The organism is Acidimicrobiales bacterium, from assembly GCA_036399815.1.
GTDB lineage: Bacteria > Actinomycetota > Acidimicrobiia > Acidimicrobiales > DASWMK01 > DASWMK01.
Genome location: DASWMK010000249.1, coordinates 1 through 42876, shown reverse-complemented (window position 1 = coordinate 42876; position 42876 = coordinate 1). Strand labels below are relative to the sequence as shown.

Sequence of the window (42876 nt, the reverse complement as noted above, 5' to 3'; positions counted from 1 at the left end):
GCCGCCTCCGCCGCCCTCGTACGGCGGGCCTTCCGGTCCGCCGCCGGCCGGTCCCGGCGGCCCTCCGCCGCCCGACGCCGGCGGCCCGACGTCCGGCCCCGGCCTCCCGCCCCCGCCCGGCGCCGGCGGCCCTCCGTCCGGTCCCGGCGGTTCGCCGTCCGGCCCCGGCGGTCCGCCGTCCGGTCCCGGCTTCCCGCCCCCCGGCCCCCCGCCCGGCGCCGGCGGCTACCCGCCACCCGGGCCCCCGCCCGGTCCCGGCGGCCCACCCCCCGGCTTCGGCGGCCCCGGGTCCCCGCCCGGCCCGCCCGGCCCGCCCGGCCCGCCCGGCGGTCCGCCGCCGTACGGCCCCCCGCCCGGCGGCCCCTACGGCCCGCCCCCCGGCCCGCCCTCCGGCGGCTGGGGCCCGCCGCCCGGACCGCCGCCCGCCCCTCCCGGCCCCCCGCCCGGACCGCCGCCCGGGTGGGGCCCGCCGCCGCACCAGGGACCGCCGCCCAACCAGGGCCCCCCGCCCGGCTACGGCGCGCCCCCGCCGGCACCCCCCGGCTACGGCCCCCCGCCCGGCTACGGCCCGCCGCCGGGCCAGGCGCCTCCCGGCTACGGCCCGCCTCCCGGTCCTCCGCCCGGGTACGGCCCGCCGCCCGGCCAGGCCGCGCCCGGCTACGGCCCGCCGCCGGGCCCGCCGCCCGCCCCGGACCCGCACGGGTTCGGGCCGGTCGCCACCCAGTGGGGCAAGGACGCCCGCAAGGCCGGCCGCACGGCGATCGGCATCGCCACCGTCGTCCTCGACGAGGGCGAGCAGGTCGAGGCCGTCGTCCAGGGCCGGTTCCGGGGCGAGCCGGGAGTCTGCCTGCTCACCTCCAAGGGGCTGGTCCTCGTCAACGACCGGCTGTGGAAGCCCGACGTCGTCCGCATCGAGCTCGGCCCCCAGCTGGCCGTGCAGGGCTGGCAGGACAACCGGGTCGCCTCCCTGATGTTCCAGGGCCCGGGCGTCAACGAGCTGATCGACCTCATCCCCGACCGCCACCTCGCCCAGGGCCTCGCCCAGCGGGTGCGGATGCGGATCGGCGGCCCGGGCTGAGGGCCGGTCAGCCCCGGTAGATCCGGGCGACGACGTCCTCGATCGCCGGCTCGATCACCGTCAGGTCGCGCACCCGGGCGGCGCCGGCGACGGCGGCGATCACCTGCGCCGCCGACGGCCCGGAGCGGGGGAACGTCACCCACTGGCGCGGGCCGTCGACCCGCTCGACGACCACCCCGGGGAGGCCGAGGTCGAGCGGCGGCGCCTCGTCCTCCAGGTCGACGACGACGGTGCGGGCCCCGCCGAAGAGGTCCTTGATGCCCTCGACGGTGTCGTCGTGCACCACCCGGCCGTGGTCGATGACGACGAGCCGGTCGCACAGCCGCTCGACGTCGGCGAGGTCGTGAGTGGTGACCACCATCGTCACCTCCCGCTCGGCGTTGATCCGCACGAGGAAGTCGCGCACCCTCGCCTTGCTGACGACGTCGAGCCCGATGGTCGGCTCGTCGAGGAACAGCAGCTCGGGGTCGTGGAGCAGGGCGGCGACGAGGTCGCCCCGCATGCGCTGCCCGAGGGACAGCTGCCGCACCGGCGTGTCGAGGAACGGCGCCATGTCGAGCAGGTCGACGAACGCGTCGAGGTTCTTGCGGTAGCGGTCCTCGGGCACCCGGTAGACCCAGCGGAGCAGCTCGAAGGAGTCGAGGAGGGGCAGGTCCCACCACAGCTGGGTGCGCTGGCCGAACACCACGCCGATCCGGCGGGCGAGGGCGACCCGCTCCCGCTGCGGGTCGACCCCTGCGACCCGGACCCGCCCGCTCGACGGGAACAGGATGCCGGTCAGCATCTTGATCGTCGTCGACTTCCCGGCCCCGTTGGGCCCGATGTAGCCGACGATGTCGCCCTGGCCGACGGTCAGCGTGATGCCGTCGACGGCGCGCACCTCCTCCCGGCGGCGGCGCACGCGACCGACCCTGGTGTGGCGGACGAACGTCTTCGACACGTCCTCGAGCTCGATGACGGGCACGCTCAGCTCCCGGTGCTGCGGTAGTGGCGCAGGCCGGCCCGCCAGACGAGTCGGGCGACGACCACGAGCACGGCGGCGACGAGCGGCGAGGCGAACCCCCAGGCCGGGTCGACGCCGAGCGCCCGGTCCTTGCCGAGGACCCAGGCGAGGGGCAGGTAGGCGACGAACCCGAGCGGCACGACCGTGAGGAGGAGCCGGCGCAGCCAGCCGGTGAAGACGTCGGCCGGGTACTGGGTGGCATAGCCGCCGCCGTAGGTGAAGGCGCTGGCGACCTCCTGGGTCTCGACGGTCCAGAAGGCGAGCGAGGACGTGAGGCACCAGATGGCGGCGAAGATCACCGTGCCGGTGGCGATGGCGGCGACCACGACGACGGCGTCGAGCGCGGTCCAGCCGACGTCGGCCACCACGGCGGCGACGCCGAGCACGCCGAGCGACTGGACGACCATCCCGAGCCGGCGGAAGGCGAACTCGTCGGCGGCGAGCAGGAGGTAGGGGCCGACCGGGCGGAGCAGGAAGCGGTCGAACGTCCCCGCCTTCACGTGGAGCGAGATGCGCTCGACCTGGCTGGTGAAGGCGTTGCCCAGAGCGAACGACGTGCCGGCCATCCCGTAGAGGACGGCGGTCTCGCCGAGCGACCAGCCGGCCAGCTCGTCGACGTTGGAGAAGAACACGAGGACGGCGACGAACTCGGCGAACGTCGCCGCCGCCGAGGTCAGGGTCCAGATGACGAACGACGCCCGGTACTGCCAGTCGGACCGGACGCGGGCCCGCAGGAGGACGGGGTAGACGCGGGTGAGCGAGCCGTCAGCCACCCTGGAGCACCACCTTGCGGGTGGCGGCGGCGAGCGTCGCCCTCGCGCCGCCGACGAGGACGGCGAGCCAGGCCGCCTGGACGAGCAGCGGGCCGGCCAGGCCCCGGCCCAGGTAGACCTCCATCGGGAGGTGGAGCAGGCACGCCCAGGGCAGCAGGCGGGCCACCTGGAACAGCGCGTCGGGGAGCAGCGGCAGCGGGAACAGGCCGCCGCTGACGAACCCCGTCATCACCATGTTCAGGTTGTGCATGCCCCGCTGGTCGAGGAACCAGAAGGCGCTCAGCGAGACGAGGAACCGCAGCTGGAAGCCGACGGCGACGGCGAGGACGGCGGACAGCACGAACCCGGCCCACCGGGTGGCCGACGCCGGCAGGTCGAGGTCGAAGACGAGCGCGCCGAGGGCGACGGGCGGGAGGCCCCGGGCGAGCAGGTGGAACAGGGCCCGGCCGGCCTCGTCGGCCGCCCACCAGCGGTGGACGTCGACGGGGCGGTACAGGTCGGTGACGACGTCGCCGGTGCGCACCCGCTCGCCGAGCTCCAGCGGCGAGAACACGCCGATGAACATGAGCGAGCCCTGCTTGACGAAGGCGTAGGTGAGGGCGCCGGAGAGGGTGAGGCCGTTGATGGCGCTGCGGCCCTGGTAGACGGCGATGAGGATGTAGGCGTCGATGAAGCCGAAGACGGTGTTGGTGAAGACCCCGGCCGCCGTCGCCGCGCGGTAGGCCGCGTGCCGCCGGAACGACCGCCTCGCCACCTCGACGTCGAGTCGCATCACCACCCCCGGACGCGCGCGTGGGCCCCGTCCCGGCAGCGGGACGGGGGGTGCGCGCGGCGACGCCGACGTTAGCCGCGGAGGGGTGCGGGGGCCGTTCGCAAACCGGTCGCCGAGCCGCTATCTTCGGTACCCCACGCGGACGTGGCTCAGTTGGTAGAGCATCACCTTGCCAAGGTGAGGGTCGCGGGTTCGAATCCCGTCGTCCGCTCCACGAAGTACCTGATGAGAGGCGCTGCGCAAGCAGCGCCTCTTCTGCTGTCCGGGCAAGTGTCCATCCCTTGTCCATCCACCGGTCGTACGGTGGTCGGCATGCAGGGCTCGATGCGCCAGCGCGGCGACGCCTGGCAGCTGCGCGTGTTCGCCGGACGCGATCCGGTGACCGGCAAGTGATCAAGAGCACCAAGACCGACCGGATCTACCGGCTGAGTCTCGACGCCGGCACGATCGATTCGCTCGTGCGCCACCGCAAGCGGATGGAGGAGCGCGCCGATCTCTGCGGAGTCGAACTCGCATTCACGTCGTTCGTCTTCTCATACGAGCCCGACGGGTCGACGCCATGGCGCCCCGACGGCGTGACCTCACGCTGGGGCAAGTGGCGGCGGAAGGCCGGGCTGAACGACGTGCGTCTCCACGACCTGCGCCACTTTATGGCCACGACGATGTTGACCGCTGGCGTGCCCGTACCCGTCGTCGCGGGCCGGCTCGGTCATGCTCGTCCTTCGACCACGCTCAACGTGTACAGCCACTTCGTCGAGACGGGCGACAAGGTTGCGGCCGACGTACTCGCGAGGGTCATGGACGAGGCAGCCAGCGTGGGCGCTGATGCTCGCAGCTGACGAGATCGAGGCCGCCCTCTCTCCCGGGTACGAGCTCCGGGGCCTTGAGGTCAAGGGACCTGGGATCCGATCAGACCTGCCCTTCTTCGCGAAGGTCGCGCGAGCGATGCTGAGTATGGCGAACCTCCGTGATGGTGGTCACGTCATCGTCGGCATCGACGATACGAATGTCGCGGCTCTCGGTCCGGGACTGCAGCGGGACCACCTGGCGAGCTGGCTCGAGTACGACGATGTCGCGCGAAAGCTTGCCGAGTACGCGGATCCGCCTCTTCGGTTCGACATCGCCGACCGAACGTTGTCTTCTGGAGCGATCGTCGCGGCCATCCAAGTTCACGAATTCGCGGACGTGCCCGTCTTGTGCAAGAAGGACTTCCCCGGCGTTCTCCGCGCTGGCGCCTGTTACGTCCGCACCAGGAAGGTGCCGGAGACCGCAGAGGTCCCGAGCGCCACCGAGATGCGCGACCTGCTTGACCTTGCGACTGAAAAGGCACTGCGGGCGTTCGTGGAGCGCGCCGAACGCGCTGGCGTTCGGCTCACCACCACCCCCGAGCCGGACGCAAGTGCCCCCTTTCGCGAGCAGCGGAAGGACACGTGGTGACCGCGCTAGCACACAAGATCCGTTCCCGAGCGCACTGGGAGGTCTTCGTGCGCCCAGCCGACTTTGTCGCCGATCGAGTGCATTACAGCGAACTCGAACACATCGTACGGAAGGCCGCTGTGCGGTTCCGCGGGTGGCCAGTCCCATTTGTCGATGATCGCCAGCAGTTGACCGGTGGCCACGACTGGGTCGGACAGGACATCGACGCAGACATGGTCTCGCACTACGAAGCCTGGCGGATGTGGACTAGTGGGCAGTTCGGCCATCTGCGAGCCGTGAGTGCGGACTGGCGCGAGGGCCGGGAGGCGACCCGTGTCCCGGTCGGGTTCTCAGGCGCCATCGAGGTGTGGGAGATCCTCTACTACCTCACAGAAGTCACTGAGTTCGCTGCGCGGCTGGCGCTATCGGACGCAGGTTCCGACGTCATGACAATCGAGGCAACCCTCCGCGGTCTGGAGGGACGCGGCCTCGTGGTGGGTCAGTCCAATCGCGCTGAGTTCTTCGAGCCCTATCGCTCCCGCGTGCCGGAGTTCACACGGACGGTTGTCATGCCTCGCGAGGCCTTGGTGGCCGATGTACGTCAGGCGGCAGTCGACTTGGCGTTCGAGTTGTTCGCTCGCTTCGGTTGGCAGCCGTCGAAGGACCAACTCGCCGAGCATCAACTGGAGCTAATCGAGGGCAGATAGACCGCAATGCCTACGCGCCGGGCCGGATCCGCGTGCGAACGGACCTGCACCATCGAACGAGCGATCTGACGAGCACGCTTCGCCCAAGCCAAAGGACGAGTTCGGGTGGCGACTTGCGACCCAGACTCGGGTAGTGGCCGGTCATCGCCTCCTCGATTCGGTCAGCCTCGATGTCGGCGTCTTCGCTCCGGACCCAAATCGCCAGGCGACCTCCTCGCCGAGAGCTCTTGAGCACACGCTCGATCTCTCGGAGGGCTTTGGCCGCGTGGTGCACCCCATACTTCTCGATCCGCTGCAACCCGTACAGATATGAGAAGTCGATGACGAATCGGAGCGGTTCTTGCTCGCGGCGGCGATAGTCACGGAAGCGAACTTCAACGTCATATCGATTCGGAAGGCCAGAGTCCTTGCGCTCGCTGGCGACGTCGAAGAGAGCCTCGATGCGCCTGCGCGGTGGCAGCGTCGGAATCCCATCGCTCAAGAGGCTGGAGTGGGCGAGGTCGTACCCAGCCCTCGAGGATGCAGGCGCGGGGGTGAAGTGGATTCGGACGTCGTGGGCGACCGTTGTGCCGACGTTCTCAACAACCAAGTTGAGGACGTTCCACCAGACCGTGCTCGGCTGGATGTCCACAACAACGAACGGGCGAGCTTGCTCCTCCCGCGCTCGCCGTGCCTCGCGAACCTGGAAGTACACGAAGATCGCCGCAACGAGTGCAATGGCTGCATACGCGACGGTGCCAGCAGCAGCCCAGTCGGTCGGATCCCACGCTGTCACATCAGGCATCACGGTCCGTGCTCTCGATGTTCGGCGGCGGTCGAGTCGGCCCTGGGAGGCCCCGCGACCACGAGTGACGTTCTCATCTTCGCCTCGTCCGCGGGATGTCGGTGCGCACCTCAGCGTCCGTCATTGGCGGCCGGGGGCGCGCATGCCGCCGGGACGCAGGGTCTTACTCGACGCGGCGAACGGCGGGAGAGCGCGGCGCGACGCAGGCCGAGGGACCGGGTGTGGGAGGACGCGGGCGCGGGAGGGCGCGGGTGGAGGACGGGGGGCCGGGCAGGGGACGGGACGCCGCGGGACGGGGGCGGCGGCGAGCCGGTAAGCGGGTGGTCGCCGGGATGTGCGCCGCGGCGGGGAGCGAGGGTGCCGGGGTAGGCCGCGGCGCGAGCGCTGCGGGCTCACACAGTATGCAACGCGGTGCAATTTCGTATCGTACGCTTATCGTCGTGGCGTCCAACAAGGGGAGCGCGCCGACGCGAGGCCCTGGCCGTCCGAGGAAGTGGGCTGACGACGCCGAGCGCCTACGGGCGTACCGAGCCCGTCGCGCGGAGGAGCTGGCCGAGCCCGAGCGGCTCCGATCCGAGCGCCGAGAGCTCCAACGTCGCGTCGCACAGCTCGAGCGCGAGCTCGACGCTGAGCAGAAGGCTCGCTCGAAGGCGGAGCGCGCGCTGGACGAGGCGCAGGCCATCATCCGCGCGCTCCGCGAGCGCCGGCCGTCGCTGTTCGTCGAGCCGGCAGGCGCGTTCTCGCCCCCGCCACCTGCGCTCCGCAACCGCGCGCAGCGTCGGGCGGCGGACCGCCGTCGGCGACATCAGAAGTGAGGGAGTCCCCGCGGAGGGTGGAGGGGGAGGGAGTCCCCCGCGGGCAGAACACTAACTCCCTCGGCGCAAGAACTGTCGAGGGAGTTGCGCTCTGATGTGTCCGCAAGCGCATCAAAGGGGGTGTGAGCACAACCGATCACCGGAGGTTGCACCCGATGGACGAGACGAGACTGACCGTCACGGTTCCGCAGGCGGCCGGGGTCCTCGGGATCTCGCGAGCGCTCGCCTACGAGCTCGTGGCGAGGGGCGAGCTCTATCTCTACGACTGGGCCGCCGTGTCGTCGTGCCGCGGCGCGCGCTGGAGCGCTTCATCGACGACGAGGTACCGCCCGCGGCGTAACGAACCCGACGCCCACGACGGAGATCACCTCGGTACAGTGGGACGAGCCGTGGGACGAACGGGAGGCCGCATGGCGAGAACGCACGTCATCCTCTCCGACGAGGTCATCGCCGCCATCGACGACCGCGTCGGCGAACGCGGCAGGAGCAAGTTCCTCGAGGAAGCGGCCCGGGAGAAGCTCGAGCGTCTCGAGCTCGAAGCCGCCATCTCCGAGGGGGCAGGGCTGCTGAAGGAGCGCGACTACCCGCACTGGCGCGACACCGAGTCGGTCCAGGAGTGGGTGCGGACATCGCGGCGTGGGGAGCTGTCCGCTGACGACGTACCTGGTCGATAGCACCGTCCTGATCGAGTGGCTTCGCGGACGCGAGGCCGTCAAGGACACGATGCTGCGCTTGGTGAATGCCGGCCACGTCCTGGGCACGTCTTGCGTCAACCTCGCTGAGGTCGAGGCGGGCCTGCGCAAGGACGAGCGTCGTCGGGCTGGCGCGTTGCTCGACCGGCTGCGGTTCTTGCCGACGGATCGGGCGGCCGCCCATCGGGCAGGCCGCTACCAGGCGGAGTGGGCACGGAAGGGCAGGACCATCCAGACACCGGACGCACTCGTCGCCGGGACCGCCCGCGCCAACGGGGCCGTCCTACTCACCCACAACACGTCCGACTTCCCGATGCGCGACCTTCGCGTCGAGCACCCTGATCACCTCGACTGAAGGAGCCCGGTGGCGACAGATCTGAGTGAGCTGCAGAAGCGGCTGTGGGAGGCAGCGGATCAGCTGCGCGCGAACTCTGGCCTCCGGGCGTCGGAGTACTCGACACCGGTACTCGGGCTGATCTTCCTGCGGTACGCCGACCTCCGGTTCGCGGCAGTCCACGAGGAGCTCGAGGGCAAGCGATCGGGTCGACGAAAGATCGGTCCGGCCGACTATCACGCGCGCGGCGTGCTTCATCTTCCTGACGAGGCGCGGTTCGAGCGCGTCGTCGGCCTGCCCGAAGGAGCCGACCTCGGCAAGGCGCTCAACGGCGCCATGGCCGCGATCGAGCGGACCAATCCGGATCTCGACGGCGTGCTGCCGCGCGCATACGCCGGGATGCCCAACGCAGTGCTGGTCGAGCTACTGCGTCTGTTAGGGCGGCTGCCCGACTCGATCGAGGGCGACGGGTTCGGTCTCATCTACGAGTACTTCCTTGGCCAGTTCGCCTTCGCCGAGGGCCAGAAGGGCGGCGAGTTCTTCACGCCGACCTCGATCGTCAAGCTCATCGTCGAGGTCATCGAGCCCTACCACGGCAAGATCTACGACCCCGCATGCGGCTCTGGCGGGATGTTCGTGCAGTCCGCGCACTTCGTCGAGCGTCACCGCAAGGACCCGGGTGCCGAGCTGTCGATTTACGGCCAGGAGAAGACGAAGGAGACGGTCCGTCTGGCCAAGATGAACCTCGCGGTCCACGGCCTCGCTGGCGACATCCGCGAGGCGAACACGTACTACGAAGATCTCCACAACGCCGTCGGCAAGTTCGACTTCGTGATGGCCAATCCGCCGTTCAACGTCAACAAGGTCGACAAAGCGAAGCTCGAGGACGACAAGCGGTTTCCCTTCGGAGTTCCGAAGCCGGACAATGCCAACTACCTCTGGATCCAGGCGTTCTACTCGGCGCTCAATAACAGCGGGCGCGCCGGATTCGTCATGGCCAACTCCGCCTCGGATGCCCGGGGCTCAGAGATGCAGATCCGGCGCGAGCTGATCGAGGACCGCTGTGTTGACGTCATCGTGTCCGTTGGGACGAACTTCTTCTTCACGGTGACTCTGCCGGTAACGCTGTGGTTCCTCGATCGAGGCAAGCTCGGCACTCATCGCGAGAACCAGGTGCTGTTCATTGACGCCCGGAATGTCTATCGGCAGATCGATCGCGCCCACCGAGACTGGAAGCCCGAGCAGATCGAGTTCCTCGCGAACATCGTGCGGCTCTGGCGCGGGGAGGAGCCGGACTTCACGCAGGGCAGCCACGAGTCGGTGGTCGAGCACTTCCCCGACAACAAGTACGTCGATGTCGCGGGCCTCTGCGCTTCCGAAGAACTCGCCACGGTCGAAGCCAGTGGGTGGAGCCTGAGCCCGGGCAGATACGTGGCCCCGGCACCGTTCGTCGCACATCACGACTTCGAGACGCGAATCGCGGAACTCGGCGAGGAGTTCACGGCTCTCAGCGAGGAGGCTCAGCGGCTAACGATGGTCGTCAGGGACGTGCTAGGGGGCGTTGATGGTGGCTAGCGGCGAAGCCCCGAGGTGGCGACAGCTCACAATGGCGGACGTCATGGCGGAGTTCTACGACGGACCTCACGCGACGCCGCCTCCCGCAAATGAGGGCCCGGTTTACCTCGGGATCAGGAACATCTCCGAGGACGGACGCCTTGATCTGTCCGATATCCGGCACATCGATGAGTCGGACTACCCGAAGTGGGTCAGCCGTGTCGAGCCACGTGCCGGCGACCTCGTCTTCACCTACGAGGCGACTCTCCACCGTTACGCGATCCTGCCAGACGGGTTCCGCGGCAGTCTGGGGCGTAGGATCGCGTTGATCCGCGTCGATCCCGATGTCGTCGATCGACGATTCTTGCACTACGTGTTCCTTAGCCCGCAGTGGCGGCGGACGATCGAGCAGAGACTCAACATCGGATCCACTGTCGATCGGATCCCCCTGACGGAATTCCCGAATTACCCGATCGCGGTTCCTCCCCTCGACTATCAGAGGGAAGTCGTACACGCGCTCGGCGCGATCGACGACCTGATCGAGAACAACCGGCGCCGGATCGAGATCTTGGAAGAGACGGCTCGGCTGATCTACCGGGAGTGGTTCGTGCACTTCCGGTTCCCTGGCCACGAGGGCGTCGAACTCGTCGATTCCGACGGCGGCTCGATCCCCGAGGGTTGGTGCACCGAGACGCTTGCCGACGCGGCTCATCTCGTGATGGGTCAGTCGCCGAAGTCGGAGTTCTACAACGACGATGGCGTCGGACTGCCGTTCCACCAAGGTGTGACGAACTTTGCAAGCCGGTACCCCGAACACAAGAAGTGGTGTACGGAGGCGAACCGCATCGCTGAGCAGGGGGACGTCCTGCTGAGCGTTCGCGCACCCGTCGGTCGGATCAACGTGGCTCCGGACCGGCTCGTGATCGGTCGAGGCCTGGCGGCACTCCGGACCCGGCGAGGGTCGCAAGTGCACCTCTTCGAGACGCTTCGCGAGGTCTTCGCGGAAGAGGACTCCATGGGAGGCGGGACGATCTTCAAGGCCGTCACGAAGACGGACCTTGAGCGGATCATCGTCCTGCGTCCGCCAGCCGACCTGGTCTCATTGTTCGACGCTTCGGTTGGGCCGATGTTCGAGCTGGTTCAAAACCTGACCTTCCAGAACCGTGTACTGAGCCAGGCTCGAGGCCTCCTACTGCCGCGCCTGATCTCCGGGGACGTGTACGTGTCGGACCTCGACTTGGATCTCGAACCGGTAGCGTAGCGGTGGCCGGCGGACTGACCGAGGACGCGCTTGTCGAGCAGCCGGCGATGCGTCTGCTGCGGGACCTCGGTTGGGAGGTGGCCTCCGGATTTGATGAGGTCCTCGGGCCGGCTGGCACGCTCGGTCGTGACTCGCAGGCCGAGGTGGTGCTTGGCCACCGTCTCCGGTTCGCCCTGCGCGACATCAACCCCGGTGTCCCCGACGACGCCCTCGAGACCGCAGTCGAGATCCTCGCCCAGAGCCGTTCGGCGATGGACCGAGTAAGGGCGAACCGTGAGGTCTATCGACTGCTGCGCGACGGCGTGAAGGTCGACACCGATATCGACGGTCGGCGGGAGACGGTCACGGTCCGATACATCCATTGGGACAACGTCGAGGCGAACGACTGGCTCGCGGTGTCGCAGCTCTGGGTGACCGGCGAGATGTACCGGCGACGTGCGGACATCGTGCTCTTCGTCAACGGCATCCCGCTCGTGTTCGTCGAGCTAAAGGTGTCGCACAAGAACATGCGGCACGCCTACGACGACAACCTGCGCGACTACCGGGACACGATCGGCCAGATCTTCTGGTTCAACGCCTTCGTCGTCCTCTCCAACGGATCCGACACCAAGGTGGGCTCGACGTACGCGCCGTGGGATCACTTCGCCGAGTGGAAGAAGATCAACTCCGAGGGCGAGGTCGGGGTCGTCAGCCTGGAGACGGCGCTGCGCGGCACCTGCGACCGTTACCGGCTGCTCGACATCGGTGAGAACTTCATCACCTTCACCGAGCGGCCCGGCGGGCTCGTCAAAGCCGTGGCGAAGAACCACCAGTACCTCGGTGTCAACAACGCCATCGAGGCGCTGCACGCGGCGCGCGCCGAGAAGAGTTCGCAGCTCGGTGTGTTCTGGCACACGCAGGGCAGCGGCAAGTCGTTGTCCAACCTGTGGTTCACGCAGAAGGTCCTGCGGAAGTTGCCCGGCAACTGGACCTTCGTCGAGGTCACGGATCGGAAGGAGCTCGACGACCAGCTCTACGAGGACTTCGCCGACGCGGGCATCTTGACCGCTGGCGAGAACGTCCACGCCGAGACCTCCGAGCATCTCCGCGAGCTCCTCGGCCAGGATCATCGCTACGTCTTCACGCTGATCCACAAGTTCCGCCCGCCCGAGGCCGGCCAACCCATGCCGGTGCTGTCCGACCGCGACGACGTCATCGCCATCACCGACGAGGCGCACCGGTCGCAGTACGACCAGCTCGCGTGGAACATGCGCCAGGCCCTACCGAACGCCTCCTTCCTCGGCTTCACCGGCACACCACTGATCGCCGGCGAGGAGGAGCTGACCCGCCAGGTCTTCGGCGAATACGTCTCGGTGTACAACTTCCGGGACTCGATCATCGACGGCGCCACCGTCCCGCTCTACTACGAGAACCGCATCCCTGAGCTGCAGCTCGTTAACGAGGACTTCGACGCCGACCTCGAGGCGCTCTTGGACGACGCCGCCCTCGACCCCGATCAGGAGGAGGCGGTCGCTCGGCAGTTCTCCCGCCAGTACCACCTCATCACTCGCGCGGAGCGACTCGACGAGATCGCCGCCGACCTGGTCGAGCACTTCGTCGGACGAGGATTCCGCGGCAAGGCGATGCACGTCGCCATCGACAAGGCGACCGCTGTTCGCATGTACGACCTCGTCCAGAAGCACTGGGCGGTTCGCTTGGCGGCGTTCGAGACCGAGCTGGAAGCCACCCCCGAGCTCGAGCGCGCGCCCCTGGTCGAGACCATCGAGTTCATGCGCACGACCGACATGGCAGTCGTCGTGTCGCAGTCGCAGAACGAGGTCGCCGACATGGCCGACCTCGGCCTCGACATCGCCATGCACAGGAAGCGCATGAACGACGAGAACCTCGACTCGAAGTTCAAAGATCCGGCGGATCCGTTCCGGCTCGTCTTCGTGTGTGCCATGTGGCTCACCGGCTTCGACGCCCCGTCGTGCTCGACGATCTATCTCGACAAGCCGATGCGGAACCACACGCTGATGCAGACGATCGCGCGTGCCAACCGCGTGTTCCCGGAGAAGGACAGCGGGCTCATCGTCGACTACGTCGGCGTGTTCCGGAACCTCGAAGCCGCGCTCGCGATCTACGGCGCCTCGCGCGACGACGAGCGCACGCCCATCGAGTCCAAGGGTGCGCTCGCCGCTGACCTCGAATCGGCGCTCGCCGAGCTAGTTGAGTTCCTCGATGCCAACGACATCGAACTGACTGATCTCGAGGCGGCGAAAGGCTTCGAGTTCATCGCCCTCCAGAAGGCGGCCGTCGAAGCCCTCCTCGTCGACGACGCCACCCGCCGCCGCTACGTGAGCCTCGCCCGACGGGTGCGCACGATCTTCAAATCACTCCTGCCCGACCCAGCCGCCCAACTGGCGACGCACCGAGTCGCGGTGATCCGATCGCTTGCAGCGAAGCTCGAGTCGATCACCGAAGCACCAGACATCGACGACGTCATGGATGCCGTGAGCGAGCTGCTCGACCGGTCCGTCGGCGCCGAGGAGTACGTCATCCGCTCCGGGGGAGACGCGGGACCGCTCGTCGACCTCAATCAGCTCGACTTCGAGCAGCTTGCCCTCCGATTCGCTGGCAGCAAGCGGACCGCCGCCAAGCAGATCGAGCGCAACCTCGAGAAGCGGCTCGATGCCGCGGTCCGGAAGAACCCCACCCGGCTGGACCTCGCCGAACGCTTCCGTCGGCTCATCGACGAGTACAACGCAGGCACCCACAACCTCGAGGAGTTCCTGCGGCGGCTCAAGGCCATCAACGATGAGCTCACCGACGAAGAACAGCGCACCGTTCGTGAGAACCTGTCTGAGGACGAGTTAGCGATCTACGACCTCCTGACCAAGCCCGAGCCAGAGCTAACCGAGGCCGAACGCGCGCAGGTCAAGACGACAGCCAAGCGTCTGCTCGCCCACGTGTCCGAGAAGTTGGTACTCGACTGGCGCAAGCGACAGCACACGCGAGCCGCCGTGCAGGTCGCGGTCGGCGAGATCTTCGATGCCGACCTTCCCGAGGTCTACGGACCGGAGCTTTTCGACGACAAAGTGAGACGCGTCTACGAGCACATCTACGCCAGCTACTTCGACAGCGGCCGGTCGGTCTACACAGGCGCGGTCGAGGCACGATCAGCCGTCGTGCCGGTAGCGACGCTGCCCACGCTCGACGCCGTCGACGACCACCTCCTCGAACAAGCACGCAACGACCCTGCCTTGTTCGCTCGGCTCATGGAGGAGCTGTACGGCACCCGTGAGACGTGGTTCCGCTCAACGGAGGAGCTCCTCGCTTCCGACGAGACGCGGTCCGTCGAGTTCAAGCAGACGGCGCGATGGAACGTGAAGGAGCAGCGCAAGGACAAGACGATGGAGGAAGTCATCGTGAAGACGGTGGCTGGCTTCCTCAACGGCCCCGGTGGGACCTTGCTCATCGGCGTGACGGACGCTCGCGAGGCCATCGGGCTCGACGACGACTACGCACTCGTGAAGCCTCCGAACGCCGACGGTTATGTCCGGTGGCTCGACACACTCCTCGAGACGTCGCTCGGTCACAGCGGCGCGCATCGGGTTCAGATCCGTATCGACGTCGTCGCTGGCGGGGAGGTCTGTCGTCTGGACGTCCCCGCGAGCTCGCGGCCGATCTGGGCCAAGGGCAAGGACGGCGACGTCCTCTACGAGCGCCGCAACAACTCGACGCGCGTCGTCCCCGCCGACGAGGTCGAGGCGTTCATCGGCGAACGTTTCGGTCGGCCGTCGTAGGACCTCTCGGCGACGGCAGTCGGGCGACGACCGGAGAGGAGCCGAGCCACGAGATCCCGCGCAGCCGGCCCGATCTGTCCATCCCTTGTCCATCCACTCGGCCCGAATCGGTGGACATGCGCTCACCGGCTGGACCGCCGCACGACTCTGACCTGCGGAAACGCACTCAAGCCAACCAGACGGAACGACCCTTGAGGCCTTGCCAAGGTGAGGGTCGCGGGTTCGAATCCCGTCGTCCGCTCCACGAACGTGCTGGTCAGCCCCGGCTTCGGCCGGGGCTGCGTCGCGTCTGCGGAGGAGGTGCGGTCCGGGGCCGCTTCGCGATGTCCGTTGCCGGGGCACCGAGATGTACGTACGATCGCCCGTACAGGAGGGCCGAACCGTGAAGACGAAGGACCGCCGGCGGGAGTTCCGGCTGAGCGCCGAGGACGACCAGCTCATCAGCGAGGCGGCCGCGCTGTCGGGCGTGTCGTTCACCGGCTTCGTGCTGGACGAGGCGCTCGCTCGCGCCCGGGAGATCGTGGACGCCCATCGCACGATCACGCTCCCCGAGGACGCCTACCGGCGCTTCCTCGAAGCCCTCGACGCGCCTCCCGAGCGCAACCCCGCACTGGTCGAGTTGGCCGAGCGGGCCACGCGCTTCCGACGCATGTCGTAGTGCGCGTCGAACGCCTCGCAGAGCACCACGACCGCTCGTCGTTCCGCTGCGGCAACGAGGTCATGGACCGGTGGTTCTCCGAGCACGCGTGGACCGCCCAACGGCAGGACTCGGCGAGGACGTTCGTGCTCGTCGACGACGACGAACGCGTGCTCGGCTTCTACAGCCTCACGATGGGCAGCGTCGAGAAGGCGGCGGCGCCGACGCGACTCGTCCGCGGGATGCCGAGGCACCCGGTCCCGGTGGTCCTGCTGGCGAGGCTGGCCATCGACGAGTCGGCTCGCGGCCGGGGGCTCGGCAGCAGCCTGCTGTTCGAGGCGTTGCACCGAGCCGCGTTGGCCGCGGAGCACGCCGCGGCGCGCCTCATCGTGGTCGACCCCATCGACGACGACGCCCGCCGCTTCTACGAGCGCTGGGGCTTCCGCGCCGTCGACGGTGACCCGGGCGGGCGGCTGTTCGTCCGCACGCGCGACGCGCTCGCCTCGTTCCCGGGGGAGTACGGGCCGCCCGGGTAGCGGACGCGGCCCGCCGGGCTCACCGCGACTGGCCCGCCACGTCGGTGAGGCGGCGGATCAGGTAGCGGCGCTCGGCGGGCGACGTCGCCAGGGACAGCGCCCGGCGGTAGGCGTCGGCCGACTCGGCCTTGCGGCCGACCCTCGCCAGCAGGTCGGCCCGCACGGCGTGGTAGCGGTGGTGGTCCGACAGCGCCTCGCCGGCGCCGGACGACTCGAGCTCCGCCAGCCCGGCCGCTGCGCCCCGGGCCATCGCCACCGCCACCGCCCGGTTCAGCGCCACCACCGGCCCCGGCGCCACCCGCGCCAGCGCGTCGTACAGCCCCACGATCTCGTCCCAGTCGACCTCCGCGGCGGACTCGGCCTCGTCGTGGACGGCGGCGATGGCGGCCTGGAGCACGTACGGGCCCGGCCCCCGCCCCCCGGCGGAGGCGCGGCGCAGGGCCGACTCCAGCAGCGCCACCCCCTCGTCGATCTCGCTCCGGTTCCATCTCGACCGGTCCTGGAGGTCGAGCAGGACGAGGTCGCCGGCCTCGTCGAGCCGGGCCGACCGGCGGGCGTCGTGCAGCAGCATCAGCGCCAGCAGGCCCTGGACCTCGGGCTCGTCGGGCATCAGCGCGGCGAGCAGCCGGCCGAGCCGGATGGCCTCGGCGCACAGCTCCCGGCGGATCAGCGGGTCCGACGTCGTCGACGCGTAGCCCTCGGTGAAGATCAGGTACACGACGGCCAGCACGCCGGGCAGGCGGTCGGGGAGGAGGTGGTCGGGCGGCACGCGGAACGGGATGCCGGCGGCCCGGATCTTGTGCTTGGCCCTCGTCAGGCGCTTGGCCATCGTCGCCTCGGCGACGAGGAACGCCCTCGCCACCTCGGTCGTCGACAGCCCGCCGAGGGTGCGGAGCGTCAGCGCCACCTGGGCCTCGAGGGCGAGCGCCGGGTGGCAGCACGTGAACATCAGCCGCAGCTGGTCGTCGGCGACCGCGCTCTCGTCCACCTCCTCCACCGTCCCCTCGTCGTCGGGCGGCGCCCGGTCGAGCGCGGCCTGCTGCTTCTCGCCCCTCCTGGCCTCCCGGCGCAGGCGGTCGACGGCCTTGCGGCGGGCGACGGTCGTCAGCCAGGCGCCGGGGTTGTCGGGCACGCCGTGGCTCGGCCAGGTCTCCATGGCCGCGACGGTGGCGTCCTGGAGCGCGTCCTCGGCCACGTCGAAGTCGCCCACGAACCGCACGAGCGTGGCGAACACCTGCCCGGCGGTGCGCCGGAACACGGCCTCCAGCTCGCCGGCGGTCGGCGGGCGACCCCGACCGTGGCCCGGGCTCACCGCCGCACGTCGACGACCGGCCGCACCTCGACCACCCCCGTCCTCGCGCTCGGCACCCGGGCGGCGAGCTCGAGGGCGCGGTCGAGGTCGGCCACGTCCACCACGTAGTAGCCGCCGATCTGCTCGGCCGTCTCGGCGAACGGGCCGTCGGTGACCAGCGGCTCGCCGCCCCGTACCCGCACCGACGTGGCCGTGCCCGGCCGCTCGAGCTGCTCGCCGCCGACCAGCTCGCCGCTGGCGGCGATCTCCTGGGTGAACGCCGCGTACTCCGCCATCAGGCTCGCCTCCTCGGACGGCGACCGCTCGGGCAGCGTCCGGTCCTCGCAGATCATCAGCAGGTACTTCATCAGCATCGTCCTCCTCGGGATCGGTTGCCCCACTGACGAACGGGACGGCCCGGGATGGACAGGTCTACGCCCGGCGACGTACCTCGCGCCTACGCCGCCGGACGGATGTGCCGGACCGGCGCCCGGCCCTACCGTGAGCGCCATGGCGACGGCGCGCTCGACCACCGTGGACGCGGCCGTCGCCGTGGGCGCGGCGGCCGTGCTCGTGCTCGTCACCCACCAGATCCCCGTGGAGGGCGGCGACCGGGCCCTCGACGCCGCCGGCCACGTCGCCCTCGTCGCCGCCGGGGCCGCCATGGGCCTGTGCCGCCGCCGGCCCGCGGTCGCCGTCGGCATCGTGGCCGTCGCCCTCGCCGCCTACCTCGTCCGCGACTACGCCGGCGGGCCGATCTTCGTCACCGGCTGGGTCGCGCTCGTGGCCCTCGGCTGGCGGTCGACCAGGCGGACGGCGCTCGCCGGCGCGGTCGCGTTCTGCGCCGTGCTGCTCGCCGCCGCCACCGTCGACGGGGACGTCGCCCCGCTGCTCCACCTCGTGTTCGTGGGGTGGTCGGTGGCCGCCGTGCTGGCCGGCGACGCGCTGCGCTCGCGCCGCGAGCGCCTGGTCGAGCAGGCCGAGCGGGCTCGCAACGCCGAGCGGCTGCGCATCGCCAGGGACCTGCACGACACCGTCGCCCACGCCATGGCGACGATCAACGTCCAGGCCGGCGCGGCCGCCCACGTCGTCGACCGCCGGCCGGAGGCGGCCAGGGAGGCCCTCGCCGCCATCCAGCGGGCGAGCGGCGAGGTGCTGGACGAGCTGGCGACGATGGTCCGGGTCCTGCGGGACAGCGGCGAGGCGGGGGACCGGGCGCCCACGCCGGGCCTCGAGCGCATCGCCGACCTCGTCGAGTCGGCCAGGCGGGCCGACGTCGACGTCGCCTCGACCGTCACCGGCCCCCTCGACCGGGTGCCCGTCCCCGTGTCGACCGCCGCCTACCGGGTCGTGCAGGAGTCGCTGACCAACGTGGCCCGCCACGCCGCCGGCGCCAGGGCGACGGTCACCGTCACCGCCGGCGACGACGGCGGCCTCGCCGTCGAGGTCGCCGACGACGGGGGCGCCGGCCCGCCGCCGAGGGAGCGCGGGGCCGGCACGGGCACGGGCACGGGCACCGGCATCACCGGCATGCGCGAGCGGGCCGAGGCGACGGGCGGGACGCTGGAGGCCGGGCCCCGGCCGGGCGGCGGGTTCGTCGTGCGGGCCGATTGGCGGGGGGCGCGGTGATCCGCGTCGTGCTGGCCGACGACCAGCCGCTCGTGCGGGCCGGGTTCCGCATGCTCCTCGACGTCGAGGACGACGTGGAGGTCGTGGGCGAGGCCGGGGACGGCGAGGAGGCCGTCGCCCTCACCCGCCGGGAGCGGCCCGACGTGGTGCTGATGGACGTCCGCATGCCGGGGGTCGACGGGCTCGAGGCCCTGCGCCGCATCTCCGCCGACCCCGAGCTGGCCGCCGTGAAGGTCCTCGTCCTCACCACCTTCGAGCTCGACGAGTACGTGTTCGAGGCGCTGCGCCTCGGCGCGAGCGGTTTCCTGGTGAAGCACACCCAGCCGGCCGACCTCGTGCGGGCCGTGCGGGAGGTGGCCGCCGGCGAGGCGCTCCTGTCGCCGAGCGTCACCCGCCGCCTCATCGAGGCCTTCGCCGCCCGCCCGCAGCGGGCCGACACGACCCCCCGCTCCATGGAGGTGCTCACCGAGCGGGAGCGAGAGGTCGTCGCTCTCGTCGCCCAGGGCCTGACGAACGACGAGATCGCCGCCGAGCTGGTCGTCAGCCCGGCCACCGCCCGCACCCACGTCAGCCGGGCGATGGTCAAGCTGCACGCGAGGGACCGGGCCCAGCTCGTCGTCATCGCGTACCAGTCGGGCCTCGTACGACCGTCGACGTAGCCCGAAGAGCCGCCGCCCGGCGGACGACAGCGGGACCGGCCGGGCGCATGGTGGAGCCATGCCAGACACCACCCCGGCCGTCGCCGTCGACGGCCTCACCAAGCGCTACGGGCGACGGGTCGCCGTCGACGACCTCACCGTCGAGGTCCCGCGCGGCGTCGTCGCCGGGTTCATCGGGCCGAACGGCGCCGGCAAGACCACGACGATGGCCATGCTGCTCGGCCTCGTCCGCCCCACGGCCGGCACCGGGACCGTCCTCGGCCAGCCCCTCGACCACCCCGAGCGGTACCTGCGGGGGGTCGGGGCGCTCGTCGAGGGGCCGGCGCTGTGGCCGGCGCTGACCGGCACCGAGAACCTGTGGGTGCTCGCCCACCTCGGCGGCCACGACCCCGCCCGCGTGCCGGCCGTGCTCGACCTGGTCGGCCTGACCGACCGCGGGGACGACCGCTTCGGCGAGTACTCGCTCGGCATGAAGCAGCGGCTCGGGATCGCCGCCGCCCTGCTCGGCGACCCCGCCCTCCTCGTGCTCGACGAGCCGACCAACGGCCTCGACCCGGCCGGCGCGGCGGAGGTGCGCGGGCTCGTCCGCGACCTCGGCGCCGGCGGGCGGACCGTGCTCGTGTCGTCCCACGTGCTGAGCGAGCTGGAGCAGGCCTGCGACTGGCTGCTCGTCATCGACGCCGGCCGCCTCGTGTACGGCGGCCCGGCCGACGGCCTGCGCTCCGCCGGCCCCGAGATCGTGCTCGGCCCGGCCGACGGCGCCGACCTGCTCCGCCTCGCCGACGTCGTGAGCGGCGCCGGCGTCGACGCCGGCCGGCAGGGCGACCACCTCGTCGTCGTCGTGGACGGCCACGACCCCCACCGGCTCGCCGCGTCGCTCAACCGGGCGGCGGCGTCGTCCGGCATCGTCCTCGCCGAGCTCCACGTCCGGCGACCGACCCTCGAGTCCAGGTACCTCGACCTCGTGCGAGGAGGACGGCGATGACCACCACCGCACCGGCCCCGGTGGCGCCCGCGGCGACGACCGCCGGCGCCCTCGCCCGCACCTACCGGGCCGAGCTGGCCAAGCTCGCCCGCCGGCGCGTCGTGCTCGCCACGGCCGCCGTCACCCTCGTGTTCGCCGCCGGCGGGGCGGCCGTCGTGCTCGCCGCGGCCGAGCCCGCCGCCGTCGCCGGCCCTGGCCCAGGGCGCGGCCTCTCCGTCGAGGCGCTGGCCGCGGCCGGCGGGGGGACCGAGGTGTTCCGCACGGCCGTCTCGTTCACGGGGACGTTCCTGTTCGTCGTCTTCGCCGGCGCCATGGCGGCCGAGATGTCGAGGGGGACGATCAGGACCATGCTCCTGCGCCAGCCCCGCCGGCTGCCGCTCCTGGCCGGGAAGCTGGCCGCCCTGCTGACCTTCGCCGGCGCCACCTTGGCCGTCGCCGAGGCGGCCACCTGGGTCGCCGCCCGCGCCCTCGCCGGCGCGAACGGGGTCGACGCGTCGGCCTGGACGGGCGGCGCCGCGCTCGGCGCGGCGGCCGGCGACTTCGGCGCCGTCCTCGTGTGGATCGCCGGCTACGCGGTCCTCGGCACGGCCCTCGGCGTGCTGCTGCGCTCGGTGCCGCTCACCCTCGCCGTCGGCATCGCGTGGGCCGGGCCGTTCGAGCACCTCGTCCAGGACGCGTGGGGCCCGGCCAGCCGGCTGTTCCCCGGCCTGCTCCTCGAGGCGTTCGCGGCGGGCGGGACGACCGAGGTCACCGCGGCCAGGGCGCTCGCCACCGTGCTCGCCTACACGGCGGTCGCGGCGGTGGCGGCCGGCGCCGTGTTCGCCCGGCGGGACGTCACCGCCTGACGTGTGCCCGCGAGCGGCGGCGGGCAGAACGCCGAGGAGCGAGCCCAGGAGGGGATCCGATGAGCAACACCGAGACCGGCAACATCACCGGGACGAAGGACAAGGACTACAACATCATCTGGTTCACCGAGCGGTGCCTGAGCAACGCGCTGCGCCTGGAGACCTACATCCAGGACGCCGAGCGCGACGGGGACAGCGAGCTCGCCGACTTCTTCCGCCGGGCCCAGGCCGAGAGCCGCAAGGGCGCCGAGCAGGGCAAGCAGCTCCTCGCCTCCCGCCTCGGGCAGTCGGGCTGAACCACCGGCTCCACCAGGGGGTGCGATGCCCACGAAGAAGGAGGACCTGCCGGGGACGCTGAAGCGCTCCCCGGCCAAGGCCCAGCGCACCTACGCCAAGGCGCTCGACAGCGCCCACGAGACCTACGACAGCGAGGAGGCCGCCCACCGGGTGGCCTTCGCCGCGGTCAAGCACAGCTTCGAGAAGCAGGGCGACCACTGGGAGCCGAAGGACGAGAAGGGACCGTCCGACCCCCAGGCGGCCAAGGGTGGTGACGAGGCCAGGAGGAGCCGCACGCCGACCGGCGGCGGCAAGGTCGTCGGCACCACCAAGAAGGAGCTGATGGAGCAGGCCCGCGAGCTCGACGTCCCCGGCCGCTCGAAGATGAGCAAGGACGAGCTGACCGAGGCGGTCGCCAAGGCCAAGAAGTAGGCGCCGCCGCCCACCCCGCACGTCGGCCCGCGGCTGGTAGACGGCGGGCGGCGGCGGGTACCAGGTCGGGCAGCGATGACGGCGCTGGTCGAGCACGACGTCGAGATCCGGGTCGGCGACGGGGCGACGGTGCACGGTGACCTCGTCGTCCCCGACGGCGCGGCCGGCCTCGTCGTGTTCGCCCACGGCAGCGGCAGCAGCCGCCACAGCAGCCGGAACCGGGCCGTGGCCGACGCCCTCCGCGCGAGGGGCCTCGGCACCCTGCTCATGGACCTGCTGACGGCGGACGAGGAGCAGGTCGACCTGCGCACCCGGGAGCTCCGCTTCGACGTGGGGCTGCTGGCCCGCCGCCTCGTGGCCGCCGCCCGCTGGCTGGCCGGCCGGCCGGCGACGGCCGCGCTCCGCCTCGGCTACTTCGGGGCCAGCACCGGCGCCGGCGCCGCGCTCCTCGCCGCCGCGGCGGAGCCGGACCGGGTCGGCGCCGTCGTGTCCCGGGGCGGGCGGCCGGACCTGGCCGGCGAGGCGCTCGCGCACGTCACCGCGCCCACCCTGCTGATCGTCGGGAGCCGCGACCCCGTCGTCGTCGACCTCAACCGCGAGGCCTGCCAGCGGCTGGCCTGCGAGCGGTGCCTGTCGATCGTCGAGGGCGCCGGCCACCTGTTCGAGGAGCCGGGCACGCTCGAGGAGGTCGCCCGGCTGGCCGGCGACTGGTTCACCACCCACCTGACCGCGGACGAGGGGAGCGGGCGATGAGGAGCGACGACGCCGCCGTCGACGAGGTCCGGGCGCTGGCCCGGCCGCTCGACGGCCCGGCCGACCTCGACCCCCTGCTCGACCGGGTGGGCGACGCCCGCTACGTGCTGCTCGGCGAGGCGTCGCACGGGACCTCCGAGTACTACCGGTGGCGGGCCGAGCTGACCCGCCGGCTGATCGAGGAGCGGGGCTTCTCGTTCGTCGCCGTGGAGGGCGACTGGCCCGACTGCTTCCGGGTGAACCGGTGGGTGAAGGGCCGGGCCGAGCGGGACCGGTCGGCCCGGGACGTGCTGGGCGCCTTCGAGCGGTGGCCGAGGTGGATGTGGGCCAACGAGGAGGCGGCCGAGCTCGTCGCCTGGCTGCGCGACCACAACGCCGCCACCGGCCGGTCGGTCGGCTTCTACGGCCTCGACGTCTACTCGCTGTGGGACTCGATGCGGTCGGTGCTCGACTACCTCGACCGCAACCAGCCCGACGCCGCGGAGGCGGCGCGCGCCGCCTTCCGGTGCTTCGACCCCTACGGCGAGGACCCGCAGCGCTACGCCTGGGCGACGAGGATGCTGCCGGCCAGCTGCGAGGACGCGGTCATCGACGTGCTCGTCGAGGTCCGCCGGCGGTCGGGCGCGGTGGACGGGGAGCCGGAGGCCGAGCTGGACGCCGTGCAGAACGCCGAGGTGCTGGCCGGCGCCGAGCGCTACTACCGAACGATGGTGCGGGCCGACGGCGAGTCCTGGAACGTGCGGGACTGCCACATGGTCGACACCCTCGACCGGCTCGTCGCCTTCCACGGCCCGGGCGCGAAGGCCGTCGTGTGGGAGCACAACACCCACGTCGGCGACGCCCGGGCGACGGACATGGCGAGGCACGGCATGGTCAACGTCGGCCAGCTGGTCCGGGAGCGCCATGCCGGCGAGGGGGTCGTGCTGGTCGGCTTCGGCAGCCACCGGGGGACGGTGATCGCCGCCGACCGGTGGGGGAGCCCGGCGCGGCGGATGGACGTCCCGCCCGCGCCCGGCGGCACGCACGAGGACGTGCTGCACGCGGCCGCGCCGCCCCGCTCGCTGCTCGTGTTCGGCGAGGACCGCTCGGGGCCGTGGCTCGGGCGGTCGCGCGGGCACCGGGCCATCGGCGTCGTCTACCGGCCCGGCGCCGACCGCTACGGCAACTGGGTGCCGACGGTCATGGGCGCCCGCTACGACGCCTTCTGCTGGTTCGACGAGACCGAGGCGCTCCACCCGCTCCACGCCGAGCCGGCCGTCCACGGCGCGGAGATGGAGACCGCGCCCTGGAACAGCTGACCGCCCGCCCGTACAGTCGCCCCATGACCGTGCACGACGACGCCGTGGCGATGGCCGGTGACCTGGTGGAGCTGCGGCGCACCCTGCACCGCCACCCCGAGATCGGCCTGAACCTCCCCATGACCCAGGAGCGGGTGCTCGGCGCCCTCGACGGGCTGCCGCTCGAGATCACGACCGGCCGGTCGCTGACCTCGGTGGTCGGCGTGCTCCGGGGCGGCCGGCCGGGGCCGACCGTCCTCCTCCGGGGCGACATGGACGCGCTCCCGGTGACCGAGCAGGTCGACGTCGACTACCGGTCCGAGGACGACGCCACCATGCACGCCTGCGGCCACGACCTGCACACGACGATGCTCGTCGGCGCGGCCGAGCTGCTGTCGGCCCGCCGCGAGGAGCTGACCGGCGACGTGGTGTTCATGTTCCAGCCCGGCGAGGAGGGGTGGGACGGCGCCGGCTACATGATCGAGGAGGGGGTGCTGGACGTCGCCGGCGAGCGGCCGGCGGCCGCCTACGCCATCCACGTCGCCTCGTCGATGTGGCCCCGCGGGATGTTCGTGACCCGGCCGGGGCCGATGATGGCGGCGTCGGACGGGCTGACCGTGCGGGTGAAGGGCGCGGGCGGCCACGGGTCGGCGCCCCACCGGGCCAACGACCCGGTGCCGGCGGCCTGCGAGATGGTGCTCGCCCTCCAGACCATGCTGACGAGGCGCATCGACGCCTTCGACGTCGCCGTCATCACGGTCGGCAGCTTCCACGCCGGCACCAAGGCCAACGTGATCCCCGAGGACGCCACCTTCGACGCCACCATCCGGACGTTCGACTCGGCCGTGCGGGACCGCATCAGGTCGTCGGCCGTGCGGATGTGCGAGGGGATCGCCGCCGCCCACGGGCTCGAGGTCGACGCCAACTACAAGACCGAGTACCCGCTCACCGTCAACGACGGGACCGAGGCGGCGTTCGCCGGCGAGGTGGCCGCCGAGCTGTTCGGCGCCGACCGGTTCGCCGAGATGGAGCGCCCGCTCACCGGGTCCGAGGACTTCTCGCGGGTCATCGAGGCGGTGCCCGGGGCGATGCTGTTCCTCGGGGCGACGCCGCCCGACCGCGACCCGTCGGTGGCGCCCAACAACCACTCGCCGCACGCCGCCTTCGACGACGCCGTGCTCGCCGACGGCGCCGCCCTCTACGCGGAGCTGGCCCTCCGCCGGATGGCCAGGGGCTGAGCCGGCCCGCCGAGCCGTCCGGGCCTGCGGAGCCCGCCGACCGGACCGACGGCGTGGTGCCCGGCGACGCGGGCGAGCCGCTCGAGGCGGCTGGGCGCGCCGACCGGCCGGACGCGACCGGGCCTGCCGGGCGGGCCGGGCGGGCCGACGGGGGCCGCGCCGATCGCGCTGCCGGGCGGGCCGGGCCGGCCGGCGACGGGGCGGGCGGGGCGGAGGTCACCGGGCCCGCCGGGCGAGCCGGAGTCGACCGGGGCGACGGGGCGGTCGAGCGGGCCGGCCCGCCGGGCGACGGGAGCGCCGCGCCGGCCGAGGCGGCGGGGCCGTGGTTGACGCGGGGGGTCGTCGGGATCGGGACGGCGAGCTTCCTCCAGGACGTCGGCCACGAGGTGCCGACGTCGCTGCTGCCGTCGTTCCTCACCTCGACCCTCGGGGCGCCGGCATCGGCCCTCGGGCTGGTCGAGGGGGTGGCCGACGGCCTGGCCGGCCTCGCCCGGCTGGCCGGCGGGCCGCTGGCCGACGACCCGGGACGCCGGCGGGCCGTCGCCGTCGGCGGCTACGCGTCGACCGCCGTCCTCTCCGGCGCCATCGGCGCGGCGGCCACGCCCCTCCAGGCCGGCGCGCTCCGGGCCGGGGCGTGGGCGGCGAGGGGCCTCCGGTCGCCGGCCCGCAATGCGCTCCTCGCCGAGGTCAGCCGGCCCGGCACGTACGGCCGGGCCTACGGCTTCGAGCGGGCCATGGACAACCTCGGCGCCATCGTCGGCCCGCTCCTCGCCATCGCCCTCGTCGCCGCCGTGGGCGTCCGGGCCGCCATCGGGCTCTCCGCCATCCCCGGCCTGCTCGCCGCCGTCGCCATCGCCGACGCCGCCCGCCACGCCGCCCCGGTCGCCCGCCAGCCCGGCCGGCCGCCCCTGCGCATCCGGGTCCGGCCCGTCCTCCGCGGCGACCTCGGCCCGGTCATGGCCGGCATCGCCGCCTTCGAGCTCGGCAACGTGGCCGCCACCCTGCTGATCCTCCGGGCCACCGAGCTCGTCGGGCGGGACGAGGCGCTCGGCCTCTACGTCGCCTACAACGCGGCCGCCACCGGGTGGAGCGTGGCCGCCGGGCGGGCCGTCGACCGCCGCGGCCCGCTGCCCGTGCTCGTCGCCGGCGCCGGGCTGCTGGCCGCCGCCTACGCCGGGCTGGCGGCCGGGCCGGCGTCGGTGGCCGGGCTGGCCCCCTGGTTCCTCCTCGCCGGCCTCGGCATCGCGTCGGCCGAGACGGCCGAGCACGCGGCCGTCGCCGCGCTGGCGCCGCCCGGCCTCCGGGGCTCGGCGTTCGGCCTCGTGGCCGCCGTCCAGAGCGGCGGCAACCTGGCCGCCAGCGGCGTCGCCGGCCTGCTGTGGACGGCCGCCGGCCCCGGGGTGGCCTTCGCCTACGTCGCCGCCTGGGCGGCCCTCGCCGTCGCCGTCCTCGGCGCCGTCGCCGTCGGCCGGAGGCGGGCGGCCGCCGGTCCCGCCCGGGTCGGGTAGGACGGGGAGGACGTCGACGAGACCGGAGGACGGATGGCCGAGGTGGACCGGGACGGAGCACGAGCGCCGGTGAGGGGTGGGGCGTGAGGCGCCGCACCGCCGTCGCCGCCGGGTTGGCCGCCGTCGGCGCCGGTGCCGCCGCCGTCGTCGCCGCCCGCCGCCGGCGCGCCGTCGACGACGCCATCCCCGCCCTCGAGGGCGGGACGGAGACCACGGTCGTCACCACCGACGGCGCCGCCCTCCACGTGCACGTCGCCGGCCCCGAGGAGCCGGACCGGCCGACCGTCGTCCTGTCCCACTGCTGGACCGGGAACATGGACACGTGGGCGCCGGTGGCCGCCCGCCTCGTGGAGGACGGCTACCGGGTCGTCCGCTACGACCACCGCGGGCACGGGCGGTCCACGGCCCCCGAGGCGGAGGTGGACGTGAGCCGCCTCGGCGCCGACCTGTGCGAGGTGCTGGAGGCGGTCGACGCCCGCGACGCCGTGCTCGCCGGCCACTCGATGGGCGGCATGACGGCGATGGCCTTCGCCGTCGACCACCCCGACGTGGCCAGGGAGCGCCTCCGGGCGCTGGTGCTGGTGGCCACGTCGTCGGGCGCCCTCGCCCGCGTCCCCATGTCGGCCAGGGTGGCGCCGGCCGTGGTCGCCTCGCCGGTCGTCGAGCGGGTCCTCGGCTCGCGCCCCGGCCACGTGCTCGTCCGGGGGGTCCACGGCCGCCACGCCGGGCGGGCGGCGCTGCTGGCCAGCCGGGACGCCTTCGTGGCCACGGCCGCGACCGTGCGGGCGTCCCACCTGCGCGCCCTGCTCGGCATGGACCTGCGGGACCGCATCCGTTCGATCGGCCTGCCCACCACGGTCGTCGTCGGCAGCCGCGACCTCATGACCCCGCCGTCGCACGCGCGGGCGATCGCCGCCGCCATCCCCGGTGCCCGCCTGGTCGTCGTCAAGGGGGCCGGCCACATGCTCCCGTACGAGGCGACGGCGGAGGTGGCCGACGCCATCGCCGCCGCCCACCGGCGCGCCGCCGCGGCCGGGCCGGTGCCGGCCTGAGGTGGTAGGCACGGCGGCGTGAAGCTCGCCACCCTGCGCACGCCCGAGGGGCCGCACGTCGTCGTGGTCGACGGCGACGAGGTGGCCGACGTGACCGCCGCCGACCCCCGCCTCGGCCCCGACGTCGGTGCCGTGCTGGCCGGCGGCGCGCTCGACGCCGTCGCCGCCGCGGCCCGGCGCGCCCCCCGCCACCCGCTCGACGAGGCCCTGCTCGGCCCGCCCGTCCTCCGGCCGCCGAAGTTCCTCGCCATCGGCCTCAACTACGCCGACCACGTCCGCGAGTCGGGCGGCGAGCCGCCGCCCCACCAGGTCTGGTTCAACAAGCAGTCGACGTGCGTGACCGGCCCTCGGGACCCCATCCAGGTGCCGGTCGTGTCCACCAAGGTCGACTACGAGGGCGAGCTCGGGATCGTGATCGGGCGGCGCTGCCGCCACGTCCCGGCGGCCAGGGCGGCCGAGGTCGTCGCCGGGTTCTGCGTGGTCGACGACGTCAGCGTGCGCGACTGGCAGTTCCGGTCGCCGACCTGGACGATGGGGAAGTCCTTCGACACCCACGGCCCGGTCGGCCCGTGGGTCGTCACCACCGACGAGCTGGGCGACCCGCACGGCCTCCGCCTGCGCACGTGGGTGAACGGCGAGCTGCGCCAGGACGCGAGGACCGACGACCTCATCTTCGACTGCTGGGCCATGGTCGAGCACCTCACGACGGCGTTCACCCTCGAGCCGGGCGACGTGCTCGCCACCGGCACGCCGGCCGGCGTCGGCTTCGCCATGGACCCGGCCAGCTGGCTGGTGCCCGGCGACGTCGTGCGCATCGAGGTCGAGGGGGTCGGCACCATCGAGAACCCGGTGGAGGCCGAGCCGCCGCCCCTGGCCGGCGAGACGTCGGCCGACAGCGCGGTGCCGGCCGGCAACGGGGGGCCCTGAGCGTCAGCTCCGGTCGACGGCGGCGAGGATGGCGTCGGCCAGCTCGGCCGGCCTCGTGAACTGGGGCCAGTGGCCGGTGGGCAGGTCGACGTACTCGACGTCGCGCAGGGCCGCCAGCTCGGCGACGTAGGGGTGGCCGGCGGCGATCCACTCGCGCAGCTGCTCGCTCGGGAACTCGCAGGCGATGACCGTTGCCGGCACGTCGTAGCGCCGCTCGTCGGACAGCACCTGCGGGTCGCGGGCCACGCCGGCCGGCTGGGGGACGGCCCTGGCCCGGAAGGCGGCCCGCAGCTCGTCGTCGAGGTCGCGCAGGTCCTCCTCGTCGAACGCCGACCAGTCGGGGAGCGGGATCTCGCCACCGGCCTCGGGCAGCTCGTCGTTGATCGAGCCGCCGTCGCCGAGCGGGCCGGAGTCGACGTACACCACCCGGGCCACCCGGTCGGGCCGGGCGTCGGCGACGGCGTGGGCGATGGCGCCGCCCCCGGAGTGCCCGACGAGCACGACCGGCCCGTCGGCCTCGTCCACGGCGGCGACGACGGCGTCGACGTGGTCGCGCAGGCCGATGCCGGCTCGGTCGGCGTCGGGCGACTCGAGGCCGGGCAGGGTCAGGGCGCGCACGCGGTGGCCGGCCCGTTCCAGCACCGGGGTGACGCCGTCCCACGACGAGGCGTCGAGCCAGAAGCCCGGGATCAGCACGATCTCCATCGGGCCGACGCTAACGCCGGGCGACGTAGAGGGCCTGCGCGCAGCGGCCGACCCGGCCCCGCTCGTCCCAGATGGCGGCCTCAGCCCACCCGGCGCCGGCCGGGCCGAGCGTGGTCGACGCGTCGATCGCCACCCACTCGCCGACCGGCGGCCGGGCCAGGTGGATGGTGAGGTCGACGTTGACGAACAGCCAGTCGGCCGGGTCGACCACCCAGGACAGCCCGTTGGCGAAGTCGGCGGCCGCCGCCACCCGCTGCACGGGCGACGGGCCGTCGCCGTCGAGCACCGGCCGGGTCAGGCGGAACCAGGCGGTGGCCGGGCCGGGCGCGTCCGGCCGGCCCTGCACGGCGCGGACGTCGACCCCGGTGAGGTGGAAGGCGTCGCCCTCGGTGGCGCCGAAGCCCCAGCGGGCCCTGGGCGCCTCGAGCGGGCCGGGGAAGGTCGGCGGGCCACCGTCCGCCGCGGCGTCGGCCGTGTCGCCCCTGCGCACGGCCACGGCGGACAGGGCGATCAGCACGTCGCCGGCCACGAGCAGCTCGGCCCGCGCCCCGCACACCCGCCGGCCCGGCCGGGTCACCTCCACGCGCAGGTCGGCCGGGGCGACCGGCACCGGCCGGTTGACCTCGTAGGCGAGGCGGACGACGTCCATGCCCTCGGGGACGGCGGCCTCGACGGCCCCGGCCAGCAGGGCGGCCGGGGCGCCGGCGTGCTGGCTGCCCGGGTCCCACGGACCCGTCGTGTGGCCCGACGGCACGACCCGCCCGTCGACCCGCCGGTAGAGCGGCTCCTCGCTCGTCACCCCGGCAGCTTGCCAAGTCCGCGGGCGGCGCCCGTCAACCGAGCAGCTTGCCGAGGATGCGGGCCAGGGCCGTCGCCTCCGCGTCGGTCAGGCGGTCGAAGGCGGGGAGCGGGGTGGTCAGCACGTCCCTGGCCTTGTCCCTCGCCGCCCGGCCGGCCGGGGTGAGGTGGACGAGCTTCACCCGCCGGTCGGTCGGCGACACCTGCCGCTCGACCAGCTCCAGGTCCTCCAGGTGGTCGACCAGGCTGGTGACGTAGGAGGCGTCGCAGCGGAGCTGCTCGGCCAGCCACCGCATCGCCGGCGCCCGGTCCTCGTCGAGGTGCATGAGCGCCTTGAGGGCGCCGGGGTGGGGAAGCCCCGCGGCCTCGACGGCCCGGTGGAGCTGGGTGTGGAGCTCGTCGCTGAACCACAGGCGGGTCAGGGCGCCCCAGGCGGCGCGGGCCGACTCCTCCTTCGAGGCCACAGGACCAGCGTACCGCCGATCCGTTGAGCGAAGCAAACGGTTGACATCACTCAAGCATCGGCGCGAGGGTGACGGCCATGGACGCTCCCGCCATCCTGGCCGAGGGCCTCGTCAAGCGGTTCGGGAAGGTCGTGGCCCTCGACGGGGTCGACCTCGCCGTGCCGCCGGCGACCGTGCTCGGCCTGCTCGGCCCGAACGGCGCCGGGAAGACCACCGCCGTCCGCATCCTGACCACGATCATCCGGCCCGACGCCGGCCGGGCCTCGATCCTCGGCCACGACGTGGTCGCCGACGCCGGCGAGGTGCGGTCCCGCATCGGCCTGGCCGGCCAGTTCGCCGCCGTCGACGACAACCTGACCGGCCGGGAGAACCTGATCCTGGTCGGCCGGCTCACCCACCAGCCCCGCCGCTCGATCGTGCCGAGGGCGGGCGAGCTGCTCGACCGCTTCCGGCTGGCCGACGCCGCCGACCGGCCGGTGAAGACCTACTCGGGCGGCATGCGCCGCCGCCTCGACCTCGCCGCCGCCCTCGTGCACCGGCCGCCCGTGCTGTTCCTCGACGAGCCGACCACCGGCCTCGACCCCAGGAGCCGCCTCGACCTGTGGGGCGTGATCGAGGAGCTCCAGGCCGAGGGCACGACCCTGCTCCTCACCACCCAGTACCTCGAGGAGGTCGACCGGCTGGCGGACCGGATCATGGTCGTCGACCACGGCCGGGTCATCGCCGAGGGGACGGCCGCCGAGCTGAAGGCCCGCCTCGGCACCACGATCATCCACGTCGAGCTGGCCGGCCCCGGCGACGTCGACCAGGCCAAGCACGCGCTGTCCGACGTCGGCCCCGTGGACCTCGGCGACGACGACCGGACCGTCGAGGTCAAGGTGGCCGACGGCGGCCCTGCCCTGCTCGCCACCGTCCGCCGCCTCGACGCCGCCGGCCTCGAGCCGGCCGCCCTCACCGTCCGCGAGCCGAGCCTCGACGACGTGTTCCTGACCCTGACCGGGCGCCCCGCCGAGGTCGCCGACGACGACGAGGAGGAGGACCGCTGATGGCCGCCGTGACCGCCCCCGCGGCCGTGCCGACCGTGGAGCGCCGCTCGGCGCTCGCCACCGCCCTGGCCGACACCGCCGCCGTGACCTGGCGCAACCTCAAGGCCATGTCGAGGACGCCCGAGGTGATCGTGTTCAGCACGATCCAGCCGGTGATCTTCGTGCTGACCTTCCGCTACGTGTTCGGTGGCGCCATCCGCACGCCGGGGTTCGACTACGTCGACTTCCTGATGCCCGGCGTGTTCGTCCAGACGGTCGCCTTCGGCTCGATCAGCACCGGCATCGGCCTGTCCGAGGACCTGCACAAGGGCATGATCGAGCGCTTCCGGTCCCTGCCCATGGCCCGCTCGGCGGTGATCGCCGGCCGCACCGTCGCCGACCTCGTCCGCAACGTCGTCGTCGTCCTCCTGATGATCGGCGTCGGGTTCGCCGTCGGCTTCCGAGTCCACACCGGTCCGGTGCCGTTCGCCGCCTCGATCCTGCTGCTGCTGGCGTTCTCGTTCGCCCTGTCGTGGGTTTTCGTGCTGATCGGCCTGCGGGCCCCGAACGCGGAGGCCGCCCAGGCCGGCTCGTTCCCGATCCTCGCCCTGCTCGTGTTCGCCTCGTCGGCCTTCGTGCCCAAGGCGACCATGCCGGGCTGGCTCCAGGCCTACAACGACGTGCAGCCGGTGTCGGTCACCGTCGAGGCGGCCAGGGCGCTCTCGATGGGCGGCCCGACGAGGGGCTACCTGCTCGGCGCCATCGCCTGGGCGATCGCCATCGTCGCCCTGTTCGCGCCCCTCGGCGTGGCCAGGTACCGCCGGTCCACCTGAGGCCGGCGGTACCCTCCGGCCGGTGTTCTTCCGCCAGTACCAGCTCGGCTGCCTGTCGCTGTTCAGCTACCTGGTGGGGGACGAGACCACGGGGCGGGCGGTCGTCGTCGACCCCCAGCGGGACGTGTCCGGCTACCTGGCCGACGCCGAGGCCGCCGGCCTGCGCGTCGAGCGGGTGATCGAGACCCACTTCCACGCCGACTTCCTGTCCGGCCACCTGGAGCTGGCCGCGGCCACCGGCGCGGCGATCTCCTACGGCAGCGAGGCCCGGCCCGACTTCCCGATCGAGCCCCTCGCCCACGGGCAGCGCCTGTCCCTCGGGCAGGTGACCCTCGAGGTGCGCCACACCCCGGGCCACACCCCGGAGTCGATCTGCGTGGTCGTCCACGAGACGCCCGACGGGCCCCCGTGGGCGGTGCTCACCGGCGACACCCTGTTCGTCGGCGACGTGGGCCGGCCCGACCTGCTGTCCTCGGCCGGGTGGACGGCGGAGGACCTGGCCCGCCGGCTCCACCGGTCGCTCCACGAGGAGTTGCTGTCCCTGCCCGACGCCACGAGGGTCTACCCGGCCCACGGAGCCGGCTCGGCGTGCGGCAAGGCCATGTCCGACGCCGTGTCGTCGACGATCGGCGAGCAGCGGCGGCTGAACTACGCCCTCCAGCCGATGACCGAGGACGAGTTCGTGCGGGTGGTGACCGAGGGCCAGTCGGTGGCGCCGGCGTACTTCTCGTACGCCGCCGAGGCCAACCGGCGGGAGCGCCGGCTGCTGGACGAGGGGTCGGCCCCGCCGGCGCTCGGGGCCGAGGACGTGGTCCGCCACCAGGCCGAGGGGGCGGTCGTGCTCGACGGCCGGTCGCCCGAGGCGTTCGCGTCCGGGCACCTGCGGGGCTCGGTGAACGTCGGCCTGGACGGCCGCTTCGCCGAGTACGCGGGCGACGTCGTGCGGCCGGGCGACGCCGTCGTCGTCGTCGCCGACGCCGGCCGGGTCGGCGAGGCCAGGGTGCGGCTCGCCCGCATCGGCTTCGACCGGGTCGTCGGGGCCGTGCCCGACGTCGAGCGGCTGCTGGCCGAGCGGCCCGACCTGGCCGAGCGGGCGCCCCGGCTCGGCGCCGCCGACCTGGACGGCTGGCGGCTCGACGAGCCCGACCTCCAGGTGGTGGACGTCCGCAACCCGGGCGAGCTGGAGAGCGGCGTCGTGCCCGGCGCGGTGACGATCCCGATGCCCCGCCTGCTCGACCGGCTGGGCGAGCTCGACCCGGCCCGCCCGACCGTCGTCTACTGCGCCGGCGGCTACCGGTCCTCGATCGCCGCCTCCGTGCTGCGGGCGAGGGGGTTCGGCCGGGTGGCCGACGTGCAGGGCGGGTTCGCGGCCTGGCGGGCGGCCGGGCTGCCGGTCGAGCCGGCCGGCGCGGCCGCCCGCTGAGCGGCCCGCTCGCTACGCCACCTCGTCGGCCCGCTTGAGCAGCTCGGCCACGCCCTCGAGGATGCCGTCGCAGAGCACCTGGACGTCGGGGGCGTGGTCGAAGTCGCCGGTCACCCCGAAGCTGACCTCGCCGGCGTAGGAGAAGATGGCGACGCCGACCCGGATGTGCCCGGCGATCGGCACGTACGGGAAGGCCCGCAGCATGCGCCGGCCGCAGATGTAGAGCGGGGTCTGCGGGCCGGGCACGTTCGTCGTCACCGTGTTCAGCGCCCGTTGGGGGAGCCGGAAGGCGAGGCGGGTGCCGAGGGCGAGGAGCATGGGCGGGGCGAAGCCCGACAGCGAGGTGAGGGCCTCGCCGGCCATGGCCTGGCGGGACTCCTTCAGCCCCTTCATCTGCTCGCTGACGGCCGACAGCCGCTCCACCGGGTCGTCGATGCCGACCGGGAGCGAGGCGAACATGGCCGACACCTTGTTGGCCAGGGTGTTGTCGCCGACGGCCTTGCCGGTCACGTCCCTCGGCCGCAGCGACACGGGCACGAGCGTGCGCACCACCCGGTCGACGGGCTCGCCCCTCGACAGGAGCAGGTCCCGGAACCCGCGGGTGATGACGGCGAGGACCACGTCGTTGAAGGTGCCGCCGAGCGCCCGGCGGATGGCCTTGATGTCGTCGACCGTCGTCGACGCCCACGCGTAGCGGCGGTGGGGGCCGATGGGCCCGTTGAGGGTCGAGTGCGGGGTCGGGCGGGCGAGGCCGGCCGAGGCCGACACGCCGGCGGCCACGTCCCGCACCTGGGCCACGAACTGGCGGGGCACCCTGGTCGCCGAGCGCACGGCCCTGAACTGCTCGTACGGGCTGCGGGCCAGGTCGATGACGGCGCCGGCGGCCAGGGCGACCCTGGTCGGGGCCGGCTCGGGCTCCCACGGGTCCTCGAGGCGGGGCGGCGGCTCGGGCGAGGTGTCCATGACCACCGAGAGCAGGTCGGTGCCCGACACCCCGTCGACCATGCAGTGGTGGGTCTTCGACAGCACCGCCCAGCGCCCGTCCTCCAGGCCCTCGACCATCCAGAGCTCCCACAGCGGGCGGGCCCGGTCGAGCTGCTGGGACATGACCCGGCCGACCAGGCGGCGCAGCTCGGCGTCGGTGCCGGGCGGCGGCAGGGCGGTGTGGCGGACGTGGTACTCGATGTTGAAGTGCTCGTCGTCCACCCACACCGGCCGGCCGAGGTCGAAGGGCACCGACCGCACCACCTGCCGGTAGCGGGGGACGAGCGGCAGCTTCGCCCGCACCATCGCCACCACGTCCGCGTAGGCGGGGGCCGGGCCCTCGAACAGGGCCACCGAGGCGATGTGCATGTGGTTGACGCCGTCCTCGATGTGGAGGAACGAGGCGTCGAGCGGGCTCATCCTCTCGACGGTCATGGGACCCCCTCTGCTCGTCCTGCCCGCTGGCCTACCCACGGGGGCGGCCGGGTCAGCCCACGACCGGGCTGCGCCGCTCCAGCAGGACCACGTCCCGCCACCGGCCGTCGAGGCGGCCGAGCCGCTCCCTGACGCCGACCCGGCGGAACCCGCAGGCCTCGTGCAGCCGGATGCTGGCCTCGTTCTCCGGGAAGATGCCGGTCTGGATCGTCCACACGCCGGCCGCCTCCGTGGACGCCACGAGCGCCTCGAGCAGCGCCCGGCCGACCCCCCGGCCCCGGTGGTCGGGGTGGACGTAGACGCTGCCCTCGACCACCCCGGCGTAGGCGCACCGATCCGACACCGGGCTGGCCGCCACCCAGCCGACGACGGTGCCGTCGGCGTCCCTGGCGACGAAGCGGTGGTCGGGCAGGTGGGCGGCGTCCCACGCCTTCCACCCCGGCACGTCGGTCTCGAACGTGGCGTGCCCGGTGGCGATCCCGGCCGCGTAGATGGCCCGGACGGCGGGCCAGTCGCCCGCTTCCATCCCCTCGACGGCGATCGCAGCCCGCACGCCGCGATCTTGGCCGATCAGCGGGCGGCGCTGCCCTCGATGATGGCGCCGGCGGCGACCGGGCTGGCCTGGGCCGGGGCCGCGGCGGCGACGGACGCCTCGGCCTCCTCGAGCCGGACGGCGCCGTGGGCCGTCGTCCGCAGCGGGATCTCCTTCAACAGCCAGGCGACGCCGAAGCCGACGACCAGCAGCGGGACGGCGAGCAGGAACACGTCGGTGATGGCCGACGCGAACGCGCCGACCACGTCGCCGCGGACGGCGCCGGGCAGGGCGTCGAGCGACTCGGGGGTGATCGAGGTCGGGTCGAACGCGCCCCGCACCGACGGGGGGACGGTGGCGGCCAGCTCGGCGCTCAGGCGGGCGTTGAACAGGGCCCCGAACAGGGCGACGCCGATCGAGCCGCCGACCGAGCGGAAGAAGCTGACCGACGCCGTCGCCACGCCCAGGTCGGCCACCTGCACCGAGTTCTGGGTGGCGAGCACGAGGATCTGCATGACGAGGCCGATGCCGATGCCGAGCACCGCCATGTACACGCCGGACACGATCCGGCTGGTGTCGGGGCCCATGGTCGACAGCAGGACCATGCCGACGGTGGCGACGGCCATGCCGGCGATCGGGAAGCGCTTGTACCGCCCGGTGCGCGACGTCAGCTGGCCGGCGACGACCGACGCCCCGAGCAGGCCGAGCATCAGCGGGAGGAGCAGCAGCCCGGAGTTGGTGGCCGACACGCCGCCGCCGACCTGGAGGAACAGCGGGAGGTAGCTGATCCCGCCGAACATGGCGACGCCGACGATGAAGCTGACGACCGTCGACACCGAGAAGACCCGGCCCTGGAACAGCCGGAGGGGGAGCAGGGGCTCGGGGGCCCGCCGCTCGACGACGAAGAACACCGCCAGCAGGGCGACCGAGGCCACGGACATGCCGACGATGGTCGGCGAGCCCCACTCCATCTCGGTGCCGCCCCAGGTCGTCACGAGCACGATGCAGCTGATCGCCGCGGTGAGGAGGGCGGCGCCGACGTAGTCGATGCGGGCGCCGGCCCGGCGGGCGGGGGCGGGCAGCGCCACCATCGTGACGAGCAGGGCGGCGATCCCGAGGGGCAGGTTGACGTAGAACACCCAGCGCCAGGAGAGGTTGTCGGTGAAGAACCCGCCGAGCAGCGGCCCGGCCACGCTGGACGCGCCGAACAGGGCACCGAAGTAGCCCTGGTAGCGGCCCCGCTCCCGGGGGCTGACGACGTCGGCGATGATCGCCATGGCCAGCACGATCAGGCCGCCGCCGCCGAGCCCCTGGACGGCCCGGAAGGCGATGAGCTGGCCCATCGAGGTCGACGCCCCCGACAGGGCGCTGCCGGTCAGGAAGATGACGATGGCCGCCTGGAATAGGCGCTTGCGGCCGTAGAGGTCGCCGAGCTTGCCGTAGAGCGGCGTGGAGACGGTAGCGGCCAGCAGGTACGCGGTCACCACCCAGGAGAGGTGGTTGAGGCCTCCGAGGTCGCCGACGATGGTCGGGAGGGCGGTGGCCACGATCGTCTGGTCGAGCGCGGCGAGCAGCATGCCGAGCATGAGCGCGCTGAAGACCACGAGGATCTGGCGGTGGCGGAGGGCGCCGGGCGGGGCGTCGGTGATCGTGGTCATCGTGCTCATCCGTGGAGGGCGGGGACCGGCGCGGTGAGGCCGCCGGCGACGTGGGCGAAGGCGTCGGCCAGGAGGTCCTGGACCGAGGGGGACCGGTCGGTCGCCTGCCAGTGCTCGACCGCCACCCGCATGGCGGTGAGCCCGACGGCGACGACGAGCGCGGGGTAGACGCTGGTCCTGGGGTCGAGGCCGCAGCGCTCGGCGACGGCGGCGACCAGCTCGCGCTCGATGGCGGCGAACCCGGCGACGTAGCGGGGGAACAGGGACGGGTGCTCGCGCACGAGCCGCATCCGCAGGCTCCAGTCCTCGGCCCGCTCGTCGAGGCTGCGCGACGCCTCGGTCAGGGTGGCCAGCAGGGCGTCGAGGGGCGCCTCGTCGGCCGGCCGGGAGGCGAGCCGCCCGGCGGCCTCGACGGCCCGCTCGGGGTCGACGCCGAGGATGGCGTCCTCCTTGGTGGCGAAGTAGTTGAAGAAGGTGCGGGGCGACACGTCGGCGGCCCGGCTGATCTCGTCGACGGTGACCGCGTCGGGCCCGCGTTCGGCGGCCAGGCGCAGCGCGGCGGCCGACAGCGCCTCCCTGGTGGCGATCTTCTTGCGCTCCCTGCGCCCCGGCTCCTCGTGCACGGAGCAACGGTACCCGAAGTTGCAGTCACTGCAACATTGCATTCGCTGCAACAGTGGCCCCGGCCCTTGACCCGGCTCCGGTGATAGGCAACCCTAACGGGCCATGCGCGGTCGCTCGCCGTCGTGCCCGTCCGCCGGCCTCCGGCGGGTGGCCTGGGTCGTCGTCACCGTCGACGGCTCCGGCGTGCACGCCACGGCGGGCGGGGTCACCCACCGCCTGCCGCGCACGGTGCCGATCACGATGCGCGAGGCGCACCGCCTGGTCGCCGAGGGCGTCCCGGTCGTCGTCCGCCGCGCCGCCTGACCGACCCCCGCCTGACCGACCGCCGCCCGCCCCGCCGCGGGCACCCGTCGCGCCTCCCCGTCCCCCCGTGGGCCGTCCACGCCCGCGTCTGGGCGGGGCCCCGGCGGCCGACCGCCCCGCCGTTCGTGCTCGTGCACGGCCTCGTCGTCTCCAGCCGGTCGACGGTGCCGGCCGCCCGGGCGCTGGCCCGGCTGGCCCCGGTCGCCGCGCCCGACCTCCCGGGGTTCGGCCGCACCCCCGGTCCCCGTCGCGCCCTCGACGTCGCCGGCCTGGCCCGCACCCTCGCCCGCTGGGTCGACGCCGCCGGGGCGGGACGGGCCGTGCTCGTCGCCAACTCGCTCGGCTGCCAGGTCGCCGTCCGCCTCGCCGTCGAGCGCCCCGGCCTGGTCGCCGCCCTCGTCCTTACCGGCCCCACGGGCGACCCGGCCGCCCGCTCGCCGTGGGGCCACGCCCGCCGCTGGCTGGCCGACGTGCCGCGCGAGCGGCGGTCGCTCGCCGCCGTGGTGGCCGCCGACCTCGTGGCGAGCGGGCCCCGCCGGGCCGCCGCCACCTACGCCGCCATGCTGACCGACGAGCCCGAGCGGGCGCTGCCGTCGGTCGCCGCGCCGGTGCTCGTCGTGCGGGGCGAGCACGACACGGTGGCGCCGCCGGCCTGGGCGGCCGAGGTCGCCCGCCTGGCGCCGCGGGGCCGCACGGCGACGGTCGCCGGCGGCGCCCACACGCTCGTCCACGGCTGGCCCGGCGGCCTGGCCGCCGCCGTCGCCCGCTTCCTCGCCGACGAGGGCCTCACCGGCCCGTTCCCGGGCCCGGGCGCGCCGCCGGCCGCCCCCTGACCCCGGCGGGGGGCGGGAGCGGCCGGCCGGGTGCGCGGCGGCCAGCGGCTAGCCCTGCCCCTCGACCGCCTCCCGCAGCTCGTCCTTGTCCATCGTGGAGCGGCCCTCGACGCCGGCCTCCTTGGCCCGCTCGTAGAGCTCCTCCTTGGTGGCGTCCTCCGGCACCGAGCCGCCGGCGCTGCCGGCCGCGGCGGCCGGGTCGTCGGCGCCGAGGTCGACGCCGGCCTGGAGCAGCTCCTGCTTGCGCTGCTCCACCCGGGCGCCGAGGTCGTCGAGCTGGTCGCCCGCGCCCTCGCGGAGCTTCGGCCAGGCCTCGTCCTCCTCCTCCTGCACGTGGTGCTGGACGGCGTCCTCGAGCTGGCGCATCAGCTCGCCGAGCTGCGGGTCGCCGGTGGTGAGGCTCTGGATCTGGACGATCAGCTGCTTGGCCTGGTCGTGCTCCTCCTCGGCCTCCTGCTCGAGGTCGGCGTCGATCCGCTCGAGGACCGGGTAGACGACCTCCTCCTCGACCGCCGCGTGGACGGTCAGCTCCTCGCAGATCTGGTCGACGACCGCCGGGTCCTGGGTGGACCGGAACTCGGCGAACAGCTGCTCGACCTCGCGGTGGTCCTGGTTCAGCAGGGTGATGACGTCGGCCATGTCAGGACGCCTTCCTCGACGTGATGACCCGCTCCACGGCCTGGCGGGCCGTCGTGAACACCCGGTCGAAGGCGGCGACGGGCATCCCGAGCAGGGCGTTCAGCGGCGGCTGGTCGGGCTGGAAGGGGTGGGGACGGGTGGGCGCGGTCGCCCTCGCCTTCTCGAGCGCCTCGCCCATCTCCTGGAGCTGCTCCTCGGTGAGCGCCTCGCGCACCATCGGGAAGAGGTCCTCCTCCTCCTCCTTCACGTGGTGGCGGACGTTCTCGATCAGCACGGTCATCTTCGGGCGGAAGCGCTCGGCGGTGGGGAGGATCTTCTCGAGCTCGGTCAGCATGAGCTTGACGGCGTGGTGCTCCTCCAGGCCCTCGAGGACCTGGTCGGCGAGGTCGGCGTTGGCCTCGCGGACGCCGGGATAGAAGACCAGCTCCTCGATGACGGCGTGGACCGACAGCTCGCGGAGGATCTGGTCGCGGAGGTCGGCGAGGGTGGCGGCGTCGTCCCGCGGCGTCTGCTCGAACCGGGTGAAGAGGTCGTCGACGGTTCGGTGGTCTCGTTCGAGAACGGTGAGTGCGTGCACGTCAACCGGCTACCCCTCGTCCGGCGAGGCCAATCGCGCCACGGGTCTCGGGGACAGCGAGAGCGCGCACGCGACGCCGGCGATCGTGCCCTTGGCCGCCGCCACCTGGACGAGCTGGGGGCCGGGCGTGATGTCCCCGGCGGCGTAGACGCCCTCGACGGTCGTCTGCTGGTCGGCGTCGACGACCAGGCACTCCTCCTCGGTCCGCTCGCAGCCGAGCGGGTCGGCCAGGTCGTCCTTGCGGTCGTGGGCGATCGAGAAGAACGCCAGCTCGGCCCGGACCTCCCGGCCGCCGCCGAGCGCCACGCCGGTCAGCGCCCCCGGCCGGCCGGTGAACCGGGCGGCGACGTCGTCGACGACCTCGACGCCGAGCTCGGCCAGCCGGTCCCGGTGCTCGTCGCCGGCGGCGAAGCCCCGCCCGTCGGTGACGACGGTGACCGACGACGCCCACTCGGTGAGCTCGGCGGCGAAGCCGGCGATGTGCTCGTCCCAGCCGAGCACGGCCACCGGGCGGTCCCTCGCCTCGTACCCGTCGCAGCTCGGGCAGTGGAACACCGACGTGCCGTAGTGGTCGAAGAAGCCGTCGACGTCGGGGAAGCGGTCGGCCACGCCGTTGGCGAGGACGACGCGCCGGAAGCGGCACGGCTGGCCGTCGATGTCGGCGACGAACGCCCCGCCGTCCCCGTCCCGCCGGACGCCGTGGACCCGGCCGATGTGCAGCCGCACGCCGTAGCGGCGCAGGGCCTCCCTGCCCCTCGCCCGCAGCTCGGCGGGGTCGATCGGGTCGGCGCCGAGGTAGCCGTGGGTGAGGTCGGTCCACCGGTTCCTCGGGCGCTCGTCGTCGACGACGACCGTGCTCCGGCGGTAGCGGCCGAGCCAGGTCGCGGCGCTGAGGCCGGCCGGGCCACCGCCCACCACGAGGACGTCGGCGTCGAGATCCGTGCGGGGCATGGGGTTGCGATTACCCGGCGGGCCGTCCGGGCAGTACGTCAGGCGATGACCAATCCGCAGCAACCGGAGCTCGGGCGCAGCGGCAGGGGCGCGACCAGCGAGGGGTCGGCCAAGGCCAAGGCGTCCAGCGGGCCGCCGCCGACCACCGGCGCCATGGGCCCGATCCCCGAGGACAACCTCCCCGGCCATCACCCCGAGCACGAGCAGGACAAGCCGACCGGTCCACCACCCATCCCGCCCCTCGTCGACGAGGGGTCGGCCGACCGCGACGGTGCCCGTGCGAACGGCGCAGGCCGCAACGGGCGCGGGCCCGATGGCGGCGGCGGGCGCGAGCAGGCCGCCGAGACGACCGTGGAGGCGCCGGCCCGGCCGTCGGGCGACGCCGTGCGGGTGCGGTTCCCGTTCGCCTTCGAGTGGACGGTCGCCCCGGTCGCCGCGCTGTTCGGGGCCACGCCGTTCTCGGCGTGGGTCGACGTGGACGGCGACTCGGTCACCATCCGCTACGGCCTGTGGTCCCTGCGCACGTCGCTCGACAACGTCGACGCCGCCGAGCGCACCGGCCCGTACGCCTGGTGGAAGATCGCCGGCCCGCCGCACCTGTCGGTGGCCGACCGCGGGGTCACGTTCGCCACGTCCACCAAGGGTGGCGTGTGCATCCGCTTCCGCCGGCCGGTCCGAGGGGCGCTGCCGTTCGGGCTGCTGCGCCACCCGGCCGCCACCGTGACGGTGGACGACCCGGACGCGCTGATCGAGGCCCTGACGGACGGTGGGTGACGCCCGGGCGGGCACCGGGGCAGAATGGTCGCCAGCGGAGGGGAGCTGGACCATGGGCGAGGGGGCGCCGGAGCAGCTGGAGATCGACGTGCAGCGGGGGCCGGACGGGCCGGTCGTCGTCGTGCGCGGCGAGCTGGACGCGTACACCCTCGACCGGCTCTCGGCCTGCCTCGCCAGGGTCGTGCCCGAGGCGGCCGGCAGGGAGCTGGTCCTCGACGTGCGGGACCTGTCGCTGATCGACTCGCTCGGCCTTGGCCTGCTGATGCGGACCCAGCAGGAGCTCGAGGCGAGGGGCGGCG

General features: G+C 73.3%; 47 protein-coding genes and 1 tRNA gene. 32 read left to right on the top strand and 16 right to left on the bottom strand.

The window, feature by feature from the left end; genetic code table 11:
• On the top strand, positions 1-1078 hold a 1078-nt coding region (locus tag VGB14_18870), incomplete at its 5' end, for a hypothetical protein (GenBank protein ID HEX9994995.1).
• Positions 1079-1085: 7 nt separating this feature from the next.
• Here VGB14_18870 and VGB14_18865 read toward each other — a convergent pair.
• Genes VGB14_18865 through VGB14_18855 form a run of 3 tightly spaced genes read right to left on the bottom strand, consistent with a single transcriptional unit; the run spans position 1086 to position 3626 of the window.
• The gene (locus VGB14_18865; protein ID HEX9994994.1) at positions 1086-2042 is read right to left on the bottom strand and encodes an ATP-binding cassette domain-containing protein; all 957 of its coding nucleotides are present in this window, start codon (positions 2040-2042) and stop codon (positions 1086-1088) included.
• Positions 2043-2044: 2 nt separating this feature from the next.
• Positions 2045-2854: an ABC-2 family transporter protein gene (locus VGB14_18860; protein ID HEX9994993.1), complete on the bottom strand. Its 810-nt coding sequence runs from the start codon at positions 2852-2854 to the stop codon at positions 2045-2047.
• Positions 2847-3626 (bottom strand): ABC-2 family transporter protein, encoded by a 780-nt coding sequence (locus VGB14_18855; protein ID HEX9994992.1) that lies wholly within the window; start codon positions 3624-3626, stop codon positions 2847-2849. The genes VGB14_18860 and VGB14_18855 overlap by 8 nt, the downstream gene beginning before the upstream one ends.
• Positions 3627-3764: 138 nt before the next feature.
• On the opposite strand from VGB14_18855, the gene VGB14_18850 reads away from it, so the two are divergent.
• The 4 genes from VGB14_18850 (at position 3765) to VGB14_18835 (ending at position 5749) form a co-directional block, all read left to right on the top strand.
• A tRNA-Gly gene (locus VGB14_18850) sits at positions 3765-3840 on the top strand.
• 175 nt (positions 3841-4015) lie between these two features.
• The gene (locus VGB14_18845; GenBank protein HEX9994991.1) at positions 4016-4465 is read left to right on the top strand and encodes a tyrosine-type recombinase/integrase; all 450 of its coding nucleotides are present in this window, start codon (positions 4016-4018) and stop codon (positions 4463-4465) included.
• Positions 4452-5063 (top strand): RNA-binding domain-containing protein, encoded by a 612-nt coding sequence (locus VGB14_18840; protein HEX9994990.1) that lies wholly within the window; start codon positions 4452-4454, stop codon positions 5061-5063. The genes VGB14_18845 and VGB14_18840 overlap by 14 nt, the downstream gene beginning before the upstream one ends.
• Positions 5064-5110: 47 nt before the next feature.
• The gene (locus VGB14_18835) at positions 5111-5749 is read left to right on the top strand and encodes a hypothetical protein (protein HEX9994989.1); all 639 of its coding nucleotides are present in this window, start codon (positions 5111-5113) and stop codon (positions 5747-5749) included.
• Positions 5750-5759: 10 nt separating this feature from the next.
• Here VGB14_18835 and VGB14_18830 read toward each other — a convergent pair whose 3' ends face one another.
• Entirely contained in the window at positions 5760-6533 is a 774-nt protein-coding gene (locus VGB14_18830) for a hypothetical protein (protein HEX9994988.1), read from the bottom strand.
• A gap of 440 nt (positions 6534-6973) precedes the next feature.
• Here VGB14_18830 and VGB14_18825 point away from each other — a divergent pair, with 440 nt between their 5' ends.
• The 8 genes from VGB14_18825 to VGB14_18790 all read left to right on the top strand — a co-directional run bounded on the left by VGB14_18825 (position 6974) and on the right by VGB14_18790 (position 16147).
• On the top strand, positions 6974-7348 hold the full coding sequence (locus VGB14_18825) for a hypothetical protein (GenBank protein HEX9994987.1): 375 nt from the start codon (positions 6974-6976) through the stop codon (positions 7346-7348).
• 155 nt (positions 7349-7503) lie between these two features.
• On the top strand, positions 7504-8022 hold the full coding sequence (locus VGB14_18820) for a hypothetical protein (GenBank protein HEX9994986.1): 519 nt from the start codon (positions 7504-7506) through the stop codon (positions 8020-8022).
• Positions 7985-8395 (top strand): PIN domain-containing protein, encoded by a 411-nt coding sequence (locus VGB14_18815; protein HEX9994985.1) that lies wholly within the window; start codon positions 7985-7987, stop codon positions 8393-8395. Before VGB14_18820 ends, VGB14_18815 begins: the two co-directional genes overlap by 38 nt.
• Positions 8396-8404: 9 nt before the next feature.
• Positions 8405-9949, top strand: coding sequence for a class I SAM-dependent DNA methyltransferase (locus VGB14_18810; GenBank protein ID HEX9994984.1), 1545 nt, complete (start codon positions 8405-8407; stop codon positions 9947-9949).
• 43 nt (positions 9950-9992) lie between these two features.
• A complete protein-coding gene (locus VGB14_18805; GenBank protein HEX9994983.1) occupies positions 9993-11189 on the top strand; it encodes a restriction endonuclease subunit S in 1197 nt (398 codons plus the stop codon).
• A gap of 2 nt (positions 11190-11191) precedes the next feature.
• On the top strand, positions 11192-14974 hold the full coding sequence (locus tag VGB14_18800) for an HsdR family type I site-specific deoxyribonuclease (GenBank protein ID HEX9994982.1): 3783 nt from the start codon (positions 11192-11194) through the stop codon (positions 14972-14974).
• A gap of 382 nt (positions 14975-15356) precedes the next feature.
• The gene (locus tag VGB14_18795; GenBank protein ID HEX9994981.1) at positions 15357-15632 is read left to right on the top strand and encodes a DUF1778 domain-containing protein; all 276 of its coding nucleotides are present in this window, start codon (positions 15357-15359) and stop codon (positions 15630-15632) included.
• Positions 15632-16147 (top strand): GNAT family N-acetyltransferase, encoded by a 516-nt coding sequence (locus VGB14_18790; protein ID HEX9994980.1) that lies wholly within the window; start codon positions 15632-15634, stop codon positions 16145-16147. Before VGB14_18795 ends, VGB14_18790 begins: the two co-directional genes overlap by 1 nt.
• 19 nt (positions 16148-16166) lie before the next feature.
• Here VGB14_18790 and VGB14_18785 read toward each other — a convergent pair whose 3' ends face one another.
• Both VGB14_18785 and VGB14_18780 read right to left on the bottom strand, forming a co-directional pair.
• Entirely contained in the window at positions 16167-17405 is a 1239-nt protein-coding gene (locus VGB14_18785; protein ID HEX9994979.1) for an RNA polymerase sigma factor, read from the bottom strand.
• 50 nt (positions 17406-17455) lie between these two features.
• Positions 17456-17839, bottom strand: a complete 384-nt coding sequence (locus VGB14_18780; protein HEX9994978.1) for a YciI family protein — start codon at positions 17837-17839, stop codon at positions 17456-17458.
• Between the two features lie 109 nt (positions 17840-17948).
• Between VGB14_18780 and VGB14_18775 the strand changes: the two genes are divergently transcribed.
• From VGB14_18775 to VGB14_18720, 12 genes are all read left to right on the top strand, one after another.
• The gene (locus tag VGB14_18775; protein HEX9994977.1) at positions 17949-19067 is read left to right on the top strand and encodes a histidine kinase; all 1119 of its coding nucleotides are present in this window, start codon (positions 17949-17951) and stop codon (positions 19065-19067) included.
• Entirely contained in the window at positions 19064-19726 is a 663-nt protein-coding gene (locus VGB14_18770; protein HEX9994976.1) for a response regulator transcription factor, read from the top strand. The genes VGB14_18775 and VGB14_18770 overlap by 4 nt, the downstream gene beginning before the upstream one ends.
• 58 nt (positions 19727-19784) lie before the next feature.
• On the top strand, positions 19785-20711 hold the full coding sequence (locus VGB14_18765) for an ABC transporter ATP-binding protein (protein ID HEX9994975.1): 927 nt from the start codon (positions 19785-19787) through the stop codon (positions 20709-20711).
• Positions 20708-21556: a hypothetical protein gene (locus VGB14_18760; GenBank protein ID HEX9994974.1), complete on the top strand. Its 849-nt coding sequence runs from the start codon at positions 20708-20710 to the stop codon at positions 21554-21556. The genes VGB14_18765 and VGB14_18760 overlap by 4 nt, the downstream gene beginning before the upstream one ends.
• Before the next feature lie 59 nt (positions 21557-21615).
• A complete protein-coding gene (locus tag VGB14_18755; protein HEX9994973.1) occupies positions 21616-21852 on the top strand; it encodes a hypothetical protein in 237 nt (78 codons plus the stop codon).
• A 25-nt stretch (positions 21853-21877) separates the two neighbouring features.
• A complete protein-coding gene (locus VGB14_18750) occupies positions 21878-22264 on the top strand; it encodes a ChaB family protein (protein ID HEX9994972.1) in 387 nt (128 codons plus the stop codon).
• 75 nt (positions 22265-22339) lie between these two features.
• Complete coding sequence (locus VGB14_18745) at positions 22340-23017, top strand: dienelactone hydrolase family protein (GenBank protein ID HEX9994971.1); 678 nt, start codon at positions 22340-22342, stop codon at positions 23015-23017.
• Positions 23014-24315: an erythromycin esterase family protein gene (locus VGB14_18740; GenBank protein ID HEX9994970.1), complete on the top strand. Its 1302-nt coding sequence runs from the start codon at positions 23014-23016 to the stop codon at positions 24313-24315. The genes VGB14_18745 and VGB14_18740 overlap by 4 nt, the downstream gene beginning before the upstream one ends.
• A 23-nt stretch (positions 24316-24338) precedes the next feature.
• The gene (locus VGB14_18735) at positions 24339-25532 is read left to right on the top strand and encodes a M20 family metallopeptidase (protein ID HEX9994969.1); all 1194 of its coding nucleotides are present in this window, start codon (positions 24339-24341) and stop codon (positions 25530-25532) included.
• A 56-nt stretch (positions 25533-25588) separates the two neighbouring features.
• A complete protein-coding gene (locus VGB14_18730; protein HEX9994968.1) occupies positions 25589-27040 on the top strand; it encodes an MFS transporter in 1452 nt (483 codons plus the stop codon).
• 83 nt (positions 27041-27123) lie between these two features.
• On the top strand, positions 27124-28092 hold the full coding sequence (locus VGB14_18725) for an alpha/beta fold hydrolase (GenBank protein ID HEX9994967.1): 969 nt from the start codon (positions 27124-27126) through the stop codon (positions 28090-28092).
• Between the two features lie 18 nt (positions 28093-28110).
• Positions 28111-29019, top strand: coding sequence for a fumarylacetoacetate hydrolase family protein (locus VGB14_18720; protein ID HEX9994966.1), 909 nt, complete (start codon positions 28111-28113; stop codon positions 29017-29019).
• Between the two features lie 3 nt (positions 29020-29022).
• Here the strand turns inward: VGB14_18720 and VGB14_18715 are convergent, their stop codons facing one another.
• From VGB14_18715 to VGB14_18705, 3 genes are read right to left on the bottom strand one after another with little or no spacing between them, the layout of a single operon-like run.
• Positions 29023-29724: an alpha/beta hydrolase gene (locus tag VGB14_18715; GenBank protein ID HEX9994965.1), complete on the bottom strand. Its 702-nt coding sequence runs from the start codon at positions 29722-29724 to the stop codon at positions 29023-29025.
• A gap of 10 nt (positions 29725-29734) precedes the next feature.
• Positions 29735-30523, bottom strand: a complete 789-nt coding sequence (locus VGB14_18710; GenBank protein ID HEX9994964.1) for a thioesterase family protein — start codon at positions 30521-30523, stop codon at positions 29735-29737.
• A gap of 34 nt (positions 30524-30557) precedes the next feature.
• Positions 30558-30986, bottom strand: coding sequence for a MarR family transcriptional regulator (locus VGB14_18705; GenBank protein HEX9994963.1), 429 nt, complete (start codon positions 30984-30986; stop codon positions 30558-30560).
• A gap of 77 nt (positions 30987-31063) precedes the next feature.
• Here VGB14_18705 and VGB14_18700 point away from each other — a divergent pair, with 77 nt between their 5' ends.
• From VGB14_18700 to VGB14_18690, 3 genes are read left to right on the top strand one after another with little or no spacing between them, the layout of a single operon-like run.
• Complete coding sequence (locus VGB14_18700) at positions 31064-32032, top strand: ATP-binding cassette domain-containing protein (GenBank protein ID HEX9994962.1); 969 nt, start codon at positions 31064-31066, stop codon at positions 32030-32032.
• Complete coding sequence (locus VGB14_18695; protein HEX9994961.1) at positions 32032-32844, top strand: ABC transporter permease; 813 nt, start codon at positions 32032-32034, stop codon at positions 32842-32844. Before VGB14_18700 ends, VGB14_18695 begins: the two co-directional genes overlap by 1 nt.
• Before the next feature lie 22 nt (positions 32845-32866).
• Positions 32867-34267, top strand: coding sequence for a rhodanese-like domain-containing protein (locus tag VGB14_18690; GenBank protein HEX9994960.1), 1401 nt, complete (start codon positions 32867-32869; stop codon positions 34265-34267).
• Positions 34268-34279: 12 nt separating this feature from the next.
• Here VGB14_18690 and VGB14_18685 read toward each other — a convergent pair whose 3' ends face one another.
• Genes VGB14_18685 through VGB14_18670 form a run of 4 tightly spaced genes read right to left on the bottom strand, consistent with a single transcriptional unit; the run spans position 34280 to position 38499 of the window.
• Entirely contained in the window at positions 34280-35686 is a 1407-nt protein-coding gene (locus tag VGB14_18685) for a wax ester/triacylglycerol synthase family O-acyltransferase (GenBank protein ID HEX9994959.1), read from the bottom strand.
• Between the two features lie 52 nt (positions 35687-35738).
• Positions 35739-36239: a GNAT family N-acetyltransferase gene (locus VGB14_18680; protein HEX9994958.1), complete on the bottom strand. Its 501-nt coding sequence runs from the start codon at positions 36237-36239 to the stop codon at positions 35739-35741.
• 17 nt (positions 36240-36256) lie between these two features.
• A complete protein-coding gene (locus VGB14_18675; GenBank protein HEX9994957.1) occupies positions 36257-37876 on the bottom strand; it encodes an MDR family MFS transporter in 1620 nt (539 codons plus the stop codon).
• A gap of 5 nt (positions 37877-37881) precedes the next feature.
• A complete protein-coding gene (locus VGB14_18670; GenBank protein HEX9994956.1) occupies positions 37882-38499 on the bottom strand; it encodes a TetR family transcriptional regulator in 618 nt (205 codons plus the stop codon).
• A 103-nt stretch (positions 38500-38602) separates the two neighbouring features.
• Here VGB14_18670 and VGB14_18665 point away from each other — a divergent pair, with 103 nt between their 5' ends.
• Positions 38603-38803, top strand: coding sequence for a hypothetical protein (locus VGB14_18665; protein HEX9994955.1), 201 nt, complete (start codon positions 38603-38605; stop codon positions 38801-38803).
• Between the two features lie 125 nt (positions 38804-38928).
• Entirely contained in the window at positions 38929-39636 is a 708-nt protein-coding gene (locus tag VGB14_18660) for an alpha/beta hydrolase (GenBank protein HEX9994954.1), read from the top strand.
• Positions 39637-39684: 48 nt separating this feature from the next.
• On the opposite strand, the gene VGB14_18655 is transcribed toward VGB14_18660, so the two are convergent.
• Genes VGB14_18655 through VGB14_18645 form a run of 3 tightly spaced genes read right to left on the bottom strand, consistent with a single transcriptional unit; the run spans position 39685 to position 41803 of the window.
• Positions 39685-40275 carry a hemerythrin domain-containing protein gene (locus VGB14_18655; protein HEX9994953.1) on the bottom strand — a complete coding sequence of 197 codons (591 nt, stop codon included), beginning with the start codon at positions 40273-40275 and terminating at the stop codon, positions 39685-39687.
• 1 nt (position 40276) lies between these two features.
• Complete coding sequence (locus tag VGB14_18650; protein ID HEX9994952.1) at positions 40277-40852, bottom strand: hemerythrin domain-containing protein; 576 nt, start codon at positions 40850-40852, stop codon at positions 40277-40279.
• A gap of 9 nt (positions 40853-40861) precedes the next feature.
• On the bottom strand, positions 40862-41803 hold the full coding sequence (locus VGB14_18645) for an NAD(P)/FAD-dependent oxidoreductase (protein ID HEX9994951.1): 942 nt from the start codon (positions 41801-41803) through the stop codon (positions 40862-40864).
• Between the two features lie 45 nt (positions 41804-41848).
• On the opposite strand from VGB14_18645, the gene VGB14_18640 reads away from it, so the two are divergent.
• On the top strand, positions 41849-42577 hold the full coding sequence (locus VGB14_18640) for a hypothetical protein (GenBank protein HEX9994950.1): 729 nt from the start codon (positions 41849-41851) through the stop codon (positions 42575-42577).
• Between the two features lie 52 nt (positions 42578-42629).
• Positions 42630-42876: STAS domain-containing protein (locus tag VGB14_18635; GenBank protein ID HEX9994949.1), on the top strand; the 247-nt coding region annotated here is incomplete at its 3' end.

Excerpts from the sequence above, each read along its gene's own strand:
- VGB14_18855 (HEX9994992.1), bottom strand. The coding sequence starts at position 3,626 with ATGCGACTCGACGTCGAGGTGGCGAGGCGGTCGTTCCGGCGGCACGCG.
- VGB14_18840 (HEX9994990.1), top strand. The coding sequence starts at position 4,452 with ATGCTCGCAGCTGACGAGATCGAGGCCGCCCTCTCTCCCGGGTACGAG.
- VGB14_18830 (HEX9994988.1), bottom strand. The coding sequence starts at position 6,533 with ATGCCTGATGTGACAGCGTGGGATCCGACCGACTGGGCTGCTGCTGGC.
- VGB14_18820 (HEX9994986.1), top strand. The coding sequence starts at position 7,504 with ATGGACGAGACGAGACTGACCGTCACGGTTCCGCAGGCGGCCGGGGTC.
- VGB14_18805 (HEX9994983.1), top strand. The coding sequence starts at position 9,993 with ATGGCGGAGTTCTACGACGGACCTCACGCGACGCCGCCTCCCGCAAAT.
- VGB14_18775 (HEX9994977.1), top strand. The coding sequence starts at position 17,949 with ATGGCGACGGCGCGCTCGACCACCGTGGACGCGGCCGTCGCCGTGGGC.
- VGB14_18765 (HEX9994975.1), top strand. The coding sequence starts at position 19,785 with ATGCCAGACACCACCCCGGCCGTCGCCGTCGACGGCCTCACCAAGCGC.
- VGB14_18760 (HEX9994974.1), top strand. The coding sequence starts at position 20,708 with ATGACCACCACCGCACCGGCCCCGGTGGCGCCCGCGGCGACGACCGCC.
- VGB14_18755 (HEX9994973.1), top strand. The coding sequence starts at position 21,616 with ATGAGCAACACCGAGACCGGCAACATCACCGGGACGAAGGACAAGGAC.
- VGB14_18750 (HEX9994972.1), top strand. The coding sequence starts at position 21,878 with ATGCCCACGAAGAAGGAGGACCTGCCGGGGACGCTGAAGCGCTCCCCG.
- VGB14_18745 (HEX9994971.1), top strand. The coding sequence starts at position 22,340 with ATGACGGCGCTGGTCGAGCACGACGTCGAGATCCGGGTCGGCGACGGG.
- VGB14_18740 (HEX9994970.1), top strand. The coding sequence starts at position 23,014 with ATGAGGAGCGACGACGCCGCCGTCGACGAGGTCCGGGCGCTGGCCCGG.
- VGB14_18735 (HEX9994969.1), top strand. The coding sequence starts at position 24,339 with ATGACCGTGCACGACGACGCCGTGGCGATGGCCGGTGACCTGGTGGAG.
- VGB14_18715 (HEX9994965.1), bottom strand. The coding sequence starts at position 29,724 with ATGGAGATCGTGCTGATCCCGGGCTTCTGGCTCGACGCCTCGTCGTGG.
- VGB14_18700 (HEX9994962.1), top strand. The coding sequence starts at position 31,064 with ATGGACGCTCCCGCCATCCTGGCCGAGGGCCTCGTCAAGCGGTTCGGG.
- VGB14_18695 (HEX9994961.1), top strand. The coding sequence starts at position 32,032 with ATGGCCGCCGTGACCGCCCCCGCGGCCGTGCCGACCGTGGAGCGCCGC.
- VGB14_18685 (HEX9994959.1), bottom strand. The coding sequence starts at position 35,686 with ATGACCGTCGAGAGGATGAGCCCGCTCGACGCCTCGTTCCTCCACATC.
- VGB14_18675 (HEX9994957.1), bottom strand. The coding sequence starts at position 37,876 with ATGACCACGATCACCGACGCCCCGCCCGGCGCCCTCCGCCACCGCCAG.
- VGB14_18665 (HEX9994955.1), top strand. The coding sequence starts at position 38,603 with ATGCGCGGTCGCTCGCCGTCGTGCCCGTCCGCCGGCCTCCGGCGGGTG.
- VGB14_18655 (HEX9994953.1), bottom strand. The coding sequence starts at position 40,275 with ATGGCCGACGTCATCACCCTGCTGAACCAGGACCACCGCGAGGTCGAG.
- VGB14_18645 (HEX9994951.1), bottom strand. The coding sequence starts at position 41,803 with ATGCCCCGCACGGATCTCGACGCCGACGTCCTCGTGGTGGGCGGTGGC.
- VGB14_18640 (HEX9994950.1), top strand. The coding sequence starts at position 41,849 with ATGACCAATCCGCAGCAACCGGAGCTCGGGCGCAGCGGCAGGGGCGCG.